The sequence below is a fragment of the Immundisolibacter sp. genome (assembly GCF_014359565.1).
In the GTDB taxonomy this organism is placed as follows: domain Bacteria; phylum Pseudomonadota; class Gammaproteobacteria; order Immundisolibacterales; family Immundisolibacteraceae; genus Immundisolibacter.
On record NZ_JACIZD010000001.1, the window covers coordinates 56,635 to 114,047 of the forward strand.

Here is a 57,413-nt window from a genome sequence, read left to right on the forward strand (position 1 = left end):
AGCTGTACACCCGCGAGGCGGGCGTGCGGAATCTGGAGCGCGAGATCAACAAGGTCTGTCGCAAGGCCGTGCGCCAGGCGGTGCAGAAGACGCGCAAGGGCAAGCTGCGGATCACCGACAAGAATCTGGGCGAGTTTCTGGGCGTGCAGCGCTACCGGCCCGGCCTGGCGGACACGCAGAACCGGATCGGCCAGGTAACCGGGCTGGCCTGGACCGAAGTTGGCGGCGAACTGCTGACGGTGGAAGCCGCCGTCGTCCCGGGCAAGGGCGGTCTGACGCTCACCGGACAGCTGGGCGAAGTCATGCAGGAATCGGTAAAAGCGGCCCTGACCGTGGTGCGCAGCCGCGCGTCACAGCTGGGAATCACCGCAGAAAGCTTCCAGCAGAACGATTTTCACCTGCACGTACCCGAGGGCGCGATACCCAAGGACGGCCCCAGTGCCGGCGTCGCCATGGTCACGGCGTTGACCTCGGCGCTGAGCGGCATTCCGGTGCGGGCGGACGTAGCCATGACCGGCGAAATCACCCTGCGCGGCGAGGTGTTGGCAATCGGCGGCCTGAAGGAAAAGCTGCTGGCCGCACTGCGAGGCGGGATCGTCAAGGTATTGATTCCGAAAGATAATGAAAAAGACTTGGCCGATGTGCCTGAGGACGTTAAGCAACGCCTCGACATCCAGCCGGTGCAATGGATCGACGAGGTATTCGAGCACGCCCTGACCGCGCTGCCAGGGGCCGTATCGGTGCCGGTGACGGCGACGGATACGCCGCCCGCGCCCGCAGAAAGCTACATCGCACACTGATCCGAAAAAAAACGCTTTGTTGACATGCGTTTTTTGCCGTTGGTATAACTCGCCGGCCCATGTCTGGCGCGGGTTTTCCGCGTATTCCCGGGCGAACAAGACTCAGGGCAACTCAACCACCGACCCAGGGGGACTCACGTGAATAAATCTGATCTGATCGACGCGATTGCCGACGGCGCCGAAATTTCCAAGGCGGCCGCCGGACGCGCGTTGGACTCGGCCGTCGACGCCATCACCGCAGCGCTCAAGAAGGGCGACACGGTCACTATCGTAGGCTTTGGCACGTTTTCGGTAGGCAAGCGCGGCGCGCGTACCGGTCGCAATCCGCGCACCGGCCAGCCCATCAAGATCAAGGCCAGCAAGACCGCCAAGTTCAAGGCTGGTAAAGGCCTCAAAGACGGCATAAAATAACGCGTTCTTGCAGGGGTGCTTAGCTCAGCTGGTAGAGCGTCGCCTTTACACGGCGGATGTCGGGAGTTCGATCCTCTCAGCACCCACCGAATGCATCTGGAGCGGTAGTTCAGCTGGTTAGAATACCGGCCTGTCACGCCGGGGGTCGCGGGTTCAAGTCCCGTCCGCTCCGCCAATTTTGGCGCTACGCCATTTACCAGCCGTGAAGGGTGGAGTCGGTCCCAACCGGCTTCACCCTTTGTGTTTTCTGCAACCTGAAAAACAGACCCATGCTGGAACAAATCCGCGAAAAGGCCCCACGCTGGCTGGTCAGCACGATCCTGGTGTTGCTGGTCGTGCCCTTTGCGCTGTGGGGAGTCAATTCCTACGTACAGCCAACCGGCAACACCGCCGCGGCGCGCGTCGGCGACGCTTCCATCACCGTCGATGCCCTGCAACAGGCCCTGCGCCAGGAAGGGCAACGCCTGCGCCAGAGCCTGGGCGACGCCTATTCACCGGAATTTCTCGACCATCCGGGCACCCGGCGCGCGGTGCTCGAGCGCCTGATCAACCGCGAGTTGCTGCTGCAGGAGGCCAATCGGCGGCGTCTGCAGGTGCCCGACGCGGCCGTGGCGGCGGTCATCCAGGCCGCGCCGGCCTTTGCTGGAGAAAACGGCTTCGATCGAGCACTCTACGAGTCGCAGCTGCGCCGCCAGGGGCTCACGCCCGCCGCCTTCGAGGCCGACTTGCGCAGCTCGCTGGCCTTGCAGCAGCTCGAGTCCGGCCTTGCCGAAACGGCATTCATCTCTGCAGCCGAGCTCGATGAGCTGGCCGCACTGTGGTTCGAGCGGCGCGACCTGCGCCTGGCAACGATCGACTGGCAAAAATTCGCGCCTGCAGCCCCCCCGGACGATGCGGCCATCCAGGCCTATTACGACGCATACAAAACCGACTTCCAGACCGCCGAGCAGGTGCGCGTGGCGTACCTGGAACTGAGCCTTGACGCGATGGCGAGTGAACTGGCCATCGACGACGCCATGCTCCAGAAGCGCTACGAGGAACTCAAACCCGAGCTCGGCAGCGCCGAGCAGCGCCGGGTTCGGCACATCCTGATCCGGGTGGCCGAGGATGCGCCGCCGCAAGCCGTCGAGCAGGCGCGGCTGAAGGCCGCCGAGCTACGCGCCAAGCTCCTCGCCGGCGCTGATTTCGCAGCGCTGGCCAAGGCCGAGTCAGCCGATCCGGGCTCCGCCGAGCAGGGTGGCGATCTGGGCTATTTCACGCGCGGCGGCATGACCGCCGCCTTCGACGAGGCGGCGTTCACGCTGGCCAAGAACACCCTGAGCGAACCGATCCGTACGCCGTTTGGCTTTCACCTGCTGGAAGTGACCGACATCAAGCCCGGCAGCGTGCCGCCGCTGGCCGAAGTGCGCGACAGCCTGCGCCAGCGGCTGCAGCGCGAACTGGCCGAGGAGCGGTTTTTCGCCGCCGCGGAAACCCTGCGCAACCAGAGCTTCGAACACCCGGACACGCTGGAACCGGCCGCCAAGGCGCTGGGGCTGCCGGTGCAGGAAATCGGCCCTGTTGCGCGCAGCGGCAACACCGGCATCGCTGCCAACCCGGAATTCCTGCGCCATGCCTTCAGCAACGAGGTCATCGGCGGTGAGAACAGCGAGGTGTTCGAACTGGGCAGCGGGCGCTACGCGGTGCTGCGCGTGACCGAACACACGCCGGCGGCACCGCGTCCACTGGAGGATGTGAGGGCGGACATTGTCCTGCGCCTGCGCCAACAGGACGGTGCGGCGGCGGCCCGCAAGGCCGGTGAGGCGCTGCTCGAGAAACTGTGGGCCGGTGAGAACATCGAGGCACTCCTGAGACAACACGGTGCGGAATTCAAGGCGCTGCCCGACGTGGGCCGCGAGGGCACGGAAGGTCTGCCGGCTGCGGTACTCAAACAGGCCTTTGCCTTGCCGGTCAGCGACGGCATACCGGGCCACGGTGGCCTGGCGCTGGACGACGGCAGTTACGTAATCGTCACGGTCACCGGCCGTCACGCCGGGGCGGCAGCCGCGGATGCCCAGACGCGGGAGGCGCTGCGCACGCAGTTGCTTGCCATTCGCGCCGACCAGACGCTGACCGAACAGCTCGCCGCGCTGCGAGCGCGGTATCCGGTGCGGATCGTCCAGAACCAACCGTAGCCGACCGGCCCCGCAGAACCGGCGCTGCGACGGCGTATCAGCCGCCCATGCCGACGATGTTGTAACCGCCGTCGACGTAGGTGATCTCGCCGGTCACGCCGGCCGCCAGGTCCGAGCACAGGAACGCCGCCACGTTGCCGACGTCCTCGATGGTCACGTTGCGCCGCAGCGGCGCATGGGCGGCGTGGTAATCGAGCATGCTGCGCAGGCCGGAGATGCCGGACGCCGCCAGGGTGCGGATCGGGCCGGCCGAGATGCCGTTGACGCGGATGCCGTCCGGCCCCATGGACGCGGCCAGGTAGCGGATGCAGGCCTCGAGGCTGGCCTTGGCCAGGCCCATGACGTTGTAGTTCGGCAGCACCCGCACGGCACCCAGATAGCTCAGCGCCAGCAGCGCGCCGCCGGGGCGCAGCATCGGCCGGGCGGCCTTGGCCAGCGCCGCCAGGCTGTAGGCGCTGATGTCGTGCGCCTGGCGAAAACCCTCGCGCGTCACGGCCTCGACAAAGCTGCCCTGCAGTTCCTCGCGCGGCGCGTAGGCGACGCTATGCACCACGATGTCGAAACCGTCCCAGCGCTGGCCAAGCGCTGCAAACGCGGCCTCGATCTGGGCGTCGTCACCCACGTCCAGCGGCAGGGTGATGTCGCTGCCGCACTCGGCCGCGAATTCCTCGACCCGCTTGCGCAGCTTGTCGTTCTGGTAGGTGAAGGCGAGCTCGGCACCCTGCCGGTGCATCGCCTCGGCAATGCCGGTGGCAATCGAGCGATCACTGGCCACGCCGACGACTAGCGCCCGTTTGCCGGTCAAAAATCCCATCGCGTACCCCCTGCCCTGCGCCTGATCGGGCGCGCATTATAGCCGCCGGCCGGTATTCCCCCAGCGGCGCCGGCGGCTGCGTCCGGCGCCGGGGCCGCTATGGCAGAATCGCCGCCAATGCGCCTTCCCGTCCCGTTTCGCCTGCTGTTGCCCCTGCTGCTGATCGCGCTGGCCGGCTGTGGCGAGGCGCCCCTGAACAGCCCTTACCCGGCCAGCGAGCAAAACGCGAACACGCTCTACGCGGCGTTCGCCGAACGGCCCAAGCATCTCGATCCGGCGGTCGCCTACAGCTCGAACGAGTACGCCTTCATCCAGCAGGTGTATGAGCCGCCGCTGCAATACCACTACCTGCGCCGGCCGTACGCGCTGGTGCCGCTGAGCGCGGCCGAACTGCCCCGCACGACCCTGCTGGACCGCGTCGGCAATGCCCTGCCCGCCGACGCCGACCCGGCCCGTGCAACGGCCAGCATGTATGAAATCCGCATCCAGCCGGGCATCCGCTACGCACCGCACCCGGCCTTTGCGCGCGGCGACGACGGGCGGCTGCTTTACCACCGCCTGGACCCGGCCGCGCTCGGACGCATCGACACCCTGGCCGACTTTGCGCAGCGCGCCAGCCGCGAACTGACCGCCGACGATTACGTCTATCAGATCAAGCGCCTGGCGAGCCCGCGCGTGCAGTCGCCGATCCGCGGCCTGCTGCAGGCCCACATCGCCGGTTTCGCGCAGCTGACCGAGGCGCTGGCGGCTGTCGATGATGACAAGTGGCTGGATCTGCGCCGCTTCGATCTGGCCGGCGTGCAGGCGGTCGACCGCTACACGCTGCGCATTCGCCTGACCGACGTCTACCCGCAGTTCACGTACTGGCTGGCGATGCCGTTTTTCGCGCCGCTGCCGTGGGAAGCGGACCGCTTCTACAGCCAGCCGGGCCTGGCCGCCAAGAACATCAGCCTGGACTGGTACCCGGTCGGCACCGGGCCGTACATGCTCAGCGTGAACGATCCGAACCGGCGCATGGTGCTGGAGCGCAATCCGCTGTTCCGCGGCGAGCCGTATCCGGCCGACGGCGAGCCGGGCGACGCCGCCGCCGGCCTGCTGGCCAATGCCGGCAAGCCGATGCCGTTCATCGACCGGGCCGTGTACAGCCTGGAGCGCGAGAGCATTCCGGTGTGGACCAAGTTCCTGCAGGGCTACTACGACCGCTCGGCGGTGGGCCAGGACAGCTTCGACCAGGTAGTGAACCTGGGCGCCGGGGGCGAGCTCGAGCTCACCGAGGCCATGCGCGCGCGCGGCATGCGCCTCAGTTCCAGCGTCATGTCGTCGATCTTCTACACCGGTCTGAACATGCTCGACGACACCGTCGGCGGTTACGGCCCGAAACAGCGCGCCATGCGCCAGGCCATCGCCATCGCCATCGACCAGGAAGAATCCATCGCCATCTTCCAGAACGGCCTGGGCCTGGCCATGCAGGGGCCGCTGCCGCCCGGCATCTTCGGCTACCGCGACGGCGAGGCCGGCATCAACCCATACGTCTATGGCTGGCAGGCGGGCCGGCCGCAGCGCCTGGGCATCGAGCGCGCCCGGGCACTGCTCAAGACGGCCGGTTACCCCAACGGGCGCGATGCCGCCAGCGGCAGGCCGCTGGTGCTGTACTTCGACTCCATGGCCAGCGGCCCGGACGCCAAGAGCTACATGGACTGGCTGCGCAAGCAGTTCGGCAAGCTGGGCGTGCAACTGGTGGTGCGCAGCACCGACTACAACCGCTTCCAGGACAAGATGCGCCGCGGCCAGGCGCAGATTTACCAATGGGGCTGGAACGCCGACTACCCGGACCCGGAGAATTTCCTGTTCCTGTTCTATGGGCCCAACGGCAAGGTCAAGCACGGCGGCGAGAACGCCAGCAACTACGCCAATGCCGAGTTCGACCGCGCCTTCGAGCGCATGCGGGTGCTGCCAAACGGCGCCGAGCGCCAGCGGCTGATCGACCGCATGGTCGAGCTGCTGCGCCGCGACGCGCCCTGGGTAGCCGGCTTTCACCCGCAGCAGGTGGTGCTCAATCACGCCTGGACCGGCAACCTGAAACCCAACGACATGGCCACCAACACGCTCAAGTACCAGCGCCTCGATCCGTCCCTGCGGGCCAGCATGCGGGCGGCCTGGAACAAGCCTCACTGGGCACCGGTCGTGGCCGTCGGCGCGCTGTTGCTGCTGAGCACGCTGCCGGCGATCCGCCTGTGGCGCAGACGCCTGCGCGCAAACGCCCACGGCGACCACCCATGACCGCCTACCTGCTGCGCCGGCTGCTGTACGCGGTACCGATCCTGATCGGCGTGAACCTGCTGACCTTCGCGCTGTTCTTCGTGGTCAACAGCCCGGACGACATGGCGCGCCTGCACCTTGGCAACAAGCACGTCACTGCCGACGCCATCGCCACCTGGAAGCGCGCCCACGGCTACGACCGACCGCTGCTGTACGCGCCACAGTCGAACGGCCTGGGCCGCTTCACCGACACCATTTTTTTCGAGAAGTCGGCCCGCCTGCTGGTGCTCGATTTCGGCCACGCCGACGACGGCCGCGACATCGGCCGCGACATCCGCCAGCGCATGGGGCCGAGTCTGGCCATCGCCGTGCCGGGCCTGATCCTTGGCCTGCTGACCAACATCACGCTCGCGCTGGGCGTGGTGTTCGTGCGCGGCAGCGGCCTGGAGCGGGCGGCGGTTTTCCTGGCCGTGGTCGGCATGTCGATCTCGACCCTGTTCTACATCATCGGCGCCCAGTACCTGCTGGCCAAGCTGCTGAACCTGGTGCCGGTGTCCGGCTGGCAGGACGGCTGGGGCGGGCTCAAGTTCCTGGTCCTGCCGCTGCTGGTAGGCGTGCTGTCGGGCATCGGCGGCGGGCTGCGCTGGTACCGGCTGCTGTTCCTGGAGGAAGCCGGCAAGGACTACATCCGCACCGCCCGCGCCAAGGGCCTGTCCGAAGGCCGCGTGCTGGGCCGCCACCTGCTGCGCAATGCCGCCATTCCAATCCTGACCGGCGTGGTGGCGGTGATCCCGCTGCTGTTCATGGGTGGCCTGCTGACAGAGTCGTTCTTTGCCATCCCGGGCCTTGGCAGCTACACCATCGACGCCATCCAGAGCCAGGACTTCTCCATCGTGCGCGCCATGGTGTTCCTGGGCGCGCTGCTGTACCTGCTCGGCCTGCTGCTGACGGACGTGTCCTACACGCTGGCCGATCCGCGGGTGCGCCTGCAGTGATGACCTGGCCAGTGCAGCCGGTGCTGCTGACCACCGATCTGCTGCTGTGGCTGATCGTGGCCGCCGCGACCGCACTGCTGTGGCGGGCCCGCTACACGCCGCGCCTGGCGGCGGCCTTCAGGCAGCTCGCGCGCCGACCAATGGCGATGGCCTCGCTGGTGTTTCTGGCGCCCTATGTGGCGGTGGCCCTGCTCGATTCGGTGCATTTTCGGCCGCCGCTGGCGGACACGCCCGGCGCCTACAGCCCGGTGGTGGAATCCGTTCTGGACCGGCTGCTCATGCCGCTGCGCGAGCGCGGCGAGAAGACCTACTCGGCACCGCTGGCCCTCTACAGCTACGCCCGCGAGACGGTCACCGCAGACGACGGCAGCGTGCAGCGGGTGTTTCCGCGCCTCGAGCACGGCGGGGCGCATCTGGCCGATGTCAGCGCCCGCCGTGGCGACATCGCCCGGCGACTGTGGCCAGCGCTGGTCGCGGGCCTGGCGGTTGGCGCGGCGCTGACGGCGCTGGTCTGCTGGCGCGTGGCGCGCCGCGCGCGGCTGCCGTGGCGCGTGGCCGCCCGCCACCTGCTGCGGGGCGATACCGATGTGGCCTGGCGCAGCGCGCTGCTCACAGCCACGCTGCTTGCCATCACGGTCGCCGCCGTGGCCGCGCTGGCAACCGCCTACCACGTGCTGGGCACCGACAAGGTCGGTCAGGACGTGCTGTACCTGAGCCTCAAAAGCATCCGCACCGGCGTCATCATCGGTAGCGGCAGCCTGCTGCTGGCGCTGCCGCTGGCGGTGCTGCTGGGCACCGCGGCCGGTTACTTCGGCGGGCGCGTGGACGATCTGGTGCAGTACCTGTATGCGACGCTGAACGCCATCCCCGGCGTGCTGCTGATCGCCGCCGCGGTGCTGACGCTGGACCTGTACATGGACCAGCACGTGGCGGCCTTCGCCGACGTGCAGCAGCGGGCCGACCTGCGCCTGACGGCGCTGTGCCTGATCCTGGGCGCCACCGGCTGGATTGGCCTGTGCCGACTGCTGCGCGGCGAGGCGCTCAAGCTGCGTGAGCTCGAATACGTGCAGTCGGCGCGCGCCCTGGGACAGACGCAGTGGCGCATCATCGCCCGCCACCTGTGGCCCAACCTCACGCATCTGGTCTTGCTTACCGCGGTCATCGACTTCAGCGGCCTGGTGCTGGCCGAGGCCGTACTGTCCTACGTCGGCGTCGGCGTGGATCCGGGCACCGTGTCGTGGGGCAACATGATCAACACCGCCCGCCTGGAGCTGGCCCGCGAGCCGGCCGTGTGGTGGTCGCTGGCGGCGGCCTTCACCTTCATGCTCGGCCTGGTGCTGCCGGCCAACCTGCTGGCCGATGCCCTGCGCGACGCGCTCGATCCACGCCAGGGCGGTAAGCACTGATGTCCCACCTGCTCGAACTGCGCGAACTGCGCACGCAGTTTTCGACCCCGACCGGGCCGCTGGTCGCCGTCGATGGCGTCACGCTGAGCCTGGATGCCGGCCAGACGCTGGTGCTGCTGGGCGAATCCGGCTGCGGCAAGTCGGTCACGGCGCTGTCCATCCTGCGCCTGCTGCCGCCCAGCGCCCGCCAGGTCGGCGGCGAAGTGTGGCTGGACGGCACGAACCTGAGCGCCCTGCCGGAGGCGGCCATGCGCGCCGTGCGCGGCCGGCGCATCGGCATGATCTTTCAGGAGCCGATGACCAGCCTCAATCCGGTCATGCGCATTGGCGCACAGATCGCCGAGGTCATCACCCAGCACCTGGGCGGCAGCCGGCGCGCCGTGCGTGCGCGCGGTGTGGAGTTGCTGGCCGCCACCGGCATGGCCGACCCGGCGCGCCGCTACGACGAGTTCCCGCACCAGTTGTCGGGCGGCATGAAACAGCGCGCCATGATCGCCATGGCGCTGGCCTGCGACCCGCAGCTGCTGATCGCCGACGAGCCCACCACGGCGCTGGACGTCACCACCCAGGCGCAGATCCTGGACCTGCTGCAGGGCCTGCAACGCGCGCGCGGCATGGGCCTGCTGCTGGTCACGCATGATCTTGGCGTGGCCGCGCGCATGGCCGACCAGGTCGCCGTGATGCAGGCCGGGCGGGTGGTGGAACAGGCGCCGCGGGAGCGGTTCTTCAGCGCTCCCCAGCATCCCTACTCGCAGGCGCTGTTCGCCGCGCTGCCGGACTTCTCGCGCCGCGGCCAGTCGCTGACCGGAGCGCGGCAGGATGGCGCCGTGCCGGCAACGGCGGACGCGGCCGGCGAAACCGTGCTCGAAGTGCGCGACCTGAAGGTGCATTTCCCGATCCGCCGCGGCCTGCTGCAACGCCAGGCCGGCGCCGTGCGGGCCGTGGACGGCGTGTCGCTCAGCCTCGCCCGCGGCCGCACACTGGCCGTGGTCGGCGAGTCCGGCTGCGGCAAGACCACGCTCGCCCGCGCCATCCTGCGCCTGCAGGACATCAGCGCCGGCAGCGTGCATTTCGAGGGCACCGATCTGGCCAGCCTGCCGCCGCGGCGGCTGCGACCCCTGCGCCGTTATTTTCAGATCGTGTTCCAGGACCCCTACGGCTCGCTGAACCCACGCCTGCGCGTGGCGGACATCGTGCGCGAGGGCCTGGATGCGCTCGGCATCGGGCAGCGCGCCTGGCGCGAACAACGGGTGGCGGAATTGCTGGCCCGCGTCGGCCTGCCCACCAACGCCGCCGACCGCTACCCGCACGAGTTCTCCGGCGGCCAGCGCCAGCGCATCAGCATCGCCCGCGCGCTGGCCGTGCAGCCGCGCCTGCTGGTGTGCGACGAGCCCACCAGCGCGCTGGACCTGTCCATCCAGGCGCAGATCCTGGACCTGCTGCAGGAACTGAAGGCCGAGCTTGGCCTCAGCTACCTGCTGATCACGCACAACCTGGGCGTGGTCGAGTACCTGGCCGATGAAGTGGCGGTGATGTACCTGGGCAGGATCGTCGAACACGGCCCGGTGGCCGGCGTGCTGCAATCGCCACAACACCCCTACACGCGCGCCCTGCTGGCGGCCGTGCCGCGCGTGGCGGTGGATGCCGTTACAGAGCCACACGTAGCGGCCGGCGATCCGCCCTCGCCCGCGGCACCGCCGGCCGGCTGCCACTACCACCCGCGCTGCCCGCTGGCCACCGACCTGTGCCGCCAGACCTATCCGCCCACGGTGACACTGGCCGGCGGGCTGCGGGTGGCCTGCCATCACCTCGACCAGCGCCAGTAGGCAGCTGCCGGACGAACCTTCGCGTCAGGCGTCCTCAGGGCTTCCGAATCACGGCGCCTTGGCGTGACTCGCCCTGGGCGAGTCGGCGACCGGCTGCCGCCTGGATGCCCCATCGATACCGTTGACGCCGGTCAAGATGGCCTGCCGGCCCCGTCCGCATGATGCGTTCTGCGTTTCACCCGGCGCGCCCCGCTCGTCGGACCCGCCGCATGGACGACGTCGCTCATAAGGAGATGAGAACGATGGCAACACACGCCCCGGCCCCCAGCGAAACCCTGCTGCGTGAATACATGCGCGCCCCGCGGCTGGCCATACCGACCGCCCTGCTGGCGGTCCTCATGCTGGGCGGCATGGCGGCCGTCTGGTACCTGTGCCTGAGCGGCCGCATGAGCTTCTGGGCCGGCGCGCTGATCAACGGCCTGCTCAGCTACGGCCTGTTCAGCCCGATTCACGACGGCGCCCACCGCGCCATCTCGCGCATCGGCTGGCTGAACGAAACCATCGCCGACGTGTCGCTGCTGTTCCTGTTCCCGTACGCGCCGATGGTGGCGCTGCGCTGGCTGCACAACCAGCACCATATCCACGCAAACGGCGTCGAGGATCCGGACCGCTTCGAGCACGACGCGCCCAAATGGCAGGCACCGCTGCGCTGGGCGTTCTTCGACCTCTGGTACATCTGGTACTTCTTTACCCGCGGTCAGCACCTGGTGAAGAAACACAGGAAGGAACTGATCGCGTTCTACAGCTGCCTGACGCTGGCGGTCGGGACCCTGATCGCGCTCGGCTACGGCTACGAGCTGTTCATGCTGTGGTTCATCCCCACGCGCATCTCGCTGTTCCTGATCGCCGTGGTGTTCGTCATCCTGCCGCACCACCCGGCCATGGTCAGCCATCATGAGGATCCGTATCTGGCCACCACCATGCGCATGGGCTGGGAATGGCTGCTCACGCCGCTGCTGGTGTATCAAAACTACCACCTGATCCATCACCTGTACCCGACGGTGCCGTTCTACAAGATGCACCGCGTGTGGTACCTGCGCTACGACGAGCACGTCCGGCACAACGTCAGCTACCAGACGGCGTTTGCGCTCGAGCCGCAGAACATCGAGCTGCACCGCAAGTTCCATGCAACAACGGGCGTGACCGGTAACGGCTCCGCCGCCCCCCTGTCGCCAGCCTGAAGCAGATCATCACGACGGCCCCGACGCCTAGCGCGGGGCCGTCTGTGTGCTGGACGGGGCCTGTCCCTGTGTGCCGGGTTGTGGCGCCTGCCGTCCTGGACCGCTAACGACGGCGCGGACCCCGCTCGGTCGCAGCGCGGGCAAGGTGATGCCCACTTTGCGCCTGCACGATCAACGGCCGGCGCCGATCGGATAACCGGCCGGACAAAAGGTCGGTCCCGTCCCGGATGGCATGTTCCCTGAAGCGGCGCCGACAAATACCGCCTTCGCTGGCCAGGCCCCGCGGTCCGCCCGCGCGGGCTTCTGGCCAATGGAATGATGCGGTGGCGCCAGCCAGCACCCTTGGGTGAACCGCCATCGAGGGCACAATGCCCTGCGACGTTCCCAGTGGGAGAGCACAGTGCGCTGGATAGTGACGGCATCCGCCTTTTTTGTTCTGTCGTCGACGAGCGCCGCGGCCAGGCCGCCGGTGGAGTATTGGCTTTGCCGGTCGTCCACAGGCGTAATGGGAGCGCAGGATCGCCCGTGTGATCCGTCGCAGCAGACCGTCGCGGCACCGAGCTCGGCGGAGACTCCCGTCCAGTCTGCGCCACCTGTCCAACCGCGGCCGACGGAACGCCCGCGCGTGAATGTGCCGGCCCAGCGACCGGCACGGATTGAAAACGCGTTTCAGCCCATCGTCACCATGGTCTGGAAGCTGGCGTTCTGGGTTATAGCGATGCTGGCGCTCCTCACCGTCGGCAAGATCTGGCTCCGCGGCCGGCTGGGCAAGAAGCGCCGCGGCGCTGCCAAACGAACACCCGGCACGGTCATCGACGCATTGCCGCGGACTCGAAATGCCCGCTCAGCGCCAGGCGCAGATTGGATGTCCGGCCCTCCACCCCGCCCTGACCCCACGCCCGTCCCGGTTGCTCGCCCAACCGAATGGACGGCCGCAGTCTTGCAGTCACTGGAATGGAAGCGCCTCGAGGAACTTTGCGAGGGCTTCTGGAAAGCGAAGGGGCACCCTGCACGCAGCACCGGCCCCGGATCGGATGGCGGCGTGGACGTGATCATCGCCGACCACCGGAACCCGGACCGGGTGTTTGCCGTGGCGCAATGCAAGGCCTGGTCGAAGCCCGTAGGCGTCGAGCCAGTGCGCGCACTGTGGGGGGCCAAGGATCATTTCGGTGCGCAGCTGGCGATTTTCTATTCGGTGTCCGGATTCTCGACGGAGGCCAGCAACTTTGCCGCCGGCAAACACCTGAAGCTGGTATCAGGCGACGAGCTGCTGCGGCAACTGCAGACGCTCGCCGACGCCGAGCGCGCGGCGCTGCTGCAGCACGTCACACGCGGCGATTACGTTACGCCCAGTTGCCCGAAATGCGACATCAAGATGATCCGCAAGGCCGGACGCGCGGGGCGAAGTGATTTCTGGTCCTGCCCGAATTTCGGCGCATGCCGAACGCGGCCTATCGCCGTCCGTGGCGCGGCGCAACAGGCGTGGTCCGCGTAGGCCGAATCATCTCGGATTCCGCTGCGCTTCATCCAGGCTACGGTTGCTGCCAGATGCGACGTTCGCCAGCGTGTAGCCCATACGCGCCGGTCGGGATATGGCGGTCAAAGGTGGTCTTAATCAGAATGTAGGATGGGTGCAGCGCAGCGAAGCCCATCACTCCGCAAATAGGCACAGTCTGCCGGATTGCAGGCGCGGGGTCAGGCGTGTGCCCGGCCCCGGATGATGGGTTGTGGCGTCGCAGTCTTGACCCGTCCTACGGCGGGAGGGCCGCTGATTCGTCCTTGCCACGCCGCGGGCCCATTTTTACGCCGTGTTTGGCCGCATGGGCCTGGCGTCGGACCTTGGCATGTTCCACCTGCTACCGCGCGTAGTAGGCCTGGTGCGCGCCAAGGAGCTGATCTACTCGGCCCGCGTCCTGCCGGCCAAGGCAGCGCAGGCACTCGGCATCGTCTACACCCTGCCGCCAAGACCGACGCCGAGATTGAAGCTGCACTGCTTCAGGACATGCACAGGAATTATTGTTGACAGGTGAGTGTTTCATGAATTAGTTTCGGCCACCATTTTTTGCACGATAGGTGAGCAATGAAAGCGCTGGTGCTGATCGTGGCATTCACCCTTGTATTGGCTGGATGCGGGGGCGACGGGAGTGAAGCCGAAACTTCTGCTCAAGCCGGCAAATCAGCGACGGCTCGCATGGGCGAAGCAGGTAAACCAGCGACCGCTCCCACCGGCAATGCCAGCGCGGCTGAGGTGGCGAAAGAGGCACGCGGCAAGATTAAATGCCCCCCCAAGCTCGCCACGCCAGCCCGAGCCGCCGACGCTCCCGTTGACGACATCGTCGGTGTGCGTCCCGGTCTCGATTACGACGAGGCCGCGAAGCTGGTGATGTGCAGCCATGACCTGATGATCGTGGTGGACGACAAGCGCGCACGCTTCAATATCCCAACCTACGGCCAGACCGTTCGCCAGGGTTTTCACGGTCGCTTTGCCAAGGAGCGCATCCAGAAAACCAGCAAGGAAATCATGCAGGAAATGCAGGATGCGGCGATGGCGCGCGGCACCAATCGACTGGTGCGCGATGTCGCGCCGGGCGAGGCTAAGTGGTTCGTCGGAACGATGGGTATGCCGGGTGCCGAGCGGGTGACCGACGTTTCCCGCGAAGAATGGTTCGCCGAAGGCCGCCAGCCGACAGTCGCTTCGGTCGAAAAAGCGCTTGTCGACAAATACGGACCGCTAACTGAACGGCGAGCAGGCGATGGCACCCTGCGTTGGGCATACGACACCTTTGGTCGACACATCACCGAATCCTCGCCGCTGTTCGGCGCCTGCTACGCCAACGCGTACGTCAACTCCGGCGTGAATTTCTCGCCTGACTGCGGTGTGGTAGTCGCCGCCCGCATCGTGCCACTGCGCGACAACCCGGCGATTGCCGAATCGATGACTGTCATCGTCGTCAACCAGGCCGAAGGCTACGAGCGCATTCAGGCCACCGAGCAAGCGCTGCTGCAGCAGGAAAACGCCCGCCGCGCGAAACAAGCCGAGGACGCGGCGAAAAACGCCGACGGCCCCCAGCTGTGAAGCGCACTGCCCTCGCCATCCTTGTCGCGCTTGCGGGGTGCGGCAAGGAAGCGCCGCAAGACGCCGCCCCCGCAGGGCAAGCGGCCGCACCTCTCTCCGCCACGCCGGACGTCCCCGCCGTCCCCGCGACCACCGCCGCCGGGCCAGCGACCAGTCCTGCGTCTGCCACGCCGTATGCGGATCGCACCGGCGAGCTGAGCAATCCCGAAAACGTGGCAATGGTGATGCTGTATCACGATCTGGCCGGCATACCCGCGCCCATCGCGCGCTGGGTCGAGGCCGACAACCGGCTGCAGTTCGCCCCCGGCCCGCAAAAGGCTGCACTGCGTGAGCAGATCACCGCTGAATTTGAAGCCGCGCGCGACGCCGTCAAGAACGTTGGCCTCCTGCGCGTCACGCTCGCCGATGCCCAGTTGAGCGACTACGACCCCGGCTACGGCGAGTACACCATCCGCGCGCTTTCCCCCAGCTCGACCATCCCGTACAAGGCGCTCGGCACCGATGTCACGCTGAAATTCGACAACGCGCGCACCGCGCAGCTATGGCGCGTGCCAGCCGAAGACGCGCAGCGCATCGCCGACACGCTGGGACCTTACGGTCGCGCCGCGCTCGATCTCACGCTCGCAGTGACCGGCGTGGTTCCCGGCACGGCGGGCGGCACGATCACCACGCGCATCGTCGAGTACGAACTGCGCACTCAGCGCGGCGGGCAGACGCTGACGCGCGCCAAACCGGGCCAATGACGCTCCGGGCGCGGAATCCATGCCGCATCAAGCCGTTTTCCGCGTCGCCTCCCGGGTAAGGGGCTACTCGCTGGCGATTTTCTATTCGGTGTCCGGCTTTTCAACGGAGGCCAGCAACTTTGCCGCCGGCAAGCTCGTATCAGGCGACGAGTCGCTGCGGCAAGTTCAGACACTTGCCGACGCCGAGCGCACCGCGCTGCTGCAGCACGTCACACGCGGCGATTACGTTACGCCCAGTTGCCCGAAATGCGACATCAAGATGATCCGCAAGGCCGGACGCGCGGGGCGAAGTGATTTCTGGTCCTGCCCGAATTTCGGCGCATGCCGAACGCGGCCTATCGCCGTCCGTGGCGCGGCGCAACAGGCGTGGTCCGCGTAGGTCGGTCATCCCGGATTCCGCTGCGTTTCATCCAGGCTACGGTTGCTGACGGCGCGCCTGCCACAGGCTCGCCAGCACGCTGATGGCCAGAATCAGCGCCACCAGCCCCAGCGCCACGCCGATCGGCAGCTTGTACAGCTCGGCCAGCAGCATCTTGGCGCCGATCAGCACCAGCACCAGCGCCACGCCGTACTTGAGCAGGTGAAAGCGCTGCGCCATGTCGGCGAGCAGAAAGTACAGCGCTCGCAGGCCGAGGATGGCGAACATGTTCGACGTGAACACGATGAACGGATCGGTCGTGATGGCATAGATGGCCGGAATGCTGTCCACCGCGAACACCAGGTCGCTGATCTCGATCATCACCAGCACCAGGAACAAGGGCGTGAACCACAGCACGCCGTCCCGGCGCACGGTGAAGCGGTCGCCGTGGTAGTCGTCGGTCACCCGCAAATGCCCGCGCAGCCAGCGCAGCACCGGGTTTTTCGCCAGATCCGGCGCGTGGTCGGCGAACAGCAGCATCTTGAAGCCGGTGGCCACCAGCAACGCGCCGAACAGGTACAGCACCCAGTGAAAGCGCGCGATCAGCAGCGCGCCGGCCAGGATCATTGCCGCGCGCAACACGATCGCGCCCAGCACGCCGTACAGCAGCACCCGCCGCTGGTACTCGGCCGGCACGGCGAAGTAGCCGAAGATCAACACGAACACGAAGATGTTGTCGACCGCCAGCGCCTTCTCGACCAGATAACCGGTCAGGAATTCGAGCGCCCGCTGGTTGGCGATCTCCCGCCCCAGCTGCCCGTCCAGCCACCACCACAGCGCGGCGTTGAAGGCCAGCGCCAGCGCCACCCACACCAGCGACCAGACGCCTGCCTCGCGCGCGCTGACGCGGTGCGCCCCCTGCCTGCCGAGCAGCAGCATGTCGATGGCCACCATCACCCCGATGAAGGCGACGAAGCCTGTCCACATCCAGCCGTTGCCGATCGTCTCGATCATGGTGTCGCGTTCTCAGGGAGGCAGAAATCCAGCGGCCGGCCATACGCCGCCCGCCTGCGGTGACGCCGGCCGGGCCGGCCGCGCGGGCGCGCCGGGTTCAGTCGAAGTCGAACAGCTCGCCGAGCAGGCTGCGCTTGCGCGATTTCGGATGGCGATGATCGCGACCGCGATAGTCGTCATCACCGGGACGAAGATCGTGCTCAGGCGGCGCCTGCCGGGGCGCCGCTCGCGGACGGCCCTCATTGGCGCCGGCGCGTTCGATGATCTTGTCCAGTTCGCCGCGGTCCAGCCACACGCCGCGGCAGCGCGGGCAATAATCGATCTCGATGCCGTGGCGCTCGGTCATCTGCAGGTCGAGCTGGCAGTTTGGGCATTGCATGGCGACATCCTCCGGGTGATCGGAAAAGGGGCGGCTCAGAGGGCTGCGCGCAGCGCCGCGATGCGCTCTTCGAGCGGCGGGTGGGACATGAACAATCGCGCCAGCGCCTTGCCGCCCAGGATGCCGAAGGCGTTCAGCGAGGCCGGCAGCGCCTGTGGCTCGTGCACGGCGCGCAGGCGCTCCAGCGCGGCGATCATGGCGCCACGCCCGGCCAGCCGCGCGCCGCCGGCATCGGCGCGAAATTCTCGCCGGCGGCTGAAGGCCATCACCACCATCGTGGCCAGGATGCCCAGCAGCAGCTCGCACACCAGACTGGTGATCCAGAAGCCGGGACCGGGCGCCTCGCGCTCCTGCCCGCCGGCCAGCGCCCGGTCGACGGCGTAGCCGACGATGCGCGCCAGCGCGATCACGAAGGTGTTGACCACGCCCTGGATCAGCGTCAGGGTCACCATGTCGCCATTGGCGATATGGCTGATCTCGTGCGCCAGCACCGCCTCGACCTGGCGCCGGTCCATCTGTTCGAGCAGGCCGCTGGATACCGCCACCAGCGAGCGCGCGCGGCTGGGGCCGGTGGCAAAGGCGTTCGGCTGCGGCGAGTCAAAGATCGCCACCTGCGGCATCGGCAGGCCGGCCATTTGCGCTTGCCGCGCCACGGTATCGAGCAGCCAGCGCTCGGTGGCGTCGGCCGGCTGGCCGATCACCCGCGCGCCGGTGCTGCGCACCGCCATCCAGCGCGACAGGGCAAGGGAAATCAGCGCCCCGCCCATGCCGAACACGGCGGCAAATCCGAACAGCGCCGGCAGGTCGAGGCCGTTTTGGGTGAGGAACCGATCCACGCCGAGCAGGCGGCTGGTCACCGCCAGCACCGCCAACACGGCGAGGTTGGTAAGCAGGAACAAACCGACACGTTTCATGGCGAGCCTCGGATTTCAGATAACGACGCCGGGGCAGCCTACGACAAGCTTGATAACAACAAAAATCGATTTTTTAATGGTCCATACCTAATGTAATTCCGAGTAAATGGATGCGCGGCCTCAACTACAACCACCTGTACTACTTCTGGACCGTGGCGCGCGAGGGCAGCGTCATTGGCGCGGCCAAGGTGCTGTTCCTGACGCCTCAGACCATCACCGGCCAGTTGCGCGCGCTGGAGCGCACGCTGGGTGGACGGCTGTTCGCCCCGGCCGGGCGGGGCATTGCGCTCACCGAGCTCGGGCACCTGGCGTTCGGCTACGCGCAGGAAATCTTTCGGCTGGGCTCGGAAATGCAGGCCGCCGTCGCCGGACGCAGCATCGACCGGCCGTTGCCGTTTCGCGTGGGCGTCGTGGATGTGCTGTCGAAGGTCATCGTGCAGCGCCTGCTGGCGCCGGCCCTCGCCCTGGACCGCCCGGTGCAGCTGGCCTGCCGGGAAGGCCCGCTCGAGGATCTGGTGGCGGAACTGGCGCTGCACAGGCTCGACCTGGTGCTGGCGGACACGGCACTGGCGGCCAATCTGGAGCTGCGCGCCTTCAGCCACCTGCTGGGCGAGTGTGGGATCAGCTTCTTCGCCGCGCCGGGCCTGCGCGAGCGGCATCCGGGGCGGTTTCCGGACCTGCTGCGCGAAGCGCCGCTGCTGCTGCCGGCACCCCGCGGGGCGCTGCGCGGCGCCATCGACCACTGGCTGGACCGCCATGACATCCGTCCGCTGATCGCCGGCGAGTTCGACGATGCCAGCCTGATGAAGTCCTTCGGCCAGGCCGGCGTGGGCGTGTTCACCGGTCCGAGCGCGGTGGCGGACGACATCGTGCGCCAGTACGGCGTGGTCCTGATCGGCGCCACGGACGAAGTACGCGAGCGCTTCTACGCCATCTCGACCGAGCGGCGACTGCGCCACCCGGCGGTCCGAGTGGTCACCGAAGGCGCGCGCAGTTCGCTGTTTCTTTCCGGCAACGCCGAAAAACCGTATCCATGACGTTTTCAGCTCGCCACATCCAGGATTCCGCTGCACTTCATCCAGGCGACGCTTATTGGCAGTGGCGGGTAGATACCGTCTCTCCCGGTCAAGCGATTTTTGCCACCAGGGCGGGGTTGAAGGGAGCCTGATGCTTGAGGATGCCAAAGGCGATGTGGACCAGGCGGCGCATCAGGGCGCCCAGGGCCGACATCTTGGTTTTGCCGCGCCCGATCAGGTCCAGATAAGCCTTACGCAGCGGTGGGTTGTGGCGCGAGGCGACGATGGCGGCCATGTACAGCGTGGCGCGCAGGCGCGGATCGCCTTGCTTGGACAGGCATGGACGCTTGTAGACGCTGGTCCCGGACTGGTATTCGATCGGCACCAGGCCGGCACAGGCGGCGGCCTGGCGGGCCGACTCAAACCGATGCCGCTTGAGCAGGCACAGCAGGCGCCGGGCGCAGGCATCACCCACGCCGGGAATGGTTTTGAGCTGATCGCGCGCCTGCTTGAGCGGTGGATGCTGGTCGTAGTGGGCGTCGATGGCGCGCAGCAGCCGCTCGCGTTCGGCGCGCAAGGCACTGAGCGAACGCTGCAGCGAGTCCCGCACCGGGCCGGGCGTATCGGTTGCCTGCGCCTTCTCCAAGCGGTTCTCCTCCCGTTGCAGGTCCTGCGACACCGCATCCAGGCGCGCCACCAGCGCGCGCAGGGTGCGGATTTCCGGCGTCGGCGGCAGCCACGCCACCAGCTCATCGCCTTCGGCGCCGTAGCGTGCCAACAGGCGGGCGTCGACGGCATCGTTCTTGGTCAGCAGGCCACGACCCTTGGCATAGTCGCGTACTCGCTTGGGGTTGGCGATGACAACCTCGTAACCGGCGTCATGGAACACCTGTGCCGCCGCCTCGTGATACACGCCGGTGGCTTCCAGCACCACCCGACAAGCCGACGGCGCCAGCGCTGTTTTGGTACGCAGCCACTCGATCAGGGTATGAACCCCGGCCGGTTGGTTGTCGACCTTGGCCTTGGTGTGCCACTTGGACCGATCGCCCAACCACAAGGCCGCATCCAGCGTGGCTTTAGACACATCGATACCGAGCGTTACCGTTTTCACAACGTGCCCCCGCTCTGTTCATCACATGACCGCGATCCGCGCCTTGGCCGTGAGGCCGTGCTTTCCTTGTCCATGCAGACTCTCAGGCACTGCTGGGTCTTGGACTACCGTTCAGTTTCAAAAGGCGCACAGCGGCACGGCGGGGTTGATCTACGTCACAGGCTCGCAGCCTCAGGGTGGGCACAATCTCCCGCCACGCCATACCCCAAGGTCGCGTTTCCAGGGGCAGAAATAAGATACAAGGGTGGGCAAAGCGCAGCGTGCCCACGCGGTTGTTCAATAATTCACCGGTGACGTCTTCGGTTTTACGATTCGACATAGAGAATTTCTCAAGACGGCCAACGCGCAAAAATTCGTACGGCGTCAGCTCGGAATATCAACAACCCGGCTATTCGCTCAATTTTTTGTAGCGACAGGAAGGTCGCGATTAGTTACACCAATACGCCGCTTTGCGAGGCCGCGGTCGCGGGCATGGCCCGCTCCTACAAGCAACCGATCACGTCGATAAAAGTTCACCCACTTTACGCAGGGTGGATTAGAATCTTAGCGGACGCTATGGCCGGATCATCCCGGATTCCGCCGCGCTTCATCCGGGCTACGCTTGCTGACGTCTAAAGCAGTGTTAGCCTGCAGCGCCGCCTGATACAACATATTAAACCCGAGCACAGTCCGAGAGTCGAACCGTCAGGTTGACCGACGGGCCCGAATTAATAGGGGCAGCCATTTTCTCTGCATGCAACGTAAGATTTCAGATCCTCAATGCGTTGCTTGGTGTGCTGCCAAAGACACCTACTCATTTCCATTGGCCATATTGAGCCAGATTCCTCTTGAGGACCCGATTCATAAAGGCACGCCTTGTCCCTGAAGGCAATCCACGCCCGTTGAGATTGTTTCAGCCGGGTTTTGGCGGGATCTTTGAGATAATTGATCTGTTCCTTGTACAGGGCATTCATTTCTCCGTCAGCCTTCTTGAAGTCATCACCCGCGCAAAAATTCAACTGCAGTTGATTGCCACCCTCGACGCACGTCATTTCGGACGAATCAGCCCAGCCGAAAGCTACAGAGCCGGCCACGACAAACATCAAGCCGATATTTCTGTACGACATATATCATTCCTAAGTTCATGTAGGTTGGGTTGGGTTGACGCAGGAAGACCAACGTTTATTTCTCTCCGCCACGGGTCGTCGACGCGCCAAATCTGCGTATCCGGGCTTTTTGCCCGCAGGTTTGTTTCGGACCAATGTGGCGCGCTAACGTCCGCCGATTACGCATTATGTCCTTGCCTGCCTTGGCTTGTTGGGCTTCCTGCGTCAGCCCAACCTACCTGCCGTTGTGCGTGGCGCCGGGTTGTTCGCTTCACCCACACTTCGACTCCCCGCAATTCAGACACGTCAGACACCCATCCATCATGATCATGGCCTTGGTGCTGCACTTGTAGCAGAGCTGGGCGCCGTCGGGGTAGGTGGCGTCGGTGTCGGCTTTGGTCTGGCCGGTGCGGGTTTCGTATTCGTTGCGCTTTTCTTCGATCAGTTTCAGTTGGCGGGCGTCGAGTTCGCTGTCGGGCAGCATGCCGATGGTGCGTAGGTGCTGTTCGATTGCATCACCGATTTCGGCCACCAGGGACGGCATGTAGCGGCCGCCTTTCTTGAAGTAGCCGCCGCGCGGGTCGAACACGGCCTTGAGCTCTTCCACCAGGAAGGTGATGTCGCCGCCCTTGCGGAACACGGCGGACACGATGCGCGTCAGCGCCACGATCCACTGGAAGTGCTCCATGCTCTTGGAGTTGATGAAGATCTCGAACGGCCGGTAGTGCTCGTGCTCGGTGCCGGCGTTCAGCACGATGTCGTTGATGGTCAGGTACAGGGCGTGCTCGGTGAGCGGCGTCTTGATCTTGTAGGTGGTGCCGCGCAGGGTTTCCGGCCGCTCCAGCTTTTCGTGCATCTGGATGACTTTGGCGCTTTGCCGATCGGCGCTTTCTGCGGCCGGCATTTCGGTTTTGGGCGCGCTGGTGCGGGCCGGCTCGTCGGCGCCAACCACGCTGTAACCGGTGATTTTCTTTTCGATGCGAATGGTCATGGGTTGATTCCTGGCGATCAGAACTTGCCGTAGTAGCCTTCTTTGAGGGCATCGAACAGGTTGGCGGCCGTGTGCACTTCGCCGTCGTATTCGATTTCCTCGTTGCCCTTGGCCTCGATGGTGGTGCCATCGTCCAGCTCGAAGCGGTAGGTGGTGTTTTCGAGGTCCTTTTCCTTGACCAGCACGCCCTGGAAGGCAGCCGGGTTGAAGCGGAAGGTGGTGCAGCCTTTCAGGCCCTGGTCGTAGGCGTACAGGTAAATGTTCTTGAAGTCCTCGAACGGGTAGTCGGTGGGCACGTTGGCGGTTTTGGAGATGGACGAGTCGATCCACCGCTGCGCGGCGGCCTGGATGTCCACGTGCGCCTTGGGGGTGATGTCCTCGGCGGTGATGAAGTACTCCGGCAGTTGCTCGGCCGGGTCGGCGCTACCCGGGATGGCGCGCGGGTTGACCAGGTGGCGGTAGGCCAGCAGTTCGTACGAGAACACGTCCACCTTTTCCTTGGTCTTGCGACCCTCGCGGATGACGTTGCGGAAGTAGTGGTGGGCGAAGCTGGGCTCGATGCCGTTGCTGGCGTTGTTGGCCAGCGACAGGGAGATGGTGCCGGTGGGCGCGATGGAGCTGTGGTGGGTGAAGCGCGCGCCGCGCTCGGCGATGGCCTCGATCAGGTCCGGGCGCACGCCGCCGACGCGCTGCATGTAGCGGCTGTAGCGCGCCAGCAGCACGCGGCCGGGCAGCTTGTCGCCCAGCTTGTGGCCGTCGGCGGCCAGTTCCGGGCGCTTGCGCAGCATGTCCGGCGTGATCTCGAACAGCTCGTCCATGATCGGCGCCGGGCCTTTTTCCTCGGCCAGCGCCACGCCGGCTTCCCAGCCGGCAATGGCCATTTCACGCGACACGGCTTCGGTGAATTCCAGGGACTGGGCGTCGCCGTAGCGGCGACCGAGCATGGTCAGCGTGGAACCCAGGCCCAGAAAGCCCATGCCGTGGCGGCGCTTGCGGAAGATTTCGTCCCGCTGCTGCTGCAGCGGCAGGCCGTTGATTTCCACCACGTTGTCCAGCATGCGCGTGAACACGCGCACTACCTCGCGGTATTCGTCCCAGTTGAAGCGCGCCTCGGGCGTGAACGGCGCCTCGACGAAGGTGGTGAGGTTGATCGAGCCCAGCAGGCAGGCGCCGTAGGGGGGGAGTCCCTGCTCACCACACTGCCCGGTCACGATGCCGTTGAACACGACGGAATTGTGGTCCGGCTGGGTGGTGTCATAAACCGGATGCACACCCTCGTAAGCGATTTTCTCTACGCGAGCGGTGAAACGCTGGGTCTTGCGCAGACTTTTATCCGCGACCCATGCATTGTATTTGGCCGTCTTGTTTTCTGACAGAAAACCGATTTCATGCATGAAGCGATCGCGGGACTCGCCGTCGATGATCAATTCGTAGTCGGCCTTGCAGTGATACAGCTTGTGGCTGCCCTTGCCGTCTGGCAGGAGACGATCTTGCTCGTCACGGCGCTTGTGGATTCGGGAAAATATTCCAAAATTGGCCAGCAACATCTGGACGTCTTTCAACAGGCTCGGTTGACTGGAGGCAAGCCGGACGGAGCACGTCAAGGACTTGCCCGAAACATTGACCGAACCGTCGGCCTGAAACAGGCCGCGCAGGTAGCCGACCACGCAGTCTTCAGTACCCTGCCAGACCACTTCGGGCACTTGGAACTTGCATTCCTTGGTGAAACCGTAGTGCTGCAGATAGCGCGCCAGCAACACGGAGCCCACAAAGACGTGGTTGCGATTCTCGACCGCAACCGGCTGCACCTGATAGTCCCGGCCCTTCTGAAGGCCAGTCCCGGCAATCAAGGTGTTTACATGGCTGGCGATGTTTGTGGCGAGAGGCCGATCCTCACCCCAGAAATTGACATAGGCAATCGATTGCTTGTTCTTCGTTTCAGTGAAATGCCCATCGCCGGTTATCAGACCGATAAGTAATCCAAGTTCAAGGCTGCCCTGATCGCCAAATTGGCCCTTGCCGGACTGGATCAGTAGCTCGTCACCGACTTTCAGCTCCTTGAGCTTGAGCTTGCCGCGCTGAGTATAGAAATCGTGCCACTCGGTGGCCTTGATTTCGTAGCCCTCCCGAGTGACCACGCGGTACACGTCTGCAGTTTGCGATGTCATGAACGCGGGCTTGGCCGGGCGTATGGCTGTGCCGCGCGTTGCCTCGGACAAGGTCCGCGTGTCGACCGTCACCTGCAGCGGCTCGCCGGTCTCGTACAACTCGCCGATCGGGATCATGCCGCGCGCGGTGTGCAACCGGGTGTCCGCCGTCACGCAGGGATTCGTCGCGCGGATGTTCTCGCAGAACCAGTTGTTGTTCAGGTCGTTGTACTGGTCGATCAGGATGAAGCCCGGCTCGGCGTAGTCGTAGGTGGACGTCATGATCAGGTCCCACAGCCGGCGCGCCTTGATGGTCTTGTAGACCCGGCAGGCGACCAGGCCCTGGTCGTTGACGATGTAGCCGCGGTGGGTGGGCCATTCGCGCCAGATGATGTTGTCGGCGGTATGCACGTCGATGCCGTCAGCCGCCGCCTCGTGACTGGCGACCGGGAAGGCGAGCTGCCAGTCGCTGCCGGCCTTGACCGCCTCGATGAACTCGCGCGTGACCAGCAGCGACAGGTTGAACTGGCGCAGGCGGCCGTCCTCGCGCTTGGCGCGGATGAAATCGACCACGTCCGGGTGGCCGACGTCGAAGGTGGCCATCTGCGCGCCGCGCCGCCCCCCGGCCGACGACACGGTGAAGCACATCTTGTCGTAGATATCCATGAACGACAGCGGCCCGGAGGTGTACGAGCCGGCGCCGGTCACGTAGGCGCCGCGCGGGCGCAGGGTGCTGAATTCGTAGCCGATGCCGCAGTTGTGGATCACCAGCAGGCCGGCGTTGCCGGCCAGATAGTTGTTGTGCTTCTCGACCGTGAAGTCGTAGAAGGTTTCGGGCAGATCCAGGCCGCGCTCGATGGCCTCGACCGGGCGCAGACAGCGGGCGAAGTCGATCAGCGGCGCAAGGGCCGGGAAGCGCTGCGCCCAACGATTCAGCCAGATGCGGCTGACGACTGCCTGGCGGTGGTAGCCGTGATAGAAGCCGAGCCGCTGACGTTCCTGGTGGCCAAGCTCGCCCTCCAGGGTGGCCAGCGCCGCGTGCAGGTCGGCCGGCACGACGTAACGGTCGTACTGACCGGCTTGGCTGGCGTGGTCCTGAATACGCTGGCGCTTGCCACTATCGGCCATATAGCCCGCCAATGCGTCCAGGAAGGCCGAGTCGCTGATTTTCAGCATGGCGCCGCCGCTGTCGCGTACGGTGTGACCGTTGTAGTCGTGCTCGCGCGGCTGGCGCACGGTGAGCCCGGCGTGGACACCGAACAGGCCAAGCAGGGCCTTCAATTCCGCGGCAAACACGGTGTTTTGCGTGGCCAGGCTGACGCTGCCATGCTCGCGGCAGACTGTGCCGTCGGTGTCGATCAGGCCGGCCAGGAATGGCAGGAAGTGGCGCTCGGGATGGCGCGCGATCCAGTCCGGCACGCGCAGGCAGGCGGTCTTGGCGCCGACCTGCCAGTCGATCAGTTCAGCCGCCCGGCTGGCGGCGAAACTCGCCACGGCAAAGTCCCACACCGGGGTACCGTTGCGGGTGCTGGTGGCCACCACTTGCGCACGGCTACCGCAAAAGGCCTGAAAGAACGCGGCATAGCGCTCGACCACCTCGCGCTCGGCAGCGCGGATCTTGAACACCAGCCGCCGGCCAAGGGCGGCCGCGCGGTGCTGCCAAGCGCTGCGCGTCGGCCGGTAGCTGTGGCGTTTTTCGCAGGCACTGCCATCGCCCAGATGTGCGCCGGCAAACCAGGCTTCCTGCTGCGCCTGCGCGTCGGCCCGCCACGGGAAGCAATGCTGCACCAGAGCATCCGACATCCGGACCTCGTCGGCGCGCTGATAGCTCAGGGCACCGTCCCGGTACACCAGCACCGGGTGGCGGATCGAGGTTTTCAGGGCCACACCGTTGGCGCGCAGTTCAATGTTGTCTGCACGCGGCACGTGTGTGGTCAGGTGGCGCTCGATACGGCGCATCTCGAAGCGCCGGGCGCTTCGGTCGTAGGCCAGGATTTGCGCGTGCTTTCCTTGCACCGCCTGCTGGGCGCTGACCAGGCCCTGGTCCGTGAACACCCAGGTATCAGGCGCGACACAGCCGGCTTTCAGCGTGAGCCCCGCCTCGTGGACCTTCTGCAGGATGTCGTCCATCGAGTCCTCGATGGTGCCGGACACGGTGCAGTTGATGGTGGAGGTGGCCGGCTTGTGCTCCAGCGCGCCGGCGTTGGAGGTGATGCGGCCGGCCGGGATGGCGCCGCGGCGCAGCGCCCACAGGAAGCGTTCGTACCAGTGCTCGCGCAGGTCCGGGGCTTCGGCGTCGGCCAGGGCGCGCGCCACGCGCTGGTAGGTCTCGTCCACGGTGCGGTCGATGACCGTGCCGTCCTTGGCCTTGAGGCGGTATTTCTTGTCCCAGATGTCCAGCGAGGCCGGCTGGACGGGCACGTCTGCGTTACGCGCAGCTGCGTGAATGGCGACCACCTTATTCATCAATGCTCAGACTCCCTGGGTCGTTATGCGTGCGAGGATGCCAACGCGAGCGCGGCTGCCGGTGGCCTTTGGCCAGGGCTAGAAAACACAACATCTTGTGAAGGCCGATGGACATTACGCGCGCCGGGTTGGGACGTCAACGGCTGCCAAGAATATTTTTTTATCTGTTAAATAACAGATAGTTAAAATATCTAATGCAGTGGCCTTCAAGGGTTTTCAAGCCTCCGCGTGGGGCCGCTTAAATTCCTTTCATCACAACATGTTGTGATGGGTCTTGCAGTCGATTCAGGTCTGTGGCAGCAGCTGGCGGAAGCTTTCGAGCATCGGCAAGTCGGGCAGAAATTGCGGCTGCGCGCGTGAATCCGGCTGGGCGATGGCCAGCAGGTGGCCGATGCCGTAGTCGCGCGCCGCGCGCAGCACGTGCGCGTTGTCGTCGACCAACAAGGTGCGTGCCGGGTCGAAGCCCTGCTGCGCCTGCAGGCGCGGCCAGAAGTCCGGCGCTTCCTTGGGCAGGGCCAGATCGTGCGCGCAGATGATCTCGTCCAGCCACGCCGCAAGCCCGGTGCGGGCAAGCTTGAAATCGAGCCCGCTGCGGTGCGAGTTGGTGACCAGCACGCGCCGCTTGCCGGCCGCGCCCAGCCATTCCAGGAATTCGGGCACCTGCGGGCGCAGGCCGATCAGGTGCGCCAGCTCGGTATTGAGCGCCGCCACGTCCAGTTCCAGCAGCTCGCTCCAGTAGGCCATGCAGTAGAAATCCAGCGTGCCGCGGCGGCTCTCGGCCTGGCCGTGAATGACGCTGCGCGCCTCGTGCAGGCCCAGTCCCCGCCGTTCGCCCCAGGTGCGCGGCAGGTGGTCGAACCAGAAGGCGTTGTCGTAATGCAGGTCCAGCAGCGTGCCGTCCATGTCCAGCAGCACGGTGTCGATGCAGCTCCAGTCAATCATGACGACGCCCCCATCAGGCCCGCCAGGCGCGGGGCGAGCTCGCAACCGGCGTTGATGCTGACCGTCTTGCGCCGGCCGGTGCTGCCGCTGGCGACGCTCAGCGCGCTGCGCGGCAGGTCCAGACGCTCGGCCAGAAACTGCACCAGCGCCGCGTTGGCGGCGCCGTCCACCGGCGGTGCGGTCAGGCGCAATTTCAGGCGGCCATCGTGCAGGCCGGCCAGTTCGGTGCGCGCCGCCCGCGGCTGCACCAGCAAATCAACCAGCCAGACCGCGCCCTGGCGACGATACGGCGCTGCGTTCACAGACCCTGCACCATGATCCGGGCCGCCAAGATGATGAACGGCTGTACCAGCAGGATGTTGACCAACTGCACCGCCACCAGCGCCACCAGCACCGAGAAATCCATGCCGCCCAAGGGCGGGATGATGCGCCGCAGCGGCGCCAGCAGGGGTTCGGTGAGCTGTTCGAGCAGGCGCAGCATGGGGTTGTAGCCGGCGCCGGCGGCGACCACCCAGCTGGCGATCGCCCGCACGATCAGTAGCGCGCTCAGGGTCAGCATCAGCAGCGCCAGGGACTGCGCCACCGCCATCAGCAGCGCGCCGATCAGGCCCGGCAGGTAGCCGCGCAGGCCACTGAGGGCATATACCTCCAACAGCTTGACCAGTAGCAGCAACACAACCAGCGCCGGCTCGACCCGTGCGCGCATCGGCAGCACGCGGCGCAGGGGTTTGAGCACCGGCTGCGTCGCCTTGTAGACGGCCTGCGACAGCGGGTTGCGGAAGTCGACGTCCATGGCCTGGAACAGCAGGCGCAGCAGCACCAGCGCCGCATACAGGCCAAACGCGGTCTGTACCAGGAACAGGCCGGCCTGGGTGAGGGGTGAGTACACCATGCCTCAGTCCTGCGCCTGCCGCGCCAGTTCACCCGCGCGGCGGTGGGCGGCGCCGATTGCCTCGTTGAACAGCCTTGCCAGCCCGCCGGCCTGCAGCACCTCGAGCGCCGCCTGCGTGGTGCCGCCGGGCGAGGTGACCTGTGCCCGCAGCGTGGCGGGCGCTTCACCGCTCTGGGTGGCCAGCACGGCCGAGCCCAGCGCCGTCTGCAAGGTCAGCCGGCGCGCGACATCGGCGCTCAGACCCAGTGCCACGCCGGCTTGCTCCATGGCTTCCATCACCGCAAAGAAATACGCCGGACCGCTGCCCGACAGCGCCGTGACGGCGTCCAGCTGCGCCTCGTCCGGCACCCACACCACGCTGCCCACGGCACGCAGGATGTGTTCCGCCTGCTGCCGCTGCGCAGCGCTGGCCCGGGCATTGGCGTGCAGGGCGCTGATGCCCTGGCGCACCAGCGCCGGGGTGTTGGGCATGCAGCGCACAACCGGGAAATCGCCGCCCAGCCAGGCGTCGATGTCGGCTTCGGTAATGCCGGCAACGATCGACACGATCAGCGGCCGCGTGGACGCAAAGTGTGCGGCCAGGCCCCGCGCCACCGATTTGAGCACCTGCGGCTTGACCGCCAGCACCACGACGCCGGCAGCGCCGACCAGATCCTCGCCGCGCGCTGCGGTCAGCATGCCGAACTCGCGCGCCAGTGCCTCCCGGCGGCCGGCATCCGGCTCGGCAGCGGCCAGGCGCTCGGGCGGTGTGCCGTCGGCAAGCAGCCCGCCCAGCAGCGCACGGCCCATGTTGCCGCCGCCGATGAAGACGATTTCACCCGCCATGCCGATTGTCCTTTTTGTCCTTTTCCAAGCCGTGTCAATACCGCGTCGGACGCGGCCCAAACAGGGCGGTGCCAATGCGCACTATCGTGGCGCCCTCGGCGACCGCCGCTTCCAGATCACCACTCATGCCCATCGACAGCGTATCGAGCTCAAAGCCCTGCCCGCGCAGTTCCAGCCACAGCTCACGCAGCGCCCGCAAAGGTCGACGCTGGTCCTGGAAATCGGAGGCCGGCGCCGGAACGGCCATCAATCCACGCAGGCGCAGCTGTGGCAATCCAGCCACCGCGCGCGCCAGATCGGCCACCGCGACCGGCGCCACGCCAGCCTTGCTCGGCTCGGCATCGATGTTGACCTGCAGGCATACGTTCAGCGGCGGGAGGGCCGGTGGACGCGCAGCGGCCAGACGCAGCGCCGTCTGCTGCGACGCCAGCGTATGCACCCAGTCGAAGCGACAGGCGACCTGCGCTGCCTTGTTGCCCTGGATGGCGCCGATGAAGTGCCATTCCAGGTCGAGGTCGGCGCAGGCGTCCATTTTCGGGCACGCTTCCTGCAGGTAGTTTTCCCCGAAGGCACGCTGGCCCAGCGCGGCGAGTTGCCGAATGTGTTCGACAGGCTGGGCCTTGCTTGCCGCCAGCAACACGACACTGCCCGGCGGGCGACCAAAGCGTTCTTGTGCAACGCGCAGGCGTTCCTGAACGGCCCACCAGCGGGCGTCCAGATACGTTAAAGAATTTGCAGCAGTGGCAGATGTAATGGCATAACCCCACTGTTGGATCGCGGCGCAGTATAGCAGCGGCCCCTACCGCCCCCGGGTCCGAGGGGCGCTCGCGCAAGGTGCATCGACCGCATGGACATCACTGAACTGCTGGCATTCACGGTTACCAACAAGGCGTCTGACCTGCACCTGTCGGCGGGCATGCCGCCGATGATCCGCGTCGATGGCGATGTGCGCCGGCTCGACCTGCCGGCGCTGGACCACTCGCAGGTCCACGACATGGTGTACGACATCATGAACGACCGCCAGCGCAAGGACTACGAGGAGTTTCTGGAAACCGACTTCTCGTTCGAGATCCCCGGCCTGGCGCGTTTTCGGGTCAACGCATTCAACCAGCACCGCGGCGCGGCGGCGGCCTTCCGCAACGTGCCCAACAAGATCCTGAACCTGGAGGAGCTCGAAGCGCCGCAGGCCTTTGCCGAACTGGCCATGCTGCCGCGCGGCATCGTGCTGGTGACAGGACCCACCGGTTCGGGCAAGTCGACCACCCTGGCGGCCATGCTCGACGAGAAGAACCGGGCCGAATACGGCCATGTGGTCACCATCGAGGACCCGATCGAGTTCGTGCACGAGAGCAAGCGCTGCCTGATCAACCAGCGCGAGGTGCACCGCGACACGCTGGGCTTCAGCGAGGCCCTGCGCTCGGCCCTGCGCGAGGACCCCGACACCATCCTGGTCGGCGAAATGCGCGACCTGGAAACGATCCGCCTGGCGCTGACTGCGGCCGAAACCGGGCATCTGGTGTTCGCCACCCTGCACACCAGCTCGGCCGCCAAGACCATCGACCGCATCATCGACGTATTCCCGTCCGGCGAGAAGGATATGGTGCGCGCCATGCTGTCCGAATCGCTGCGCGCGGTGATCGCGCAGACCCTGCTCAAGCGCATCGGCGGCGGACGCGTCGCCGCGCACGAGATCATGATGGGCACGCCGGCGATTCGAAACCTGATCCGCGAGAACAAGGTGGCGCAGATCTACTCCGCCATCCAGACCGGCCAGGCGCACGGCATGCAGACACTCGACCAGTGCCTGCAGAAAATGGTCACGCACCGCAAGATAACCCGGGAAGAGGCCGCCGTGCGTGCCGTCAACAAGGAACTGTTCCGCTAGCCGGCAACCGCCCGCTGGAACTGCCTCATCACCCGGAGCCCGCCGTGATCGACTTCGCCACCCTGCTGCAGATGATGGTCGACCAGAACTCGTCGGACCTGTTCGTGACCGCCGGCGTCGCGCCCAGCATCAAGACGCACGGCACCGTGAAGCCGGCCTGTGAGGAAAAGCTCGACGCCGAACAGGCGCGCGAAATGTGCTACGCCGTCATGAACGAGCGCCAGCGCACGCAGCTGGAGAACACCTTCGAGTGCCAGTTCGCCATCTCGGCGCGCGGCATCGGGCGCTTCCGGGTCAGCACCTTCATCCAGCGCGGCAACGTCGGCATGGTGGTGCGCAAGATCGAGACCCACATCCCGACCCTGGAAGAGCTGCAGGTGCCGATGGTGCTGCGCGAGATCTCCATGATCAAGCGTGGGCTGGCGCTGATGGTGGGCGGTACCGGCACCGGCAAGTCCACCACGTTGGCGGCCATGGTCGGCTACCGCAATAACAACAGCACCGGCCACATCATCACCATCGAGGATCCGATTGAGTACCTGCACCCCCACGGCGGCTGCATCGTCACCCAGCGCGAGGTGGGCGTGGACACCCTGTCCTTCGAGGAAGCGCTCAAGAACACGCTGCGCCAGGCGCCCGACGTGATCCTGATCGGCGAAATCCGCGCCCGCGAAACCATGGAACACGCCATCGCCTTTGCCGAAACCGGCCATCTGTGCCTGGCCACGCTGCATGCCAACAATGCCAACCAGGCGCTGGACCGCATCATCAACTTCTTCCCCGAGGACCGGCGCCAGCAGCTGTTCATGGACCTGTCATTGAACCTGAAGGCCATCGTCTCGCAGCGCCTGCTGCCGACCGTCGACGGCAAGGGGCGGCGCGCGGCAGTGGAGGTGATGCTGGCCAGCCCGCTGATCACCGACCTGATCCGCAAGGGCCAGGTGCACGAGATCAAGCCGATCATGGCCCGCTCGAACGAGCTTGGCATGCGCACCTTCGATCAGGCCTTGCATGCCCTGTATGCCGAAGGCGTCATCACCTACGACGAGGCCATCGCCAACGCCGATTCGGCCAACGATTTGCGCCTGCTGATCAAGCTGGAACGCGATGGCGCGGCGGCCCAGATGGCGCAGGATTCGCAGAAATTCTCACTCAAGCAAGAGGTCAAGGACGAGCCGGCACCGCTGGTGTTCAGCCGCCCGCTGCCGATGGCCTCCCGGCCGGGCGAAGGCCAGAACAGCTAGGGAACGGCGGCTCCCGCAGCGCAGGGATGCCCTGCCACGATCGCTGGTTGTAGGAGCCCGGCTGTGCCGGGCGATCCTCGCGCAGCGAGGCTGCGTTCCCACCCGGGTTTTCTCCAGGTGGCGGGCGCCGAGAAAATCCAGGGTGGATCCCCAGCGTCCCCAGGCTTCAGCCGGCTGCCGGGCCGGGCCGGCTCAGCTCACCGGCAGACGCTCGAGCGCAGCACCCGCCTCGGCCAGAAAATCCCGCACGATGGCGCCGGCCGGCTTGATGTCGTGCACGCCGCCGCAGCTCTGGCCGGTCGGCAGGCAGCCGCGGTCCGGGTCGTCGCTGGTGCCCAGCAGGTCCAGCACGCCGGCTTGCCGCGACGCCTCCATCTGCTGCGGAAACGGCAGGATGTCCGCCTCGCGGCCGATCCAGGAATCCGTGTAGCTGTTGCGAAAGCCGCGCATCTGCTTGCCGCTGTAGCAGCGCGTGAGCGTGGTGTCGCTGGCCTCGGCGCCGACGATGCGCCGTTTCCAGGACTCGACCGCCCGGGCCTCGTCGCTGGCGATGAAGCGCGTGCCCAGCACCACGCCCTGCGCGCCCATGGCCAGCGCCGCCACCAGCTGACTGCCGTGGGCGATGCCGCCGGCCGCCAGTACCGGCGTGTCGCCGGCCACCGCCACTACCTGCGGGATCAGGCTCCAGGTGCCGATGTTGCCGGTGTGACCGCCGGCATCGGTGCCCTGCGCGACGATGAAATCAACCCCGGCCGCGACCACCTTTCGGGCGTGGCGGGGCGCGCCGATCATGGCGCCGACTTTCATGCCAGCCCGGCGCAGCTGTGGCATCAGCTCGACCGGCAGGCCCAGCGCCGACAGAAAGATAGGGCAACCCTCGTCCATCATCACGTCGAGCTGGGCGTCGAACACGCCGGCCATCGGCACCAGCAGGTCCAGCGCCCAGGGCTTGTCGGTGAGGGACTTGATTTCCTGGATGTGCTCGCGAATCTGCGCCGGCTCCAGCCCGGCGGCGCCGTACACGCCAAGGCCACCGGCATTGCTGACCGCGGCGACCAGCCTGGGCCAGGACACGCCGCCCATGCCGGCCAGCACGATTGGCAGCTCGATGCCGATGTGTTCGCAAAACGGGGTTCTGAATTGCCTTGCAGTCACGGGCAGCCTCAGACCAGATAAAAATCGAGCAGGGTCGGGATGTAGTCGTTCAGCACGCTGATTTTCTGGCGCGCGATGCGCCAGTCGGTGCCGTCGCGGCGCAGCGTGTGCTGGTAGTGGCCAAAGTAGGCCTGCGACTGCGCCCGCCAGTGGTAATCCACCCGAAAGACGGCAAACAGCCGGATCGCATCGTCGCCGGCTTCGTCCACCTGGATGTTGGTAATGGCGTGACAGGTGCGCGGCATGGGGTCGGAGGCCACCGAGGTGCCGGACTGCACGCGCCACACCCGGTCCGCCAGGCGTGAGCGCAGGTCGTAGTAGATCAGCGACACCTGCGTGTTGGGGTCTTCGGTCTGGCGCTGTTCGCTCAGCCAGGCCGGCACCCAGTACTCGCAGTCCTCGGTGAACAGGTCCAGCCAGTCCTGCCAGCGGCGCTCGTCGAGCAGCCGGGCCTGGCGGTACAGCAGCGCGCTGCCGGTGGCGAGGGCCTGCTCGGGACTCATGGCGTCACCTCGCTGGCCAGGCCGGCCTTGATGCGCCGCGCCCACTCCCGATAGGAGCCATGGAACACGGTTTCGTCCTGCACGTCCGAGCGGCCGCTGGACGAGGTCAGCGGCGTGATGCCGATCTCCCGCGCGAACTCGTCCGGCCCCTGAATGACCTGACGCAGCCCGCGCAGATGACCGAGGCCAACCGCCGGCGCGCTGCGCGCGCGCAGACCCATCTGAACCGACTCGTACACCCGCGAGTCGTCCGGCGTGGCGAGGCCAGTCGGGTTGAAGAAATCCTCGAACTGGTGAATCCGCAGCTTGCGCTGGTCGGCCGGCTCGCCCTTCGGGCCGATGCAGTAGCTGCGCATCTCGGTGCGGTCCACCGCCAGCGGGCGCATGACGCGCATCTGGATGCAGGCGTTGCACGAGAACTGCAGGTTCGGGAACACCGTGAAGTTGATGGTTTTGAGCATCATGTCGGCGCGCTGCTGGCCGACGCGCGCCTTGAGCGCGTCGTACTGGCGGTACAGCGGCCGCACCTCGGGGTTGGCGGTGTGGATCCAGATCGCGCCGTGGCCGTTGGCGAAGGTGTAGCTGCCCGACGGGATGGCCGGGTCCACGAAATCGGCGATGTCGATGTTGCGAAAGCTGCTGCCGCCGCTGGCGCGCGAGGCGGCGATGTTGATGAAGCTCGGGTGGGTGGAGGTCAGGTGATAGGCGTCCAGGCAGTTCTCGAGCTGCATCTTCCAGTTGGCGTCGTAGGTGTAATACGAGCGCCCGGGGATGACCTCGGTGCCGTGCTCGGACTGGTCGACGATCATGTCCAGAAACGCGCTGATGCCGGCCAGGTGTTCTTCCAGTGGTGGCACGTCGGGGTTCAGGCTGCCGAACAGGAAGCCGCGGTAATTGCCAAAGCGCGCCAGCGGCGGCAGGCGCGTGTCGGCCTGCTCGAAATGCGCCGGATACGCGCCCTGGGCGCGGTCCTTGACCAGCACGCAGTTGCCTCGGGCGTCGAAGGTCCAGCCGTGGTACGGGCAGACGTGGAACTTGCGGTTGCCCGATTCGCTCTGGCACACCGCCGCGCCCTTGTGCGGGCACACGTTCAGGAAGGCGCCGATCTTGCCCTTGTCGTCGCGGTGCAGCAGCACCGGCTGGCGGCCGATCCAGGTGGCCAGGTAATCGAGCGGTTTGGGCAGCTGCGTTTCGTGCGCCAGGAACACCCAGTGGCGCTCGAACACGTGGCGCATTTCCAGCTCGAACAGCGCCGGGTCGCGGTACACGTCGCGGTGGACATCGAACACGCCGGCCGCCGGGTCGTCGCGCAGGTAGCGTTCCGGCACCGGCAGGGCGCTGTCGTGGATGGCGTTCATTGAGCTTCTCCTCCGGTTCGCGGACGGCGATCCACCGCTGCGACGGTTTGCTGTCGGGCACGCGCCATCCCTGGCGAGGCAACTTTAACGATCGTAAGGTAAGTGCCGCAAGCGCGCCGCCGGGCGCTATGCTTCACCGGACCCGCGCCGGTACGTCGGCGCACCGCTCACGTGGCTACGGATGGCCCGCCCATGACCCCGAGGAGAAACACGCCATGAACCAGCCCCGTGACTTCGAACTGCCGGTCGGCATCCGCCCCGACCAATGCTCGCCCGAGGAATGGCAGACGCGGGTGGAGCTTGCCGCCGCCTACCGCCTGGCCGACCGCTTCGGCTGGTCGATGCTGATCTTCAACCACATCACCGCCCGGGTGCCGGGCAAGGACGATCACTTCCTGATCAACAACTTCGGCCTGATGTACGACGAGATCACGGCCTCCAACCTGCTCAGGATCGATCTGGACGGCAAGCTGGTCGGCGACTATGTCGGCGAGACGCGCGTGAACCGCGCCGGCTACGTCATCCACAGCGCCATCCATGCCGCCCGCCACGACGTGCAGTGCGTCATGCACACCCACACCGTGGCCGGCGAGGCGATATCGACCTGCGCCACCGGCCTGCTGCACGTGAACCAGGACTCGATGCAGCTGACCGGGCAGGTGGCCTACCACGAGTTCGAGGGCCTGGCCGTCGACGAGGGCGAGAAGCAGCGCCTGGTGGCCGACTTCGGCGACAAGAAAGTGCTGGTGCTGCGCAATCACGGCATGCTCACGGCCGGCGCCAGCGTCGGCGAGGCCTTCATGCTGATGTGGCTGCTGGAGCACGCCTGCCGCGTGCAGGTGGCGGCATTGTCGATGGGCCAGCCGTTGCACGGCGCGCCGGAGGTGCTCGGGCGCATCGCCGACCTGGTGCCCACCCAGCAGGGCATCATCACGCCGACCGGCCTGGGCGGACTGCCGTTTCGGTCGCTGATGCGCTGGCTGGACCGGCAGGATTCGAGCTACCGAAACTGAGCTGCGCTTTCACACAGGGAGGAGTGACCATGCCACTGGCCAGATTCGTGCTGATCTTCACCGGCATTTCGTTTTTCGGATATGCCGTCGCCTGCTTTCTGTATCCGGTCGAGGTGGCTGGCCGCTTCACCGGCTACGGCCTCGAAGCCGCCGCCGGGCTGGTCGAGGTGCGCGCCATGTACGGTGGGCTGCAGGCCGGTTTCGGCGTCTTCTGCCTGCTGGCCGGCTGGCGGCGGGAATGGACGGTGCCGGGCCTGACGGCCATCGCCACCGTGATGGGCGGCCTGGTTCTGGCGCGCAGCGTCGCCATGGGCATCCACGGTCCAGCCGGTGCGAATCCGGGCGCCGCCATCTACGAGGGCATCACCACGCTGCTGGCGGTGGTCGCGCTGATCCGCCTGCGGGGGCGCGTGTGATGAGCTGGGCCAGGCGTCTGATGTTTCTGTTGATTGCCGTCAGCGGCGCAGCCGGAGCCGATCCTATGCAAGAGGTTCTCGCCGCCGATGACGCACGCACCGCAGCTCTGATCGCCGCCGACCGGCCGGCCCTGGACCGCACCCTGGCCCGGGAACTGCGCTACGTGCACAGCAACGGCCTGACGCAGGACCGGGCCGAATATTTGGATGCCGCCATCGGCGGCGCCATGCAGTACCGCGTCATCCGGCCGCTGCAGCGGCAGGCGCGCCCGATTGCCGACACGGTGGCGCTGCTGACCGGCAGCAATCACGTTGAGGTCGTTCTGAACGGCAGGCCGCTGCAGGCCGAGGTGCTGTACACCGCGGTTTACGTGCAGGAAGACGGCGCCTGGAAGATGACCGCCTGGCAGTCCACACCCGCCCCGAACTAGAGCCCCACGCGGTGACGACCCTTTCCCTGGGCGCCAGCGCCGCCGGCGTCCCGGTTGACCTGCGGGTCGGCATGGCCAACCGGCATGGCCTGATCGCCGGCGCCACCGGCACCGGCAAGACCGTCACCCTGCAAACCCTGGCCGAGGGCTTCTCGCGGGCCGGGGTGCCGGTGTTCCTGGCCGACGTGAAGGGCGACCTGTCCGGCCTGGCGCAGCCGGCGCAGCCGGGCAAGCGCATCCTGGCCCGCGTGGCCGAGCTGGGCATCAGGGACTACGCGCCGCGCGCCAACCCGGTGGTGTTCTGGGATCTGTACGGCAAGGCGGGCCACCCGGTGCGGGCCACCGTCTCGGACCTCGGGCCGTTGCTGCTGGCGAGCCTGCTGGAACTGAACGACACGCAGACCGGCGTGCTGTACGCGGCGTTCAAGGTCGCGGACGACCAGGGTCTGTTGTTGCTGGACCTGAAGGATCTGCGCAGTTTGCTGGCCTGGGTGGCCGACAACTCGGCCGCCCTGCGCGGCCAGTACGGCAACCTCAGCGGCGCCAGCGTGGCGGCCATTCAGCGTCAGCTGCTGGTGCTGGAAGCGGACGGTGCCGGGCAGTTCTTCGGCGAGCCGGCGCTCGATCTGGCCGACCTGACGCGCACGGATTTCTCCGGCCAGGGCGTGATCAGCGTGCTCGACGCCACCGCGCTGATGCCCCGGCCGCGCCTGTACGCCACCTTCCTGCTGTGGCTGCTGGCCGAGCTGTTCGAGCGGCTGCCGGAAGTCGGCGACCTCGACCGGCCGCGGCTGGTGTTCTTCTTCGACGAGGCGCACCTGCTGTTCGACACCGCGCCCAAGGCCCTGCTGGAAAAGATCGAACAGGTGGTGCGGCTGATTCGCTCCAAGGGCGTCGGCGTCTACTTCGTCAGCCAGAACCCGCAGGACATTCCGGACCCGGTGCTGGGCCAGCTCGGCAACCGCGTGCAGCACGCGCTGCGCGCCTTCACGCCGCGGGACCGCGCCGCCGTGCGGGCCGCGGCACAGAACTTTCGCGCCAATCCGGGGCTGGACGTGGAAAGCACGCTGACCGAGCTGGCGATCGGCGAGGCGCTGGTGTCGGTGCTCGACGCGCGCGGCATGCCAACGCCGGTCGAGCGCACGCTGATCCGCCCGCCGCAGTCGCGCCTGGGCCCGCTCACGCCGGCCGAACGGGCCGAACACATGGCCCGCTCGCCGCTGGCCGGGCGTTACGACACGGCGGTCGACCGCGAATCGGCGCACGAGCTGCTGGCGGCGCGGGCGGCCGCGGCCGATGCCGGCGCGCCGGCGCCGTCCACCGGATCGGCGCCGAGGCCCCGCCGCCGCGAGCCGGACACGCTGCTGGAAACCACCGCCAAAAGCGCCCTGCGCGCCATCGGCAGCCAGCTTGGCCGGCAATTGGTGCGCGGCGTGCTGGGTTCGTTGCTGGGCGGTCGGCGCTAGCGCGGGGCGTGGGGGAGCGCCGGCGCGTGTAGGGAATCTGAATAAATCTGTCCTGGATTTTTCAGCGCCCGCAACCGAAAACCCTTGTGCGCAGCTTTGCTGCGCGATGATCGCCCGGCGCAGCCGGCCTCCCACAGTCCTCTGTGCAGCGTTTCCTTATGTGATCTGGTACCGCTGCGCGTGCGTGTCCAGCAGCTCCTGCTGGGCATTGATGCGCGGGAATGGCGCGTCCGGTACCGGCACGCCCAGGAACGCGCACAGCGGCGCCCAGCCCTGCGCCACGTCATACACCAGCAGGCGCTCGGCCGGCAGGGCGTCCTGCACGGCGCGGTTGTGGCGCTCGAAGACCTCGATCACATGCGCCCGGTCGCCGATGCGGTCCGCGAAGATGCGTTGCTGCACGATGTCGCGCGCCATCACGATCTGCCGCCGGGCCGCCTCGTCGTCCGGCATTCCCGGCGCTGCCATGAAGCGAAACAGCGTGCTGTCGATGCTGTTGAACCAGCGCGCGGCGTCGCGCACGGTGAGAATTACCTTCGCCTGCGGGTAGAACGCCGCCAGTTCGCGCCAGAAATGGCTGGCCGGCCAGTCCACCGCGGCCCGGAAATCACCCAGCAGGCTGTCCCAGTCGTCGCGCGCGCCGGCGGCGAACTGCTGCCACATCGGCCCGTGCTCGATGTGCTCGAAGATGCGCGTCATGTGGTAGCACGGCCCAAAGCCGAGCTGTTCGAGGGCCGCCTTCAGCGACAGCGTGCCGGTGCGGCCCATGCCGGCGCCGATTACTTGCAAGGCCATGATCGCTTGCTCCTTGAATGAACCTCACAACGACCGGCGCCGACCGACGCGCCGGGCGTCACCTGTCCGGGGAATGGTAGGGCATGGCCCGGCCGGCAAAGGCCGCCAGCGCCGTCGCCACGTCGGCAAACTCCTGCAACTGCTGCAGCGTGGCGACTGTCGGCCGGATCAGGTGCAACTGGCCACGCCAGCCGGCATCGAGCGCGTCGGCCGGACGCAGCCAGCGGTAGTCCACCGCCTCCACATCGTCGATGCGCACGCCACCGCAGCCGTTGGCATCGGCGACGAAGAACCAGGTCGCATAGCGGCGCGGTTGCCCGGGCGGCGTGGTCCAGTGGGCCACTTCCACCAGCGCGTCGGGGTTCAGCAGCAGGCCGGCTTCCTCGGCCGCCTCGCGCACCGCCGCCAGCCGCGGCGCCAGGTCGGCGCCACGGTGATGATCGCCCGCGTCGACCCGCCCGCCGGGGAACACCCAGGCGCCGGGCGCGAACACCAGCGCCGGGCTGCGCTGCAGCAGCAGCACTTCAAGGCCGTGCGCACCGTCGCGCAGCGGTGCCACGGTGGCCGCCGGTTGCACCGCTACCGTCATGCGTCGCCGCCGTAACGCAGGCGGTACCAGGCGCCGCCCAGATACTCGTGCAGCGCCAGCGTCGAGCGCGCCAGCGCCGTCGCATCGGGCAGCCAGTCGAGTGCATCGAAGCGGCGCTCGACTGGCACCAGCGTCGGCGCCGGCAGCACGGTAAAACCGACGCGCCGGAACACCGCCGCCGCGCGCGGCAGGTGCCAGGCGTGGCTGACCAGCGCAATGCGGTCTATGCCGTCAGCCGCCAGCATCTGGCGTGCGTAGCGGGCATTGTCGTAGGTGGTCAGCGCGCGGCCCTCCACCCAGCGCGCCCGCACGCCCCAGTCGAGCAGGGTTTCGGCCATGAGCTCGGCCCCCGGCCGGCGGCCGGCCAGCGCCCCATCGGTGACCAGGACCGGCAGCTTGCCTTCCCTGGCGAGCCTGGCGCCGTAGCGCAGTCGCTCCAGTGCCAGCGGCGATACCGTCGCCCCGTCGTAGTCCGCCAGACCCCGCTGCGCGCCCGCACCCAGGATGACCACGGCCTGCGCCGTGCGCAGTTGCTGCACGCCGAGCGGCGCATAGCGGCTCAGCGAATCGAGCAGCGCATCGGCGACGCGGCCGCACGACAGCACCAGCAGCAAGGCCGCGCCGACAACACCGATGGCGCGCACCAGGCGCGGCCGGCGCGCCGCCACTGCCGCCGCCAGCAGTAGCAGCGCGAACAGCCCCGGCGGCTTCAGCAACGCCGCCAGCACCTTGACGGCGTAGAACTCCATCTCAGGCCACGGCGTGCCCGGCGGCCTGCAGGTCGGCGTGGTAGGACGAGCGCACCAGCGGGCCGCTGGCGACGTTGGCAAAGCCCATCCGCCGGCCGCGGGCGGCCAGTTCCGCAAAGGTGTCCGGCGGCACGTAGCGGCGCACCGGCAGGTGGTGCGCGGACGGCGCCAGGTACTGGCCGATGGTCAGCATGTCCACGTCGTGGGAGCGCAGGTCGGCCATTACCGTGAGCACCTCCTCGTCGGTCTCGCCAAGGCCCAGCATCAGGCCGGACTTGGTCGGCAGCTGCGGCAGCAGCGCCTTGCAGCGCTTGAGCAGGTCCAGCGAGCCCCGGTAGTCGGCGCCCGGCCGGGCCGCCGCGTACAGGCGCGGCACGGTCTCGATGTTGTGATTGAACACGTCCGGCGGCGCGGCGGCCAGGATCTCCAGCGCCACGTCGATGCGGTGGCGAAAGTCCGGCACCAGCACCTCGATGGTGGTGGCAGGCGAGCGCTCGCGCACGGCGCGGATGCAGTCCACGAAGTGCCCGGCGCCGCGGTCGGGCAAATCGTCGCGGTCCACCGAGGTGATGACCACGTATTTCAGGCTCAGCCTGGCCACCGCATCGGCCAGGTGCGCCGGTTCGCTCGGGTCCAGTGGGTCCGGGCTGCCGTGCGCCACGTCGCAGAACGGGCAGCGGCGGGTGCATTTGTGGCCCATGATCATGAACGTTGCGGTGCCCTTGCTGAAGCACTCGCCGATGTTCGGGCACGACGCTTCCTCGCACACTGTGTGCAGGGCGTTGTCGCGCAGCAGGGTCTTGACGCGCTGGAAGTTGGGGCTGGCCGGCAGGCGCACGCGCAGCCAGTCCGGCTTGCGCAGCGGCGCGGCGGCCGGCTCCACCTTGACCGGGATGCGCGAGACCTTGTCCAGGCCACGCTGGCCGAGCTTGCGGGAAATGGTCACGGCGGCGTTCCTTGCTGGGTGGGAAGAAGTCAATTCTAGAATCCTCGAGGAACGCTGGATAAATCCATCCCGGATCGCCGAGCGCCCGCTACCGACAAAGCTTGCGGGAGCGCAGCTTCGCTGCGCGATGATCGCCCGGCGCAGCCGGGCTCCCACGGTTTTCCGATGGCTCACACGATCAGCAGCTTACAGTCGCTGATCGTGGCAATGCGCCCCGGCCCTGCGCCAAGCGTTGAATACGTCGACGCTTGCGGCAAGGCAAGCGCCGAAACGCGCGATGATCGCCCGGCGCCGCCGGGCCCTATCCCGGCCCACTTTGCTTCAATCTCCCGGCGTCTGCGGGCACCCACATGGAATCAGACCACCATCACCACCACGGCCCGCTGAGCGACCGGCGCCTGGCGTCGGCCATCGCCATCAACGTCTTGCTGACGGTGGTGCAGGTGGCGGCCGGCGTGGTGTCCGGCTCGCTGGGCTTGATTGCGGACGCACTGCACAACCTGTCCGATGCCGCGTCCATGGGCATTGCGCTGCTGGCACAGAAGATCGCCCGCCGCCCGGCCGACCGGCTGATGACCTTCGGCTACCAGCGCGCCGAGCTGGTGGCGACGCTGATCAACGTGACCGCGCTGTTGCTGGTGGGCGGTTATCTGCTGGTCGAGGCAATCGGCCGCTTTGTGTCGCCGACGCCGGTGCAGGGCTGGCCGGTGGTGATCGTGGCCGGCGTGGCGCTGGCGGTGGACACGGCGACGGCCTGGATCATCGCCGGCGGCGCCCGGGACAGCCTCAATGTGCGTGCGGCGTTCCTGCACAACGTGAGCGATGCGCTGGCGTCGCTGGGCGTGATCGTGGCCGGCACGCTGATCCTGCTGTACGACCTCGTGGTGGCGGATCTGCTGATCACGGTGGCGATTTCCGGCTACGTCATTTATCAGGCCGCGGGGCTGCTGCCGCGCACCGTTCGCCTGCTGATGGGCGCGATGCCGGACGACCTGGAGTACGACGCCATCGTGGCGGCGCTGCGCGCCACGCCGGGCGTGCGCGACATCCACCACCTGCACGTATGGAATCTGGACGAGCACCGCCGCGCGCTGGAGGCGCACCTGGTGCCGGAGGCGGACGACCTGGCCGCCTTCGAGCGTCTCAAGCAGCGGGTGCGCGAGATGCTGCGCGAGCGTTTCAACGTGGAGCACGCCACGCTCGAGCCGTGCATCGCCGACCGCACGGGCGCGCCCATCGTGCGCATGCAGCCGCCGCATCGTCACGACACGCAGGTCAAGCCCAGGGCCGGCGACGCACACTGAAGCGAGCCGATCACCTGACGCCGGACAAGCCCAGGCGCCGATGCCGTCATCGACCACCGTATCGCTGCGGCACAATGGCCCGGACGCCGGTCCGGGGCGACCGGCTCTCAGGGAGGAGATGTCATGGAATCACTCATCGCCGCCACGGCGCTGTTCCTGGGCATGCACTGGATCGTCTCGGGCAGCCCGCTGCGGGCTGTCATCGTCGCCCGCACCGGCGAGGGGCCGTTCAAGGCCGGCTTCGCGCTGATCATCGCCATCAGCATCGCCTGGATGGGCTGGGCCTACGCGCACGCGCCGTATCTGGAAACCTGGGGCACGGCGTCCGCCTTCAAGCCGCTGAGCTGGGTGTTGATGGCGCTGGCCTTCGTCCTGCTCGCGGCCAGCGTGACGGCTAAAAACCCCACCACGCTGGGCGCCGTGCCGCCGGATCAGGTGCAGGCGCGCGGCATCGTGCGCATCACCCGCCACGCCGGCCTGTTCGGGCTTGGCCTGTGGGGCCTGGCGCACTTTCTGGTCAACGGCGACTGGGCCTCGCACCTGCTGTTCGGCAGCTTCGCGTTCGAGGGCCTGATCGCGCCGCTGAACCTGGACCGCAAGTACCGCCAGCGCTTCGGCGCGGCCTGGGAAAGCTTCGCCCGGCAGACCTCCTACCTGCCGTTCGTCGCCATCCTGCAGGGGCGAAACCGGCTGGTGCCCGGCGAGATCAACTGGATCGCCGTGGCGGTGGGCCTTGGCCTGTTCGGGCTGACGCTGGTCTACCACCAGGCGTGGTTCGGGGTGTCGGCGCTGTGAAGCCGGCGGGGCGTCCCTGCCCCGCGGCGGCGCGTCAGTTGCTCACGCCCTGCGCATCGCGGGCGTCGAATACCTGCTCCAGCACCTTGATGCCGTTGATGGCGGTCGGAAAGCCGACATAAACCGCCTGTTGCGAAACGGCTTCGACGATCTGCTCGCGCGTGCAGCCGATGTTCAGCGCCACGTTGGCGTGCAGCTTCAGCTCCAGCTCGGCGCCGATGGCGGTCAGCACCGCCACGTTCAGCAGCTCGCGCGTCCTGGGGTCCAGCCCCGGGCGGGACAGCACGTCACCGAGCACGAACTCCATGGCCTGGCGCGCCATGTGCGGCGCCACCTTGTTCAGGGTGTTCATGACCGAATCGGTCACGCTCGGGCCCTTGGAAAACTCGGCGATCTTGGCCTGGCCCATCTGGTAGCGGACTTCGTTGACGTAATCGGCGTTGTCGGACATGGGTTTCTCCTGTGCGTTTTCTGCTGACAAAGGCGCCACCCGGGCACCTGCCGCAACTGTGACACGAAGCAGTCGGACGCACAGCCATTGCGCGCGCCGGCGCTGACGATGGAACTATCCCCCCGGCGTTTCGATCGAAGAAGCTGTCGTCATGGCGACGACCTACCTTCCCTCACGAAAGATCAGGAGTCCAAGCACACCATGAAACGCGCAACATTCTTGTCAACCATCCTCGCCACCGGCACCCTGGGCGTGGCTACCCTGGCGACAGCACCCGCCCTGGCTGCAAGCGAAGGCGAGGGCTGGACGGGGCCCAAGGCCTACGTCGGTGCCGGCGGCAGCTTCGCCAAGATCGACGATGCCAAGGTGCGCGACAACGACGTCAACACCGGCGACCTGAGCGACTTCGATGACGACCACGTCACCTGGCAAGCCTTCGCCGGCGTGATGGTCACGCCCTGGCTGGGCGTGGAAGCCGGCTACCTGGACCTGCCCAAGTACGAGGACAACGGCTTCGAGATCGACGGCCACGGGTACACCGCCACGGCCTTGCTGGCGGCGCCGCTGGGAGACCGCTTCGAGGTCTACGCCAAGGGCGGCCGGGTGTGGTGGGATGCGAAGGCGGATGGTCCAGTCGGCTTCGACGCCGACGTCGACGGTAATGACTGGGTGTACGGCGCGGGCCTGAACGTCGGCCTGGTGCCGCACCTCAGTCTGCGTCTGGAGTACACCCGCTACCAGCTGGATGGTGACCGTGCCGAGGCCGACCTCGACCTGGCCACAGCAGGCCTGCAGTATCAGTTCTGATGGATTGACGCATCGGCCGATGGCGTCTGCACCATGCCCGCGCGGGGCTGGTGCAGACGCCTGCGCCGAACCCTCTGCCCCGGACTCTCCGCCACCACCAACACCAAAGGTCTGGATAGTCTCCAGGCCCTTTTTTTCTTACATCCCCGCCTGGCGCGCAGTCCCGGGCGTCTGCCCGGCGGGTCGCAGGCCTGCCAGAAGCGCCGCACCGGGCCGATTTCCGGCTATCCAAGTCTCTTTTTGTTCCATTGTTAGTCGCAAGGCGGAACTGCGCATTTACGCGAGTTTTGCGTGGCCTCTGCGCCGTCAGCTGTGCCTACCGATTGGCCGACAAATCGCTACACATCGCACTGTGCGACCACCTGCAGCTGCTCGATCCAATCCTGAAGCCGGCGCGGGCTTCAAGCGTTCCCGTCAAAACCGTTCCCGAACAAGGGGTAACGCGCAAACCCCGCAACGGCGCCATTTTTCCGGCTTCCGGCGGTTCATCACTAAAAACACAGGGTGAGTATCGGGAATGCTCCCCTCCCTCGATGCCAATGGGTGGCCGGGCACGGGAACGATGCCCCCAGCCGGAGGACACGGCCCAACAGGGCAAGTCTGGCGGCAATGACGTAATGAGGTAATGGTCGAGGCGATTAGCGTATTGATATGTAAAAATAAAACCGGTCCGCCACTGACAGATGCCACCTCCCTGATAGTGTCTCGGGACCACAACGCGGAATCCAGAAATGCGCACAGTGACAGGCATCCGTCCGGCCGAGCCCGGCCGTCGGGCAGTCGATGACGCCAACAACCCGCGCCCACCGTCTGGTTCGATTCCCGGCGGCAGCTGGCGTGCATGCTGTCGGACGAGAACCGCGCGCTGCTGCGCCTGATGCGCGCGCTGCAACCCAATCCCGCACGGTGCTGGAGCTGGCCGAGTGGTCCGGCCCCGCGGCCAGCAATGTGTTGCGCACTCTGCGTCACCTGGAGCGCCACGGCCTGGTCAAGCAGCACCACGAGCCCAGACACCCGCGCCGTGCGCCCGGAAGCACTGGCCACCGAATTCTTGATCGTGTTGGATTGATGGAGAAGGAGAATGAATAAAAGTCAGCAGGAGTGCGCCGTTTGAGCCAGGAAGGCCAACTCCTCGACCAAAAATCCTTGCGGTCCGTGACCGGCAAGAGCGCCGACTGGAACGAGCTGGTCAAGGATTGCATCGCCTTCGCCAACGCGACGGGCGGTCGTTTGCTGCTCGGCATTGAGGACGGCCAGAACAAGCCACCCGCAGGCCAACGGATTCCTGCCGATCTTCCGGACACCATCAGGCGCAAGATTGCCGAGCGCTGCGTCAACGTGGCCGTGCTTCCGGATGTCGTTACCGCAACCAATGGCGGTCAGTACATCAACCTCGCCATTCCCCGGGCCATCGCGGTGGCATCGACCACCGATGGCCGCTACTTCCTGCGCCTGGCCGACCAGAGCAAACCTGTCACGGGTGACGACGTGCTCCGATTGGCGGCGGAGCGGGGGGCTCTACCGTGGGAAACACAGACCACGCTGCAGGTGCCCAGATCAGCTACCGATCCGGACAAGCTCGGCAAGCTGGTGAATGCGCTGAGGGCATCCGACCGCGTCAAGCCGTCCGTCAAGGAAAAGTCCAATGACGAACTGCTCGATCATTACCAGCTCGCGCAAGGTGGCTACCTGACCCACCTGGGCATCCTTTGTCTGGGACAGCAGCATCAACGTGCGCAGCTGACCACCGCCCCAGTGATCCAGTTCATCAAGTACGACGAGCGCGGCCAGAAGGTCAACAAGCTGGTGTGGGACGACCACACGTTGAATCCGATGGAGCTGATTGAGGTCGTCTGGCTGGAAGTGCCTGATTTTCGCGAGCGCTACGAATTGCCCGATGGCCTGTACCGCCAGAACGTGCCCGCCTTCGACGAGGTGGTGGTACGCGAGCTTCTGGTCAACGCGCTGGTGCATCGTCCCTACACCCAGCGCGGCGACATCTTCCTGAATCTGCACCCGGATCGACTGGAAGTGGTCAACCCGGGTCCGCTGCCGCTGGGCGTCACGCCGCAAAACGTGCTGCACACCACCGTGCGCCGCAACGAACATCTGGCCCGTCTGTTCCACGATCTGAAGCTGATGGAGCGCGAAGGCAGTGGCTTCGACAAGATCTTTGAGGTGCTGCTGTCGCAGGGCCGCCCGGCGCCGGAGCTGATCGAAACTCACGACCGCGTGCAGGTCACGGTACGCCGCCGCATTCTCAAGCCCGAGGTCATCGACTTCATCGCCAAGGCGGACCAGACCTACCAGCTCACCCAGCGCGAACGCATTGCCTTGGGCTTGCTGGCGCAGCACGATGCCATGACCGCCCGGGAGTTGGCCGCTGTGTTGGAGCTGCCTACGGTCGAGGCACTGCAACCGTGGATCAAGCGACTGCTGGAATGGGAGCTGATACGCAGCGCGGGCCGCACGCAGGCCACACGCTATTTCGTCGATCCGGGGCTACTGCGCAATCTCGATTTCGCCGGGGAAACGACCCTGAAGCGGATCGAACCGCACCGGCTCGCGGCCTTGATTCTGGAAGACCTGAAGCGCTACCCAGAATCGGCCATCGGCGATATCCGTCAGCGCATCGGCAGCGAAATCCACCCCAGGCAGGTCAAACGTGCGCTGGACGGCCTGGTCGACAAGGGCGACGTGCGCTTTACGGGTGACAAGCGCTGGCGACGCTACTGGGCGGTGTCATGAAAAGCCTATCGGACAGGCTGCGTCCTATCGGCCATGGTCGGGCAATAGAAAGTGGACGATAAACTCACAACGATCAAACAAATCAAAGGCTTATATAGATCACCATGGTTGTCTCGTGGTCGATAGCGGCACCACAGCCCCCCCCGCATTCCAGGACTTACGCATGAGTGCAGGCTTTCAGCAAGTCGCCAATTTCATAACGAAATCAAATCACGCGTCGGCGCACTGCGGGAACGCCAGCAAGGCATGGTCACATGCAGCATGCCTCCGTCTGCTGGGAGGTGGCGCGTGATCGCGGCCCAGAAAAAAAGGCCGCTGATTCGCTACGCGGGTTCAGCGGCGGAAACCTCGATAGGTTCAAAGCCGATAGGCAGTGAACTCGGCGTGAGAATGTATTCCGAACGGCCCCTTTGTCTTAGTCGAGCCGAGCTGGCGTTGGCTACAACCGGCGTCTATCTGCCCGGCTCGCGCCAAACCGCCGCGCCAAACGCACCTCTCCGCCGTGCCGCAGAGGGGATGACCCACGAACAGGACGGTTGGCCTCCGCGCCGCGAGCAATCTCGAGTTGTGCGGATCTACGACCTGCATTTCGCGTTGCGAGCCCGCCACGCCAACGAAGCGCTGATCCCGGCGACGCTCAAGCGCGTGTTCTGCGGGGCCCACTGAGTGCAGTTCGTCCGCCGCGGCCCCGACATCCCGGAACGCCTGCTGCAGGCGCACGAGGACGGGCACGTGGTGTTCTTCTGCGGGGCGGGCATCTCCTACCCCGCGCGCTTGCCGGGTTTTGATGGCCTGGTGAAGGAACTCTATGCTGCGTTGGCCCCCACGCCTAACGCGGTGCAGCAAGCGGCAATCAAGGCTAAACAGTTTGACACTGCCATCGGCTTACTGGAAGACAACATCATCGGCCGTCGCAAAGAGGCCCTTGTTCGGAAGGCGCTCGCTGAAATCCTCACCCCGGATCTCACAGCCGCGAACGCGACGGTGGCCCACGAGTCGTTGCTGACGCTGAGCAAGTGCCGCAACGGCCACACTCGCCTCGTCACCACCAACTTCGATCGTCTGTTCGAGGAGGTGATTGCGGCGAAGTCCCTGCCCATCGAGCGGTTTCAGGCGCCGCTGCTGCCGGTGCCGAAGAACCGTTGGGACGGACTGGTCTATCTGCACGGCCTGCTCAGCGCCACGCCGACCGCGAGCGAGCTGGATCGGCTGGTCGTCTCCAGCGGTGATTTCGGATTGGCCTATCTCACCGAGCGCTGGGCGGCGCGTTTTGTCAGCGAACTGTTTCGCAACTACACCGTGTGCTTCGTCGGCTACAGCATCAACGACCCGGTACTGCGCTACATGATGGATGCCCTGGCCGCCGACCGCCTGCTCGGCGAATCGCCGCCGGAAATGTTCGCCTTCGGCAGTCACACCAAAGGCAAGGAGGATGAGCGCGCCAACGAGTGGCGGGCCAAGAACGTCACGCCCATCCTCTACCGCGAACACAACAGGCACGCCTATCTTCACAAGACCCTGCGCGCCTGGGCCGAAACCTATCGCGACGGCGTGCGCGGCAAGGAGCGCATCGTGGTCGAGTGCGCCATGGCCCGGCCCTTGGCCAGCACCCGGCAAGACGACTTCGTCGGCCGCCTGTTGTGGGCGTTGAGCCATTCGGGTGGCCTGCCGGCCAGACGCTTTGCCGAACATGACCCGGTGCCATCACTGGATTGGCTGGAGCCCTTGAGTGAGGAGCGCTACCAACACGCCGACCTGGGCCGCTTCGGCGTCCCGCCCGAGACGACCGTGGATGCCAAGCTCGCCTTCAGCCTGACCCGCCGGCCTTCGCCTTATCCTCTGGCGCCGGTGATGTGTTTGGTCGATGCCGGCGCGCATGGCAGTCGCTGGGACAAAGTGATGTGGCAACTGGCGCGCTGGCTGATCCGTCATCTGGACGACCGGGACCTGTTGCTGTGGCTGGTCAAACGTGGCGGTCGGCTGCATGACGATCTGGTCTGGTTGATCGAACGCCGTCTGGACGAGTTGGCTAAACTCGAGCGCGAGGGCAACACGGCGGAGTTGGCACGGATTCGCGCGAACGCACCCAACGCGATCCCCGGTCCGTTGATGCGCACCTTGTGGCGACTGCTGCTGACTGGGCGCGTCAAATCAAGGCTGCGCGACTTCGACCTGTATCGCTGGCGCGACCGTTTCAAGCGCGATGGCCTTACCGCTACCCTGCGCCTGGAACTGCGCGAGATGCTGACACCACGCGTATCGTTGCACGAGCCGTTCCGCTTGACAGCCGAGGACGGCGAAAGCCGCGAGCCAGAGCGCATCAAGGATCTGGTGGAATGGGAGATCGTGCTGTCGACGGATCACGTCCATTCCAGCCTCCGCGATCTGCCCGAGGATGAGCGCTGGACCGCCGCATTGCCGGAGCTGCTGTCCGATTTCACCGCCTTGTTGCGCGATGCGCTGGATCTCATGCGCGAGCTCGGCAGCGCGGAGGACAGAAGCGACCTGTCCTACATACGTCAGCCCTCGATCAGGGAGCACCCACAGAACCGGGGCTTCCACGGCTGGACTGCATTGATCGACCTCAGCCGCGATGCTTGGCTGGCCACAGTGGCGCAGTCGCCAGCACGGGCAGCGCTGGTCGCGCAGTCCTGGTGGCACACGCCCTATCCGCTGTTCCGGCGTCTCGCCTTCTTTGCCGCCGCACAGGACAACGTGATACCCCGTCGCCAAGCACTCGACTGGCTGCTGGCGGACGAACACTGGTGGCTGTGGTCAGTGGAAACCGAACGGGAAGCCATGCGCCTGCTGGTGGCGCTGGCGCCGCACCTCAATGGGGTAATGCTGCGAAAGCTGGAGCAAGCCGTACTCGCCGGGCCTCCGCGAGACATGTTCAAGGATGACGTCGAGCCCGAGAGCTGGACCTGGATTGTGGAACATGAAACCTGGCTGCGGCTGGCAAAAATGGCTGAGGGCGGTTCAGCCTTGGGCGCTGACAGCAGCGAGCGGTTACAGGCACTTTCGGCACAGTATCCGGAGTGGAGGCTGGCAGAGGATCAGCGCGATGAGTTTCCTTACTGGATGGGCGACGGCGACGAGTGGCGCAAGTTCGTAACCACACCGCGTCGTCGCCGTGAACTGATCGAGTGGCTCAGGCAGCAACCTAGCACAGATCATTGGCGGGAAGACGACTGGCGACAGCGCTGTCGCGACAACTTTGCCACGACCGTTTGCGCCTTGTGCGCCTTGGCCGGGGAAGATGTCTGGCCAACGAATCGTTGGCGCGAGGCCCTGCAAGCCTGGTCAGAGGAAAAACTCCTGAAGCGCTCCTGGCGTTACGTGGCACCGGTGTTGATCACTGCGCCCAACGATGTGCTGCAAACGCTCGCCCACGGCGTTGGCTGGTGGTTGCAGTCCATCGCCAAGACCTTCGAAGGCCACGAAGCACATTTCTTCACGCTCGCTCGCCGTATCCTGGCGCTGGATCAGCAAGACAGCGCCGATACCGACGACCCCGTCAGGCGCGCCATCAACCATCCCGTGGGCCACGTCACCGAGGCACTGCTGCGCTGGTGGTATCGACGCTCGCTGGATGATGGACAAGGCTTGCCCGAGGAGCTCAAGCCCACGTTCACCGAGCTTTGCGATACCCGGATGGACAAATTTCGGCATGGCCGCGTATTGCTGGCAGCGCATGTCATCGCGTTGTTCCGCATCGACGGGGATTGGGCGACGCGACACCTGTTGCCGCTTTTCGACTGGCAGCGCTCGGAAGCCGAAGCACGTGCGGCGTGGGAAGGCTTCTTGTGGTCACCGCGCCTGTACCGTCCTCTGATGGAAATGCTCAAGCAGGCCTTCCTCGACACCGCGCGCCACTATGCGGTATTGGGCAAGCACGACGGGCAATACGCATCGCTGTTGACATTCGCCGCGCTCGACCCAGGTGACACCTTCACCATTCCAGAACTGGCAGCCGCTACACGCTCACTACCGCCGGACGGTCTGCACGAATCAGCGCAAGCTCTGGTCAGCGCGCTGGAGGGCGCGGGCGATCAACGGGCCGACTACTGGACCAACCGGGTCGTCCCATACCTCCACGCCATATGGCCCAAGACCCGGGACCATATTTCACCCGCCATCGCCGAAAGCCTCGGCCGCCTGTGCGTGGCGGCACAGGATGCGTTCCCCGCAGCCTTGGCGCTGCTGCGCGCCTGGCTGCAACCACCGGCCCATCCCGACTACCTGGTGCATCGTCTTCATGAGGCCGCTCTTTGCGGCAGGTTCCCTGAACAAGCCCTCGAGTTCCTCAGCCTGGTGACGGGGGATCAGGCCGAATGGCCGCCTAGCGACCTCGGCGCTTGCCTTGACGCGATACGGACAGCCGCGCCGCAACTTGAGGCTGACCCGCGCTTTGAACGGTTGATGGCATACCTGCGCCAGCATGGCCGGGGATGAGGTGGTGTCTTTGGCGGGCGCGAGTTCTCCGGAAACTCCGGAAAGCTGCGCCCCCAACCGCAACCCTCCAGCGATGCCAGACAGTTACCTACCCGCAGGTTCGCGGGAATTTGCACCCGTTCGCAACGGCCCGAAATGGCTGACCGAGGGACCATTTCTGCGATCAACCATCCGCCAGAACGGTTGCCACGCGTGACCGTTCCACAGCGTGCAAGACCGCTGAGCAACCCGCAGCCCGGCCTGCGTAGCGGTTTGAATGGCGACAGCACGCCCCCTGTCGACCGCTTCCCGAGCGCCGCTGCCACAGGCGCACGCCGCGCCTTGAACCCACTGCCCGTACACCGGCACACTGTGCTGCGCCCGGGCGTCTGCGGGGCAACCGGCCAGCGGTTCGCGTCCGGCAACCTCACGCCCGCGGTGCCGATTCGAACGCCCGCCGCAGCCACAGCCGAGCCTGATCCCGATGCCAATCCGCCTGCTACTCGGCCTGCTGCTGTGCTGCGTCGCCGGCGCGCGCGCGCAGCCGGAGGTACTGCCGCGGCCGGCGGCGCTGGAGCCGGCGGTGCGCTTCTGGAGCCGGGTGTTCAGCGAGGTCGACACGCGCAGCGGCTTTCTGCACGACGATCGGCACCTGAACGTCGTCTACGAGACGCTGCGCTGGTCCGGCGACCTGGATCGCGGCGCCCGCCAGGCGATGGTCGAGCCGCAGCGACTGGCGATCCAGAACATCCTGCTGCGTCTGGCCGATGGCGACGCCGACACCTCCGATCCCCAGGTGCGGCGGGTGCGCGCGCTGTGGCAGGGCGCCTCGCCCACGCAGCTGCGCGAGGCGGCGGGCCGGGTGCGCTTTCAGCTCGGCCAGGCCGACCGCTTCGCCGCGGCGCTGCACCGTTCCGGCACCTGGGAAGACCACATCCGCCGCACGCTGGGCCAGTACGGTGTGCCGCAGGAAATCGGCGCCCTGCCGTACGTGGAATCGGGCTTCGATCCGCTGGCCGGCTCGCACGTCGGGGCGGCCGGCCTGTGGCAGTTCATGGCCAGCACCGGGCGGCTGTTCCTGCGCATCGACAACTACGTGGACGAACGCTACGACCCGCACGCGGCGACCGTGGCGGCGGCCAAGCTGCTGCGCGGCAACTATGACGCGCTGGGCACCTGGCCGCTGGCGCTGACCGCCTACAACCACGGCCGCGCCGGCATGCGCCGGGCCGTCGACAGCATGGGCACCGACGACATCGCGACGCTGATCGAGCGCTACGACGGCCCGGCCTTCGGCTTCGCCTCGCGCAATTTCTACCCGACCTTCCTGGCGGCCCTGGAACTGTCGTCGGCGCCCGAGCAGCACTTCGGACCCATCGTGAAGGCACCGGCGGCGCAGATTCGCGAGGTCACACTGCCGTCCTACCTGCCGCTGCGTGCCGTCGAGCAGGGACTGGGCGTGGATCGCACCACGCTGCGCCTGCTCAATCCCGCCCTGCGCCGCACGGTGTGGGACGAGACCGGGTTACTGCCGAAAGGCTACGACTTGCGCCTGCCGGCGACCACCACCAACGCCGACCGGCGCATCGCCGACATCGGGCGCCGCGCTGGCCAGGCCGCGCCGCTCACCGAGCGTCGGCACCTGGTGCGCCGCGGCGAAACGCTGAGCGGCATCGCCGCCCGCAACGGCCTCAGCACCCGCCAGCTCGCCGCCCGCAATGGCCTGAAGCCGACCGCGCAGCTGCGCATCGGTCAGGTGCTGAAGGTGCCGGTCGGCGCCACCGCGGCGGCGCGCTGAACGGCGCCTTGCAAGGCGGCGCCGAAGTTTTTGGAGCCGCAGGACGGACATCCGGCAGCGCACCGGAATTCCGGACGGCTCATACCTACATGATTCGCAGATTGCTTCCGCCAAACAGCCCGATCAGACCGATGATGATCAGATAAATGGCGACGATGTAGTTCAGCAGACGCGGCACTATCAGAATGAGAATGCCGGCAATCAGCGAAACGAGTGGGCCGAGACTGAGCGTCACGTTCATGTTCATCTCCTCGGGTCAGGCTCAATGAGACGCTGAAGTATTCAGCGGTTTCAGCGGTTCTTCGATTGCGCGGGTGACATCATCCTTATTTCGACGGCATGGTCCCGGCGATCGTCGATCAAGTGAATGACTTGGTCCGGGCATTCGACACCATCCACCGTCATGTGCATCGCTTCGGCCCGCGCAGCGTCGCAGACGACTTCCTGCGTCACCGCGACATGGTAGACCGTCTCCCGATAGCGGTAGTGAAGCTTGAAAGCCTGCCAGTCCGCGGGCAGGCAGGGCGCCAGATGCAGCTGGTCGGCTTCGAGCCGCAAACCGAGCAACGATTCCATGATGAGGCGGTACATCCAGCCGGCCGACCCGGTGTACCAGCTCCAGCCGCCACGGCCGATGTGCGGCGCGACCGCATAGACGTCGGCGGCGACGACGTAGGGTTCCACCTTGTAAGTCGCGATGGCTGCCGGCGAACGCGCATGGTTCGCCGGGTTGATCATGGTCAGCAGCTCCCAGGCCCGTTCGCGATCGCCGAGCGCGGCAAACGCCATCGCCGCCCAGATGGCGCCGTGGGTGTATTGCCCGCCGTTTTCGCGCACGCCGGGCACGTAGCCGCGGATGTAACCCGGATCCACGGCCGATTTGTCGAAGGGCGGATCGAGCAGCTGGACCAGTTGGCTGTCGCGGCGCACCAGGCGCTGGTCGACCGAGTCCATGGCCAGCAACGAGCGGGGCGAGCTGACCAAACCGGTCGCCCCGGATGGCCCGACCTGGGAGAGCACCGACCAGCTCTGCGAGATGGAATCGATCTGGCATTCGGCGCTGCTCGCCGAGCCCAGCGGCGTGCCATCGTCGAACCAGGCGCGGCGGTACCAGGCGCCATCCCAGGCATGCGCGTCGAGGTTGTGGCGCAGCTGCTGCGCCTGCGCCAGGCAAAAGTCCGCGAAGGCGGTGTCGCCATGCCCGCGCGCCAGCTCGGCAAACTGCCGCAGCACGGCGCACAGAAAGAACCCCAGCCAGACGCTCTCGCCGCGGCCCTGCATGCCGACCAGGTTCATGCCGTCGTTCCAGTCGCCGCCGCCCATCAGCGGCAGGCCGTGCGCGCCGAAACGCAGGCCGTGGCGGATGGCGCGCACGCAGTGTTCGTACAGGCTGGCTGAATCGGGCGAGCGGCCCGGCAGGTCGTAGTAGGAATCGTCCTCCGGGTTGACCGGCCGGCCCTCCAGGAAGGGCACGGGCTCGTCCAGCACGCCGGTGTCGCCGATGCTCGCCACGTAGCGGCACACCGCCAGCGGCAGCCACAGGTAGTCGTCCGAACAGTGGGTGCGCACGCCGCGGCCGGCCGGCGGATGCCACCAGTGCTGGACGTCGCCCTCCGGGAACTGCCGGCTGGCGCACAGCAGCAGGTGTGCGCGCACCAGCGCCGGCTCGGCATGGACCAGCGCCATGGTGTCCTGCAACTGGTCACGGAAACCGAAGGCGCCGCCGGACTGGTAATAGCCGCTGCGCGCCCAGACGCGGCAGGCAATGGTCTGGTACAGCAGCCAGCCGTTGGCCAGCACATTGACCGACGGGTCCGGGGTTTCCACCTGCACCGCGCCCAGGGTGTGGTTCCAGTAGTGCCACACGGCTTCCAGTGCTGTGCGCGCCGCTGCGCCGCCGCGAAAGCGCTGCACCAGCGCGGCGGCATCGTCGGCATTGCGCCCGACGCCGAGCCGGAACACGATCTCCTGCTCCTGCCCGTCGGCCAGCTCGAAACTCACCTGGATGGCGCCGCAGGGGTCCAGGCCCGCGCCGACCTTGCCGGACAGGCGCGCATGCCGCAGCGCCGCCGGATCGCGCAGGCTGCCGTTGCGGCCCAGGAATTCCGTGCGATCGCCAGTTACCCGCCGCATCGGGTCGTCGACGTCGAAGAAGGCCACCGGCTCGGCGAACTCGGGGTTGTAGGGGTTGTGGGCGCACAGCGCACCGCTTTGCGGGTTGAGCTCGGTGGTCACGTGCATGGCCGATTTGGCCGGCAGATCGCCCAGCACCCACTCCACGTAGCCGGTCGCCGAGAGTTTGCGCGCCCGTCCCGACAGATTGCGCAGCTTCAGCACCGAGAACTTGACCGCCGCATCGGTGGCCACGTACACCCACAGCTCCGAGCGGATGCCGTGGCTGACGTGCTCGAACACGCTGTAGCCGAAGCCGTGCCGGGTGACGTAGGGCGCTTGGGCGCGCGCCGGCAGGGGCGTCGGCGACCAGAACTGGCCGGTTTCCTCGTCGCGCAGGTACAGCGCTTCGCCGCTGCCATCGCTCACCGGGTCGTTGTGCCAGGGCGTGAGGCGGAATTCGTGGGCGTTCTCGCTCCAGCTGTAGGCGCCGCCGCTCTCCGAGACCACGGTGCCGAAGTGGGGATTGGCAAGCACGTTGACCCAGGGCGCGGGCGTCACCTCGCCGGGCGCGAGCGCAATCACATAT

The 57,413-nt window shown here is 66.7% G+C and carries 50 protein-coding genes and 2 tRNA genes (2 of these 52 only partly in view); 29 read left to right on the top strand and 23 right to left on the bottom strand.

Annotated features, from left to right (window positions below; genetic code table 11):
• The 5 genes from lon to H5U26_RS00285 all read left to right on the top strand — a co-directional run.
• Positions 1-800, top strand: partial view of an endopeptidase La gene (gene lon / locus H5U26_RS00265; protein ID WP_290615589.1) — the 3' end only. 1,618 nt of this gene lie to the left of the window's left edge; only the last 800 of its 2,418 coding nucleotides appear in the window; the start codon falls outside the window, past its left edge; it ends in the stop codon at positions 798-800.
• A gap of 138 nt (positions 801-938) precedes the next feature.
• Positions 939-1,211, top strand: a complete 273-nt coding sequence (locus H5U26_RS00270) for an HU family DNA-binding protein (RefSeq protein ID WP_290615590.1) — start codon at positions 939-941, stop codon at positions 1,209-1,211.
• 13 nt (positions 1,212-1,224) lie between these two features.
• Positions 1,225-1,297: transfer RNA gene (locus H5U26_RS00275), tRNA-Val, on the top strand.
• A 12-nt stretch (positions 1,298-1,309) separates the two neighbouring features.
• A tRNA-Asp gene (locus tag H5U26_RS00280) sits at positions 1,310-1,386 on the top strand.
• 94 nt (positions 1,387-1,480) lie between these two features.
• Positions 1,481-3,385: a SurA N-terminal domain-containing protein gene (locus H5U26_RS00285; RefSeq protein WP_290615591.1), complete on the top strand. Its 1,905-nt coding sequence runs from the start codon at positions 1,481-1,483 to the stop codon at positions 3,383-3,385.
• Between the two features lie 37 nt (positions 3,386-3,422).
• Here the strand turns inward: H5U26_RS00285 and H5U26_RS00290 are convergent, their stop codons facing one another.
• A complete protein-coding gene (locus H5U26_RS00290) occupies positions 3,423-4,199 on the bottom strand; it encodes an enoyl-ACP reductase (protein ID WP_290615592.1) in 777 nt (258 codons plus the stop codon).
• A 117-nt stretch (positions 4,200-4,316) separates the two neighbouring features.
• On the opposite strand from H5U26_RS00290, the gene H5U26_RS00295 reads away from it, so the two are divergent.
• The 10 genes from H5U26_RS00295 (at position 4,317) to H5U26_RS00340 (ending at position 16,064) form a co-directional block, all read left to right on the top strand.
• On the top strand, positions 4,317-6,479 hold the full coding sequence (locus tag H5U26_RS00295; protein ID WP_290615593.1) for an ABC transporter substrate-binding protein: 2,163 nt from the start codon (positions 4,317-4,319) through the stop codon (positions 6,477-6,479).
• Complete coding sequence (locus tag H5U26_RS00300; protein ID WP_290615594.1) at positions 6,476-7,453, top strand: ABC transporter permease; 978 nt, start codon at positions 6,476-6,478, stop codon at positions 7,451-7,453. Before H5U26_RS00295 ends, H5U26_RS00300 begins: the two co-directional genes overlap by 4 nt.
• Positions 7,453-8,859 carry an ABC transporter permease gene (locus H5U26_RS00305; protein WP_290615595.1) on the top strand — a complete coding sequence of 469 codons (1,407 nt, stop codon included), beginning with the start codon at positions 7,453-7,455 and terminating at the stop codon, positions 8,857-8,859. The genes H5U26_RS00300 and H5U26_RS00305 overlap by 1 nt, the downstream gene beginning before the upstream one ends.
• A complete protein-coding gene (locus H5U26_RS00310) occupies positions 8,859-10,685 on the top strand; it encodes an ABC transporter ATP-binding protein (protein ID WP_290615596.1) in 1,827 nt (608 codons plus the stop codon). Before H5U26_RS00305 ends, H5U26_RS00310 begins: the two co-directional genes overlap by 1 nt.
• Positions 10,686-10,927: 242 nt before the next feature.
• Positions 10,928-11,866: a fatty acid desaturase gene (locus H5U26_RS00315; RefSeq protein WP_290615597.1), complete on the top strand. Its 939-nt coding sequence runs from the start codon at positions 10,928-10,930 to the stop codon at positions 11,864-11,866.
• Between the two features lie 625 nt (positions 11,867-12,491).
• Complete coding sequence (locus tag H5U26_RS00320) at positions 12,492-13,361, top strand: restriction endonuclease (protein WP_290615598.1); 870 nt, start codon at positions 12,492-12,494, stop codon at positions 13,359-13,361.
• A 349-nt stretch (positions 13,362-13,710) separates the two neighbouring features.
• On the top strand, positions 13,711-13,896 hold the full coding sequence (locus H5U26_RS00325; RefSeq protein WP_290615599.1) for a hypothetical protein: 186 nt from the start codon (positions 13,711-13,713) through the stop codon (positions 13,894-13,896).
• Between the two features lie 50 nt (positions 13,897-13,946).
• Positions 13,947-14,942, top strand: coding sequence for a hypothetical protein (locus H5U26_RS00330; protein WP_290615600.1), 996 nt, complete (start codon positions 13,947-13,949; stop codon positions 14,940-14,942).
• A gap of 218 nt (positions 14,943-15,160) precedes the next feature.
• Positions 15,161-15,685: a hypothetical protein gene (locus tag H5U26_RS00335; protein ID WP_290615601.1), complete on the top strand. Its 525-nt coding sequence runs from the start codon at positions 15,161-15,163 to the stop codon at positions 15,683-15,685.
• 19 nt (positions 15,686-15,704) lie between these two features.
• Positions 15,705-16,064 carry a hypothetical protein gene (locus H5U26_RS00340; RefSeq protein WP_290615602.1) on the top strand — a complete coding sequence of 120 codons (360 nt, stop codon included), beginning with the start codon at positions 15,705-15,707 and terminating at the stop codon, positions 16,062-16,064.
• Between the two features lie 36 nt (positions 16,065-16,100).
• On the opposite strand, the gene H5U26_RS00345 is transcribed toward H5U26_RS00340, so the two are convergent.
• The 3 genes from H5U26_RS00345 to htpX form a co-directional block, all read right to left on the bottom strand.
• Positions 16,101-17,057 (bottom strand): TerC family protein, encoded by a 957-nt coding sequence (locus H5U26_RS00345; RefSeq protein ID WP_290615603.1) that lies wholly within the window; start codon positions 17,055-17,057, stop codon positions 16,101-16,103.
• 97 nt (positions 17,058-17,154) lie between these two features.
• Entirely contained in the window at positions 17,155-17,436 is a 282-nt protein-coding gene (locus tag H5U26_RS00350; RefSeq protein ID WP_290615604.1) for a zf-TFIIB domain-containing protein, read from the bottom strand.
• Positions 17,437-17,471: 35 nt separating this feature from the next.
• The gene (gene htpX / locus H5U26_RS00355) at positions 17,472-18,350 is read right to left on the bottom strand and encodes a protease HtpX (RefSeq protein WP_290615605.1); all 879 of its coding nucleotides are present in this window, start codon (positions 18,348-18,350) and stop codon (positions 17,472-17,474) included.
• A gap of 110 nt (positions 18,351-18,460) precedes the next feature.
• On the opposite strand from htpX, the gene nhaR reads away from it, so the two are divergent.
• A complete protein-coding gene (nhaR, locus tag H5U26_RS00360) occupies positions 18,461-19,387 on the top strand; it encodes a transcriptional activator NhaR (protein ID WP_290615606.1) in 927 nt (308 codons plus the stop codon).
• Between the two features lie 88 nt (positions 19,388-19,475).
• Here the strand turns inward: nhaR and H5U26_RS00365 are convergent, their stop codons facing one another.
• The 9 genes from H5U26_RS00365 to H5U26_RS00405 all read right to left on the bottom strand — a co-directional run bounded on the left by H5U26_RS00365 (position 19,476) and on the right by H5U26_RS00405 (position 30,543).
• On the bottom strand, positions 19,476-20,477 hold the full coding sequence (locus H5U26_RS00365) for an IS110 family transposase (protein ID WP_290615607.1): 1,002 nt from the start codon (positions 20,475-20,477) through the stop codon (positions 19,476-19,478).
• 707 nt (positions 20,478-21,184) lie between these two features.
• Positions 21,185-21,583 carry a lysozyme inhibitor LprI family protein gene (locus H5U26_RS00370; RefSeq protein ID WP_290615608.1) on the bottom strand — a complete coding sequence of 133 codons (399 nt, stop codon included), beginning with the start codon at positions 21,581-21,583 and terminating at the stop codon, positions 21,185-21,187.
• Positions 21,584-21,833: 250 nt separating this feature from the next.
• Positions 21,834-22,553, bottom strand: a complete 720-nt coding sequence (locus H5U26_RS00375) for a hypothetical protein (protein ID WP_290615609.1) — start codon at positions 22,551-22,553, stop codon at positions 21,834-21,836.
• Positions 22,554-22,570: 17 nt separating this feature from the next.
• Positions 22,571-27,166: an LAGLIDADG family homing endonuclease gene (locus H5U26_RS00380; RefSeq protein WP_290615610.1), complete on the bottom strand. Its 4,596-nt coding sequence runs from the start codon at positions 27,164-27,166 to the stop codon at positions 22,571-22,573.
• Between the two features lie 285 nt (positions 27,167-27,451).
• Positions 27,452-28,108, bottom strand: coding sequence for a GMP/IMP nucleotidase (yrfG, locus tag H5U26_RS00385; protein ID WP_290615611.1), 657 nt, complete (start codon positions 28,106-28,108; stop codon positions 27,452-27,454).
• Entirely contained in the window at positions 28,105-28,410 is a 306-nt protein-coding gene (locus tag H5U26_RS00390) for a DUF167 domain-containing protein (RefSeq protein ID WP_290615612.1), read from the bottom strand. Before H5U26_RS00390 ends, yrfG begins: the two co-directional genes overlap by 4 nt.
• Positions 28,407-29,000 carry a YggT family protein gene (locus H5U26_RS00395; RefSeq protein ID WP_290615613.1) on the bottom strand — a complete coding sequence of 198 codons (594 nt, stop codon included), beginning with the start codon at positions 28,998-29,000 and terminating at the stop codon, positions 28,407-28,409. Before H5U26_RS00395 ends, H5U26_RS00390 begins: the two co-directional genes overlap by 4 nt.
• Positions 29,001-29,003: 3 nt before the next feature.
• A complete protein-coding gene (gene proC, locus H5U26_RS00400; RefSeq protein ID WP_290615614.1) occupies positions 29,004-29,825 on the bottom strand; it encodes a pyrroline-5-carboxylate reductase in 822 nt (273 codons plus the stop codon).
• A 34-nt stretch (positions 29,826-29,859) separates the two neighbouring features.
• Positions 29,860-30,543 carry a YggS family pyridoxal phosphate-dependent enzyme gene (locus tag H5U26_RS00405; RefSeq protein WP_290616829.1) on the bottom strand — a complete coding sequence of 228 codons (684 nt, stop codon included), beginning with the start codon at positions 30,541-30,543 and terminating at the stop codon, positions 29,860-29,862.
• A gap of 129 nt (positions 30,544-30,672) precedes the next feature.
• Here H5U26_RS00405 and H5U26_RS00410 point away from each other — a divergent pair, with 129 nt between their 5' ends.
• Both H5U26_RS00410 and H5U26_RS00415 read left to right on the top strand, forming a co-directional pair.
• Positions 30,673-31,710: a type IV pilus twitching motility protein PilT gene (locus H5U26_RS00410; protein ID WP_290615615.1), complete on the top strand. Its 1,038-nt coding sequence runs from the start codon at positions 30,673-30,675 to the stop codon at positions 31,708-31,710.
• 47 nt (positions 31,711-31,757) lie between these two features.
• On the top strand, positions 31,758-32,954 hold the full coding sequence (locus tag H5U26_RS00415; protein ID WP_366055868.1) for a PilT/PilU family type 4a pilus ATPase: 1,197 nt from the start codon (positions 31,758-31,760) through the stop codon (positions 32,952-32,954).
• Between the two features lie 192 nt (positions 32,955-33,146).
• Here H5U26_RS00415 and H5U26_RS00420 read toward each other — a convergent pair whose 3' ends face one another.
• The 3 genes from H5U26_RS00420 to H5U26_RS00430 are packed head-to-tail and all read right to left on the bottom strand — an operon-like array spanning position 33,147 to position 35,970.
• A complete protein-coding gene (locus H5U26_RS00420) occupies positions 33,147-34,109 on the bottom strand; it encodes a nitronate monooxygenase (protein ID WP_290615617.1) in 963 nt (320 codons plus the stop codon).
• Positions 34,110-34,117: 8 nt separating this feature from the next.
• Complete coding sequence (locus H5U26_RS00425) at positions 34,118-34,612, bottom strand: aromatic-ring-hydroxylating dioxygenase subunit beta (RefSeq protein ID WP_290615618.1); 495 nt, start codon at positions 34,610-34,612, stop codon at positions 34,118-34,120.
• Complete coding sequence (locus H5U26_RS00430; RefSeq protein ID WP_290615619.1) at positions 34,609-35,970, bottom strand: SRPBCC family protein; 1,362 nt, start codon at positions 35,968-35,970, stop codon at positions 34,609-34,611. Before H5U26_RS00430 ends, H5U26_RS00425 begins: the two co-directional genes overlap by 4 nt.
• A 215-nt stretch (positions 35,971-36,185) precedes the next feature.
• Between H5U26_RS00430 and H5U26_RS00435 the strand changes: the two genes are divergently transcribed.
• The 4 genes from H5U26_RS00435 (at position 36,186) to H5U26_RS00450 (ending at position 39,296) form a co-directional block, all read left to right on the top strand.
• On the top strand, positions 36,186-36,983 hold the full coding sequence (locus H5U26_RS00435; RefSeq protein WP_290615620.1) for a class II aldolase/adducin family protein: 798 nt from the start codon (positions 36,186-36,188) through the stop codon (positions 36,981-36,983).
• 29 nt (positions 36,984-37,012) lie between these two features.
• Positions 37,013-37,399 (top strand): DUF4345 family protein, encoded by a 387-nt coding sequence (locus H5U26_RS00440; protein ID WP_290615621.1) that lies wholly within the window; start codon positions 37,013-37,015, stop codon positions 37,397-37,399.
• A gap of 65 nt (positions 37,400-37,464) precedes the next feature.
• Positions 37,465-37,830 carry a nuclear transport factor 2 family protein gene (locus H5U26_RS00445; protein ID WP_290615622.1) on the top strand — a complete coding sequence of 122 codons (366 nt, stop codon included), beginning with the start codon at positions 37,465-37,467 and terminating at the stop codon, positions 37,828-37,830.
• An 11-nt stretch (positions 37,831-37,841) separates the two neighbouring features.
• Positions 37,842-39,296 (top strand): helicase HerA-like domain-containing protein, encoded by a 1,455-nt coding sequence (locus tag H5U26_RS00450; protein ID WP_290615623.1) that lies wholly within the window; start codon positions 37,842-37,844, stop codon positions 39,294-39,296.
• A 156-nt stretch (positions 39,297-39,452) separates the two neighbouring features.
• Here H5U26_RS00450 and H5U26_RS00455 read toward each other — a convergent pair whose 3' ends face one another.
• Genes H5U26_RS00455 through lipA form a run of 4 tightly spaced genes read right to left on the bottom strand, consistent with a single transcriptional unit; the run spans position 39,453 to position 42,408 of the window.
• Complete coding sequence (locus H5U26_RS00455) at positions 39,453-40,091, bottom strand: sulfotransferase family protein (RefSeq protein WP_290615624.1); 639 nt, start codon at positions 40,089-40,091, stop codon at positions 39,453-39,455.
• Positions 40,092-40,149: 58 nt separating this feature from the next.
• Entirely contained in the window at positions 40,150-40,680 is a 531-nt protein-coding gene (locus H5U26_RS00460; RefSeq protein WP_290615625.1) for an NUDIX domain-containing protein, read from the bottom strand.
• Positions 40,677-41,429 carry a YdcF family protein gene (locus tag H5U26_RS00465; RefSeq protein ID WP_290615626.1) on the bottom strand — a complete coding sequence of 251 codons (753 nt, stop codon included), beginning with the start codon at positions 41,427-41,429 and terminating at the stop codon, positions 40,677-40,679. The genes H5U26_RS00460 and H5U26_RS00465 overlap by 4 nt, the downstream gene beginning before the upstream one ends.
• 1 nt (position 41,430) lies before the next feature.
• Entirely contained in the window at positions 41,431-42,408 is a 978-nt protein-coding gene (gene lipA / locus H5U26_RS00470; RefSeq protein WP_366055855.1) for a lipoyl synthase, read from the bottom strand.
• A gap of 317 nt (positions 42,409-42,725) precedes the next feature.
• Between lipA and H5U26_RS00475 the strand changes: the two genes are divergently transcribed.
• On the top strand, positions 42,726-43,679 hold the full coding sequence (locus tag H5U26_RS00475) for a cation diffusion facilitator family transporter (RefSeq protein ID WP_290615628.1): 954 nt from the start codon (positions 42,726-42,728) through the stop codon (positions 43,677-43,679).
• 123 nt (positions 43,680-43,802) lie between these two features.
• Complete coding sequence (locus H5U26_RS00480; RefSeq protein WP_290615629.1) at positions 43,803-44,474, top strand: NnrU family protein; 672 nt, start codon at positions 43,803-43,805, stop codon at positions 44,472-44,474.
• A 34-nt stretch (positions 44,475-44,508) separates the two neighbouring features.
• On the opposite strand, the gene H5U26_RS00485 is transcribed toward H5U26_RS00480, so the two are convergent.
• Positions 44,509-44,925 (bottom strand): carboxymuconolactone decarboxylase family protein, encoded by a 417-nt coding sequence (locus H5U26_RS00485; RefSeq protein ID WP_290615630.1) that lies wholly within the window; start codon positions 44,923-44,925, stop codon positions 44,509-44,511.
• A 201-nt stretch (positions 44,926-45,126) separates the two neighbouring features.
• Between H5U26_RS00485 and H5U26_RS00490 the strand changes: the two genes are divergently transcribed.
• The 5 genes from H5U26_RS00490 to H5U26_RS00510 all read left to right on the top strand — a co-directional run bounded on the left by H5U26_RS00490 (position 45,127) and on the right by H5U26_RS00510 (position 54,712).
• Positions 45,127-45,732: an outer membrane beta-barrel protein gene (locus H5U26_RS00490; protein ID WP_290615631.1), complete on the top strand. Its 606-nt coding sequence runs from the start codon at positions 45,127-45,129 to the stop codon at positions 45,730-45,732.
• Between the two features lie 1,110 nt (positions 45,733-46,842).
• Entirely contained in the window at positions 46,843-48,480 is a 1,638-nt protein-coding gene (locus H5U26_RS00495; RefSeq protein WP_290615632.1) for an ATP-binding protein, read from the top strand.
• 288 nt (positions 48,481-48,768) lie between these two features.
• Positions 48,769-49,146, top strand: a complete 378-nt coding sequence (locus H5U26_RS00500) for a hypothetical protein (RefSeq protein WP_290615633.1) — start codon at positions 48,769-48,771, stop codon at positions 49,144-49,146.
• Positions 49,147-52,935 (top strand): anti-phage defense-associated sirtuin Dsr1, encoded by a 3,789-nt coding sequence (gene dsr1 / locus H5U26_RS00505; protein WP_290615634.1) that lies wholly within the window; start codon positions 49,147-49,149, stop codon positions 52,933-52,935.
• A 463-nt stretch (positions 52,936-53,398) separates the two neighbouring features.
• A complete protein-coding gene (locus H5U26_RS00510; protein ID WP_290615635.1) occupies positions 53,399-54,712 on the top strand; it encodes a lytic transglycosylase domain-containing protein in 1,314 nt (437 codons plus the stop codon).
• Positions 54,713-54,797: 85 nt separating this feature from the next.
• Here the strand turns inward: H5U26_RS00510 and H5U26_RS00515 are convergent, their stop codons facing one another.
• Positions 54,798-54,953, bottom strand: a complete 156-nt coding sequence (locus H5U26_RS00515) for a DUF3096 domain-containing protein (protein ID WP_290615636.1) — start codon at positions 54,951-54,953, stop codon at positions 54,798-54,800.
• A 50-nt stretch (positions 54,954-55,003) separates the two neighbouring features.
• Positions 55,004-57,413 carry the 3' portion of a glucoamylase family protein gene (locus tag H5U26_RS00520; RefSeq protein WP_366055856.1) on the bottom strand. 6,431 nt of this gene lie beyond the right edge of the window, so only the last 2,410 of its 8,841 coding nucleotides appear in the window; the start codon falls outside the window, past its right edge — the gene reads right to left on this strand; its stop codon occupies positions 55,004-55,006.

Bases quoted from the DNA above. Each gene is read 5' to 3' on its own strand.
- H5U26_RS00455 (WP_290615624.1), bottom strand. From the start codon at position 40,091: ATGGCCTTGCAAGTAATCGGCGCCGGCATGGGCCGCACCGGCACGCTG.
- H5U26_RS00435 (WP_290615620.1), top strand. From the start codon at position 36,186: ATGAACCAGCCCCGTGACTTCGAACTGCCGGTCGGCATCCGCCCCGAC.
- H5U26_RS00335 (WP_290615601.1), top strand. From the start codon at position 15,161: ATGGTGATGCTGTATCACGATCTGGCCGGCATACCCGCGCCCATCGCG.
- H5U26_RS00475 (WP_290615628.1), top strand. From the start codon at position 42,726: ATGGAATCAGACCACCATCACCACCACGGCCCGCTGAGCGACCGGCGC.
- H5U26_RS00345 (WP_290615603.1), bottom strand. From the start codon at position 17,057: ATGATCGAGACGATCGGCAACGGCTGGATGTGGACAGGCTTCGTCGCC.
- H5U26_RS00325 (WP_290615599.1), top strand. From the start codon at position 13,711: ATGTTCCACCTGCTACCGCGCGTAGTAGGCCTGGTGCGCGCCAAGGAG.
- H5U26_RS00510 (WP_290615635.1), top strand. From the start codon at position 53,399: ATGCCAATCCGCCTGCTACTCGGCCTGCTGCTGTGCTGCGTCGCCGGC.
- H5U26_RS00370 (WP_290615608.1), bottom strand. From the start codon at position 21,583: ATGTCGTACAGAAATATCGGCTTGATGTTTGTCGTGGCCGGCTCTGTA.
- H5U26_RS00425 (WP_290615618.1), bottom strand. From the start codon at position 34,612: ATGAGTCCCGAGCAGGCCCTCGCCACCGGCAGCGCGCTGCTGTACCGC.
- H5U26_RS00515 (WP_290615636.1), bottom strand. From the start codon at position 54,953: ATGAACGTGACGCTCAGTCTCGGCCCACTCGTTTCGCTGATTGCCGGC.
- yrfG (WP_290615611.1), bottom strand. From the start codon at position 28,108: ATGATTGACTGGAGCTGCATCGACACCGTGCTGCTGGACATGGACGGC.
- H5U26_RS00380 (WP_290615610.1), bottom strand. From the start codon at position 27,166: ATGAATAAGGTGGTCGCCATTCACGCAGCTGCGCGTAACGCAGACGTG.
- H5U26_RS00445 (WP_290615622.1), top strand. From the start codon at position 37,465: ATGCAAGAGGTTCTCGCCGCCGATGACGCACGCACCGCAGCTCTGATC.
- proC (WP_290615614.1), bottom strand. From the start codon at position 29,825: ATGGCGGGTGAAATCGTCTTCATCGGCGGCGGCAACATGGGCCGTGCG.
- H5U26_RS00290 (WP_290615592.1), bottom strand. From the start codon at position 4,199: ATGGGATTTTTGACCGGCAAACGGGCGCTAGTCGTCGGCGTGGCCAGT.
- H5U26_RS00310 (WP_290615596.1), top strand. From the start codon at position 8,859: ATGTCCCACCTGCTCGAACTGCGCGAACTGCGCACGCAGTTTTCGACC.
- H5U26_RS00295 (WP_290615593.1), top strand. From the start codon at position 4,317: ATGCGCCTTCCCGTCCCGTTTCGCCTGCTGTTGCCCCTGCTGCTGATC.
- H5U26_RS00460 (WP_290615625.1), bottom strand. From the start codon at position 40,680: ATGACGGTAGCGGTGCAACCGGCGGCCACCGTGGCACCGCTGCGCGAC.
- H5U26_RS00315 (WP_290615597.1), top strand. From the start codon at position 10,928: ATGGCAACACACGCCCCGGCCCCCAGCGAAACCCTGCTGCGTGAATAC.
- H5U26_RS00395 (WP_290615613.1), bottom strand. From the start codon at position 29,000: ATGGTGTACTCACCCCTCACCCAGGCCGGCCTGTTCCTGGTACAGACC.
- H5U26_RS00480 (WP_290615629.1), top strand. From the start codon at position 43,803: ATGGAATCACTCATCGCCGCCACGGCGCTGTTCCTGGGCATGCACTGG.
- H5U26_RS00350 (WP_290615604.1), bottom strand. From the start codon at position 17,436: ATGCAATGCCCAAACTGCCAGCTCGACCTGCAGATGACCGAGCGCCAC.
- H5U26_RS00430 (WP_290615619.1), bottom strand. From the start codon at position 35,970: ATGAACGCCATCCACGACAGCGCCCTGCCGGTGCCGGAACGCTACCTG.
- H5U26_RS00285 (WP_290615591.1), top strand. From the start codon at position 1,481: ATGCTGGAACAAATCCGCGAAAAGGCCCCACGCTGGCTGGTCAGCACG.
- H5U26_RS00305 (WP_290615595.1), top strand. From the start codon at position 7,453: ATGACCTGGCCAGTGCAGCCGGTGCTGCTGACCACCGATCTGCTGCTG.
- H5U26_RS00485 (WP_290615630.1), bottom strand. From the start codon at position 44,925: ATGTCCGACAACGCCGATTACGTCAACGAAGTCCGCTACCAGATGGGC.
- H5U26_RS00375 (WP_290615609.1), bottom strand. From the start codon at position 22,553: ATGACCATTCGCATCGAAAAGAAAATCACCGGTTACAGCGTGGTTGGC.
- H5U26_RS00465 (WP_290615626.1), bottom strand. From the start codon at position 41,429: ATGGAGTTCTACGCCGTCAAGGTGCTGGCGGCGTTGCTGAAGCCGCCG.
- H5U26_RS00410 (WP_290615615.1), top strand. From the start codon at position 30,673: ATGGACATCACTGAACTGCTGGCATTCACGGTTACCAACAAGGCGTCT.
- H5U26_RS00330 (WP_290615600.1), top strand. From the start codon at position 13,947: ATGAAAGCGCTGGTGCTGATCGTGGCATTCACCCTTGTATTGGCTGGA.
- H5U26_RS00490 (WP_290615631.1), top strand. From the start codon at position 45,127: ATGAAACGCGCAACATTCTTGTCAACCATCCTCGCCACCGGCACCCTG.
- H5U26_RS00340 (WP_290615602.1), top strand. From the start codon at position 15,705: ATGCCGCATCAAGCCGTTTTCCGCGTCGCCTCCCGGGTAAGGGGCTAC.
- H5U26_RS00300 (WP_290615594.1), top strand. From the start codon at position 6,476: ATGACCGCCTACCTGCTGCGCCGGCTGCTGTACGCGGTACCGATCCTG.
- H5U26_RS00440 (WP_290615621.1), top strand. From the start codon at position 37,013: ATGCCACTGGCCAGATTCGTGCTGATCTTCACCGGCATTTCGTTTTTC.
- htpX (WP_290615605.1), bottom strand. From the start codon at position 18,350: ATGAAACGTGTCGGTTTGTTCCTGCTTACCAACCTCGCCGTGTTGGCG.
- nhaR (WP_290615606.1), top strand. From the start codon at position 18,461: ATGCGCGGCCTCAACTACAACCACCTGTACTACTTCTGGACCGTGGCG.